49 protein-coding genes (1 of these 49 running past the window's edge) are annotated in these 57377 nt (G+C 72.6%); 28 read left to right on the top strand and 21 right to left on the bottom strand.

Going from position 1 to position 57377, the window contains the following annotated elements; genetic code table 11:
* Positions 1–1596, top strand: the 3' portion of a protein-coding gene (locus AB0K00_RS50135) for an AarF/UbiB family protein (RefSeq protein ID WP_363537669.1). Its footprint begins 342 nt before the window's first position; only the last 1596 of its 1938 coding nucleotides appear in the window; its start codon lies off the left edge, out of view; its stop codon occupies positions 1594–1596.
* Positions 1597–1610: 14 nt separating this feature from the next.
* On the opposite strand, the gene AB0K00_RS50130 is transcribed toward AB0K00_RS50135, so the two are convergent.
* Both AB0K00_RS50130 and AB0K00_RS50125 read right to left on the bottom strand, forming a co-directional pair.
* A complete protein-coding gene (locus AB0K00_RS50130; protein ID WP_363537667.1) occupies positions 1611–2180 on the bottom strand; it encodes a hypothetical protein in 570 nt (189 codons plus the stop codon).
* A gap of 52 nt (positions 2181–2232) precedes the next feature.
* Positions 2233–3492, bottom strand: coding sequence for a hypothetical protein (locus tag AB0K00_RS50125; RefSeq protein ID WP_363537665.1), 1260 nt, complete (start codon positions 3490–3492; stop codon positions 2233–2235).
* A gap of 205 nt (positions 3493–3697) precedes the next feature.
* Here AB0K00_RS50125 and AB0K00_RS50120 point away from each other — a divergent pair, with 205 nt between their 5' ends.
* Positions 3698–4159 (top strand): peroxiredoxin, encoded by a 462-nt coding sequence (locus AB0K00_RS50120; RefSeq protein WP_363537663.1) that lies wholly within the window; start codon positions 3698–3700, stop codon positions 4157–4159.
* Positions 4160–4215: 56 nt separating this feature from the next.
* The gene (locus tag AB0K00_RS50115; RefSeq protein ID WP_363537661.1) at positions 4216–4581 is read left to right on the top strand and encodes a hypothetical protein; all 366 of its coding nucleotides are present in this window, start codon (positions 4216–4218) and stop codon (positions 4579–4581) included.
* Between the two features lie 9 nt (positions 4582–4590).
* Here the strand turns inward: AB0K00_RS50115 and AB0K00_RS50110 are convergent, their stop codons facing one another.
* Complete coding sequence (locus tag AB0K00_RS50110) at positions 4591–5526, bottom strand: saccharopine dehydrogenase (protein ID WP_363537659.1); 936 nt, start codon at positions 5524–5526, stop codon at positions 4591–4593.
* Positions 5527–5597: 71 nt separating this feature from the next.
* Between AB0K00_RS50110 and AB0K00_RS50105 the strand changes: the two genes are divergently transcribed.
* Positions 5598–6533 (top strand): helix-turn-helix domain-containing protein, encoded by a 936-nt coding sequence (locus tag AB0K00_RS50105; RefSeq protein WP_363537657.1) that lies wholly within the window; start codon positions 5598–5600, stop codon positions 6531–6533.
* On the opposite strand, the gene AB0K00_RS50100 is transcribed toward AB0K00_RS50105, so the two are convergent.
* Positions 6478–7263 carry a TIM barrel protein gene (locus tag AB0K00_RS50100; protein ID WP_363537655.1) on the bottom strand — a complete coding sequence of 262 codons (786 nt, stop codon included), beginning with the start codon at positions 7261–7263 and terminating at the stop codon, positions 6478–6480. The two genes, AB0K00_RS50105 and AB0K00_RS50100, sit on opposite strands and share 56 nt — an antisense overlap.
* Positions 7260–8021: an SDR family oxidoreductase gene (locus AB0K00_RS50095; RefSeq protein ID WP_363537653.1), complete on the bottom strand. Its 762-nt coding sequence runs from the start codon at positions 8019–8021 to the stop codon at positions 7260–7262. The genes AB0K00_RS50100 and AB0K00_RS50095 overlap by 4 nt, the downstream gene beginning before the upstream one ends.
* A 73-nt stretch (positions 8022–8094) precedes the next feature.
* On the opposite strand from AB0K00_RS50095, the gene AB0K00_RS50090 reads away from it, so the two are divergent.
* Entirely contained in the window at positions 8095–8328 is a 234-nt protein-coding gene (locus AB0K00_RS50090; RefSeq protein WP_363537651.1) for a tautomerase family protein, read from the top strand.
* Positions 8329–8333: 5 nt separating this feature from the next.
* Here AB0K00_RS50090 and AB0K00_RS50085 read toward each other — a convergent pair whose 3' ends face one another.
* On the bottom strand, positions 8334–9788 hold the full coding sequence (locus AB0K00_RS50085; protein ID WP_363537649.1) for a cellulose binding domain-containing protein: 1455 nt from the start codon (positions 9786–9788) through the stop codon (positions 8334–8336).
* Between the two features lie 10 nt (positions 9789–9798).
* Entirely contained in the window at positions 9799–12126 is a 2328-nt protein-coding gene (locus tag AB0K00_RS50080; RefSeq protein ID WP_363537647.1) for a cellulose-binding domain-containing protein, read from the bottom strand.
* Between the two features lie 118 nt (positions 12127–12244).
* On the opposite strand from AB0K00_RS50080, the gene AB0K00_RS50075 reads away from it, so the two are divergent.
* The gene (locus AB0K00_RS50075; RefSeq protein ID WP_363537646.1) at positions 12245–13066 is read left to right on the top strand and encodes an NAD(P)-dependent oxidoreductase; all 822 of its coding nucleotides are present in this window, start codon (positions 12245–12247) and stop codon (positions 13064–13066) included.
* A 58-nt stretch (positions 13067–13124) separates the two neighbouring features.
* Here AB0K00_RS50075 and AB0K00_RS50070 read toward each other — a convergent pair whose 3' ends face one another.
* Positions 13125–13922, bottom strand: a complete 798-nt coding sequence (locus tag AB0K00_RS50070; RefSeq protein ID WP_363537644.1) for an IclR family transcriptional regulator — start codon at positions 13920–13922, stop codon at positions 13125–13127.
* Positions 13923–14051: 129 nt separating this feature from the next.
* Between AB0K00_RS50070 and AB0K00_RS50065 the strand changes: the two genes are divergently transcribed.
* The 8 genes from AB0K00_RS50065 to AB0K00_RS50030 all read left to right on the top strand — a co-directional run bounded on the left by AB0K00_RS50065 (position 14052) and on the right by AB0K00_RS50030 (position 22806).
* On the top strand, positions 14052–15395 hold the full coding sequence (locus tag AB0K00_RS50065; protein ID WP_363537642.1) for a sugar ABC transporter substrate-binding protein: 1344 nt from the start codon (positions 14052–14054) through the stop codon (positions 15393–15395).
* Positions 15395–16339 carry a sugar ABC transporter permease gene (locus AB0K00_RS50060; protein WP_363537640.1) on the top strand — a complete coding sequence of 315 codons (945 nt, stop codon included), beginning with the start codon at positions 15395–15397 and terminating at the stop codon, positions 16337–16339. Before AB0K00_RS50065 ends, AB0K00_RS50060 begins: the two co-directional genes overlap by 1 nt.
* Positions 16336–17205 carry a carbohydrate ABC transporter permease gene (locus tag AB0K00_RS50055; protein ID WP_363537638.1) on the top strand — a complete coding sequence of 290 codons (870 nt, stop codon included), beginning with the start codon at positions 16336–16338 and terminating at the stop codon, positions 17203–17205. Before AB0K00_RS50060 ends, AB0K00_RS50055 begins: the two co-directional genes overlap by 4 nt.
* A gap of 16 nt (positions 17206–17221) precedes the next feature.
* Positions 17222–18151 (top strand): 5-dehydro-4-deoxyglucarate dehydratase, encoded by a 930-nt coding sequence (locus AB0K00_RS50050; protein ID WP_363537636.1) that lies wholly within the window; start codon positions 17222–17224, stop codon positions 18149–18151.
* A complete protein-coding gene (locus AB0K00_RS50045; protein ID WP_363537634.1) occupies positions 18148–19377 on the top strand; it encodes an enolase C-terminal domain-like protein in 1230 nt (409 codons plus the stop codon). Before AB0K00_RS50050 ends, AB0K00_RS50045 begins: the two co-directional genes overlap by 4 nt.
* Positions 19371–20444 carry a hypothetical protein gene (locus tag AB0K00_RS50040; RefSeq protein WP_363537632.1) on the top strand — a complete coding sequence of 358 codons (1074 nt, stop codon included), beginning with the start codon at positions 19371–19373 and terminating at the stop codon, positions 20442–20444. The genes AB0K00_RS50045 and AB0K00_RS50040 overlap by 7 nt, the downstream gene beginning before the upstream one ends.
* Positions 20441–21736 (top strand): aldehyde dehydrogenase family protein, encoded by a 1296-nt coding sequence (locus AB0K00_RS50035; protein ID WP_363537630.1) that lies wholly within the window; start codon positions 20441–20443, stop codon positions 21734–21736. Before AB0K00_RS50040 ends, AB0K00_RS50035 begins: the two co-directional genes overlap by 4 nt.
* An 86-nt stretch (positions 21737–21822) precedes the next feature.
* On the top strand, positions 21823–22806 hold the full coding sequence (locus AB0K00_RS50030) for a hypothetical protein (RefSeq protein WP_363537628.1): 984 nt from the start codon (positions 21823–21825) through the stop codon (positions 22804–22806).
* A 95-nt stretch (positions 22807–22901) separates the two neighbouring features.
* Here the strand turns inward: AB0K00_RS50030 and AB0K00_RS50025 are convergent, their stop codons facing one another.
* The 3 genes from AB0K00_RS50025 to AB0K00_RS50015 all read right to left on the bottom strand — a co-directional run bounded on the left by AB0K00_RS50025 (position 22902) and on the right by AB0K00_RS50015 (position 27271).
* Positions 22902–25931, bottom strand: a complete 3030-nt coding sequence (locus AB0K00_RS50025) for a hypothetical protein (RefSeq protein WP_363537626.1) — start codon at positions 25929–25931, stop codon at positions 22902–22904.
* 136 nt (positions 25932–26067) lie between these two features.
* Positions 26068–26403 (bottom strand): carboxymuconolactone decarboxylase family protein, encoded by a 336-nt coding sequence (locus AB0K00_RS50020; protein ID WP_363537624.1) that lies wholly within the window; start codon positions 26401–26403, stop codon positions 26068–26070.
* Positions 26404–26440: 37 nt separating this feature from the next.
* Positions 26441–27271 carry an SMP-30/gluconolactonase/LRE family protein gene (locus AB0K00_RS50015; protein ID WP_363537622.1) on the bottom strand — a complete coding sequence of 277 codons (831 nt, stop codon included), beginning with the start codon at positions 27269–27271 and terminating at the stop codon, positions 26441–26443.
* Positions 27272–27347: 76 nt separating this feature from the next.
* Here AB0K00_RS50015 and AB0K00_RS50010 point away from each other — a divergent pair, with 76 nt between their 5' ends.
* Both AB0K00_RS50010 and AB0K00_RS50005 read left to right on the top strand, forming a co-directional pair.
* Positions 27348–27740, top strand: a complete 393-nt coding sequence (locus tag AB0K00_RS50010) for a YciI family protein (RefSeq protein WP_363537620.1) — start codon at positions 27348–27350, stop codon at positions 27738–27740.
* Positions 27737–28933 carry a DUF6596 domain-containing protein gene (locus AB0K00_RS50005; protein ID WP_363537618.1) on the top strand — a complete coding sequence of 399 codons (1197 nt, stop codon included), beginning with the start codon at positions 27737–27739 and terminating at the stop codon, positions 28931–28933. Before AB0K00_RS50010 ends, AB0K00_RS50005 begins: the two co-directional genes overlap by 4 nt.
* A 6-nt stretch (positions 28934–28939) precedes the next feature.
* Here the strand turns inward: AB0K00_RS50005 and AB0K00_RS50000 are convergent, their stop codons facing one another.
* Positions 28940–29719, bottom strand: coding sequence for a DeoR/GlpR family DNA-binding transcription regulator (locus AB0K00_RS50000; RefSeq protein ID WP_363537616.1), 780 nt, complete (start codon positions 29717–29719; stop codon positions 28940–28942).
* Between the two features lie 136 nt (positions 29720–29855).
* Between AB0K00_RS50000 and chrA the strand changes: the two genes are divergently transcribed.
* From chrA to AB0K00_RS49980, 4 genes are all read left to right on the top strand, one after another.
* The gene (gene chrA / locus AB0K00_RS49995; RefSeq protein ID WP_363537614.1) at positions 29856–30992 is read left to right on the top strand and encodes a chromate efflux transporter; all 1137 of its coding nucleotides are present in this window, start codon (positions 29856–29858) and stop codon (positions 30990–30992) included.
* Between the two features lie 47 nt (positions 30993–31039).
* Entirely contained in the window at positions 31040–31783 is a 744-nt protein-coding gene (locus AB0K00_RS49990; protein ID WP_363537612.1) for a MarR family transcriptional regulator, read from the top strand.
* Positions 31784–31943: 160 nt separating this feature from the next.
* On the top strand, positions 31944–32198 hold the full coding sequence (locus AB0K00_RS49985; RefSeq protein ID WP_363537611.1) for a hypothetical protein: 255 nt from the start codon (positions 31944–31946) through the stop codon (positions 32196–32198).
* A 177-nt stretch (positions 32199–32375) separates the two neighbouring features.
* On the top strand, positions 32376–33263 hold the full coding sequence (locus AB0K00_RS49980; protein ID WP_363537609.1) for an alpha/beta hydrolase: 888 nt from the start codon (positions 32376–32378) through the stop codon (positions 33261–33263).
* 127 nt (positions 33264–33390) lie between these two features.
* On the opposite strand, the gene AB0K00_RS49975 is transcribed toward AB0K00_RS49980, so the two are convergent.
* The 4 genes from AB0K00_RS49975 to AB0K00_RS49960 are packed head-to-tail and all read right to left on the bottom strand — an operon-like array spanning position 33391 to position 39635.
* On the bottom strand, positions 33391–34233 hold the full coding sequence (locus AB0K00_RS49975; protein WP_363537607.1) for an isocitrate lyase/phosphoenolpyruvate mutase family protein: 843 nt from the start codon (positions 34231–34233) through the stop codon (positions 33391–33393).
* Positions 34234–34255: 22 nt separating this feature from the next.
* Positions 34256–34609 (bottom strand): VOC family protein, encoded by a 354-nt coding sequence (locus AB0K00_RS49970; protein ID WP_363537606.1) that lies wholly within the window; start codon positions 34607–34609, stop codon positions 34256–34258.
* A gap of 27 nt (positions 34610–34636) precedes the next feature.
* The gene (locus tag AB0K00_RS49965; RefSeq protein WP_363537604.1) at positions 34637–35440 is read right to left on the bottom strand and encodes a MerR family transcriptional regulator; all 804 of its coding nucleotides are present in this window, start codon (positions 35438–35440) and stop codon (positions 34637–34639) included.
* A 55-nt stretch (positions 35441–35495) separates the two neighbouring features.
* The gene (locus AB0K00_RS49960; RefSeq protein WP_363537602.1) at positions 35496–39635 is read right to left on the bottom strand and encodes an RHS repeat-associated core domain-containing protein; all 4140 of its coding nucleotides are present in this window, start codon (positions 39633–39635) and stop codon (positions 35496–35498) included.
* Positions 39636–39817: 182 nt separating this feature from the next.
* Between AB0K00_RS49960 and AB0K00_RS49955 the strand changes: the two genes are divergently transcribed.
* Positions 39818–41263, top strand: coding sequence for a peptide MFS transporter (locus tag AB0K00_RS49955; RefSeq protein WP_363537600.1), 1446 nt, complete (start codon positions 39818–39820; stop codon positions 41261–41263).
* 108 nt (positions 41264–41371) lie between these two features.
* The gene (locus tag AB0K00_RS49950) at positions 41372–44032 is read left to right on the top strand and encodes a LuxR C-terminal-related transcriptional regulator (protein WP_363537598.1); all 2661 of its coding nucleotides are present in this window, start codon (positions 41372–41374) and stop codon (positions 44030–44032) included.
* A gap of 14 nt (positions 44033–44046) precedes the next feature.
* On the opposite strand, the gene AB0K00_RS49945 is transcribed toward AB0K00_RS49950, so the two are convergent.
* From AB0K00_RS49945 to sigJ, 4 genes are all read right to left on the bottom strand, one after another.
* On the bottom strand, positions 44047–44397 hold the full coding sequence (locus tag AB0K00_RS49945; protein ID WP_363537596.1) for a VOC family protein: 351 nt from the start codon (positions 44395–44397) through the stop codon (positions 44047–44049).
* Positions 44398–44406: 9 nt separating this feature from the next.
* Complete coding sequence (locus tag AB0K00_RS49940) at positions 44407–46257, bottom strand: ABC transporter ATP-binding protein (RefSeq protein WP_363537675.1); 1851 nt, start codon at positions 46255–46257, stop codon at positions 44407–44409.
* Between the two features lie 70 nt (positions 46258–46327).
* Positions 46328–48490, bottom strand: coding sequence for an RNA polymerase recycling motor ATPase HelR (gene helR, locus AB0K00_RS49935; RefSeq protein ID WP_363537594.1), 2163 nt, complete (start codon positions 48488–48490; stop codon positions 46328–46330).
* A gap of 198 nt (positions 48491–48688) precedes the next feature.
* Positions 48689–49582 (bottom strand): RNA polymerase sigma factor SigJ, encoded by an 894-nt coding sequence (gene sigJ, locus AB0K00_RS49930; protein WP_363537592.1) that lies wholly within the window; start codon positions 49580–49582, stop codon positions 48689–48691.
* A 123-nt stretch (positions 49583–49705) separates the two neighbouring features.
* On the opposite strand from sigJ, the gene AB0K00_RS49925 reads away from it, so the two are divergent.
* The 3 genes from AB0K00_RS49925 (at position 49706) to AB0K00_RS49915 (ending at position 52947) form a co-directional block, all read left to right on the top strand.
* Positions 49706–50656: an aminoglycoside phosphotransferase family protein gene (locus AB0K00_RS49925; RefSeq protein ID WP_363537590.1), complete on the top strand. Its 951-nt coding sequence runs from the start codon at positions 49706–49708 to the stop codon at positions 50654–50656.
* A 78-nt stretch (positions 50657–50734) separates the two neighbouring features.
* Entirely contained in the window at positions 50735–52261 is a 1527-nt protein-coding gene (locus tag AB0K00_RS49920) for a TerD family protein (protein ID WP_363537588.1), read from the top strand.
* 110 nt (positions 52262–52371) lie between these two features.
* Positions 52372–52947: a TerD family protein gene (locus AB0K00_RS49915; protein WP_363537586.1), complete on the top strand. Its 576-nt coding sequence runs from the start codon at positions 52372–52374 to the stop codon at positions 52945–52947.
* 165 nt (positions 52948–53112) lie between these two features.
* Here AB0K00_RS49915 and AB0K00_RS49910 read toward each other — a convergent pair whose 3' ends face one another.
* On the bottom strand, positions 53113–53670 hold the full coding sequence (locus AB0K00_RS49910) for an alpha-ketoglutarate-dependent dioxygenase AlkB (RefSeq protein ID WP_363537584.1): 558 nt from the start codon (positions 53668–53670) through the stop codon (positions 53113–53115).
* A 128-nt stretch (positions 53671–53798) separates the two neighbouring features.
* On the opposite strand from AB0K00_RS49910, the gene AB0K00_RS49905 reads away from it, so the two are divergent.
* The 3 genes from AB0K00_RS49905 (at position 53799) to AB0K00_RS49895 (ending at position 57259) form a co-directional block, all read left to right on the top strand.
* Positions 53799–55376, top strand: a complete 1578-nt coding sequence (locus AB0K00_RS49905) for a CHASE3 domain-containing protein (protein WP_363537582.1) — start codon at positions 53799–53801, stop codon at positions 55374–55376.
* Positions 55377–55644: 268 nt separating this feature from the next.
* Positions 55645–55902 (top strand): hypothetical protein, encoded by a 258-nt coding sequence (locus tag AB0K00_RS49900; protein ID WP_363537580.1) that lies wholly within the window; start codon positions 55645–55647, stop codon positions 55900–55902.
* 73 nt (positions 55903–55975) lie between these two features.
* Entirely contained in the window at positions 55976–57259 is a 1284-nt protein-coding gene (locus AB0K00_RS49895; protein WP_363537673.1) for an ABC transporter substrate-binding protein, read from the top strand.
* Positions 57260–57377 lie beyond the last annotated feature (118 nt).

Raw genomic sequence — 57377 nt, 5'->3', positions numbered from 1 at the left:
CGCACCCGGCGATACGCGCAGATCCTCGCCATCGCCGTGCGCCACGGCCTCGGCCCGTACCTGCGCGGGCGCCGCAGCGCCGCACCGGCCGCCCGGTCCCTGCGGCAGGCGCTCGAAGAGGGCGGCCTGACGTTCGTGAAGCTCGGCCAGGTCCTGTCCACCCGCCGAGACCTGGTGCCCGGCGAGTTCGTCGACGAGCTCAGCACGCTGCGGGACCGCGCCACGCCCATCGCCTGGGCCGAGGTGCAGGCGGTTCTGGCGGCGGAGTTCGGAGTGCCGCCAGACGAGCTGTTCGCCTCGATCGAGCCGGAGCCCCTCGCCGCGGCCTCCGTCGCGCAGGTGCACGCCGCCACGCTGCTGTCCGGGGCCTCGGTGGTGGTGAAGGTGCAGCGGCCCGGCCTTCGCTCCATTGTGGACCGTGACCTCGACATCGTCGGCCGGCTCGCGGCGACGCTCGAGACGCGCACCCGCTGGGGTCGCACCGCCGGCGCCGTCGGACTCGCCGACGGCTTCGCCCAGGCGGTGCGCGAGGAGCTCGACTTCCGCATCGAGGCGCGCAACCTGACGGCCGTCGCCGCCGCGGACCCCGACGGCCCGGTGACGTTCCCGGTGCCGGTCGCGGCCCTGTGCACCGAGAAGGTCCTCGTCATGAGCCGCCTGGACGGCGTGCCGCTCAGCGGCGCCGCACCGGTCGTCGCCGCGCGTGGCCTCGACGCCGCCGACCTCGCCAGGACCCTGCTGTTCTGCGTGCTGCGGCAGATCCTGGTCGCCGGGGTCTTCCACGCCGACCCGCACCCCGGCAACGTCCTGCTGCTCACCGACGGGCGGCTCGGGCTGCTCGACTTCGGCTCCGTCGGCCGGCTCGACGGCGGCGTCCGCGAGGCGCTGCAGCGGCTGCTGCTGGCCCTGGACCGCGGCGACCCGGCGGGTGCCACCGACGCGCTCCTCGGCGTCGTGGCCCGGCCCGACGAGGTCGACGAGGAGCGCCTGGAGCGCTCGCTCGGGCAGTTCATGGCGCGGTACCTCGGCACCGGCGGCGGCACGGACCCGCAGCTGTTCCGCTCGCTGCTGCGGCTCATCGCCGACTACGAGCTGACCGTCCCGCCGGAGGTCGCCGCGGTGTTCCGGGCGCTCACCACGATCGAGGGCGGGCTGGCCGAGCTGGCACCGGGATTCGACGTGATGACCGAGGCACGTGGGTTCGCCAACCGGTACTTCGCCGAACTGTGGCGCCCCGAAACGGTCCGCCAGGCCCTCACCGCCGAGCTGACCACGCTGGTGCCGGTGCTGCGCCGGCTGCCCCGCCGGGTCGACCGGATCGCCTCGGCACTGGAGCGCGGCCGGCTCGGGGTCAACGTGCGGCTGTTCGCCGACGAACGCGACCGGCGGCACGTCAGCTCGCTGGTCCATCAGGTGCTGCTGACGGTGCTCGCCGGGGTCGCGGGGATCATGGCGGTGCTGCTGCTCGGCACCGCCGGCGGCCCGATGGTGACGGCAACCCTGTCGCTGTTCGCGCTGTTCGGCTACAACCTGCTCGCGGTCGCGGCGATCTTGGCGCTGCGGGTCCTCGTCGTCATCTTCCGCACCGACCGGTGAGCGAGCCGGGGTGACTACCCCGGCAGGTGGGAGACGACGAGCGTGGCGAGCTTCTCGGTGTCGGGGCGGCTGCGGCCGGCCTGCGGGGCGTCCCTGACGCCGGTGGAGATGACGAGTAGGGCGTCGCCGACCAGCACGAGGATCTGCCCGTTCGGGGTGTCCCAGTAGGCGTCGCTGCCGAGGCCCGGGATGGCGACCGCGTCAGGTGTGCGCTGGTTCTTGAACTGGGACCGGTTGTCGGCGGCGCCCGCCGTGGTCAGTGCCCTGCGGTAGCCGACGTTGGCGTACCGCTGGTCGTCCGCGGTCCAGTACACGCAGGAGATGAACTTCGTGTCGGTCTTGCCCGGCTCGTTGTCGGTCAGCTTCGCGGGCCTGAGCACGGCGTTGAGCACCGCCTTCGCGTCGGCGGCCTGGTAGAACTCGCAACCGGCCACCGGTGGGGCCACCGCGGCCGTCTGCGCCTGCGACGGTGCCTGGGACGGCGTCTGCGTTTGCGGCGCCGGTGCGGGATCGGCGGTGGTGCCGCCCGAACATCCGGTGAGCGCGGCCATGACGAGCAGCAGCGCGAGTCCGATCGGTCGCAAGACTGGCTCCCTTCCCCGAGGCGCCGCGATGCTATCGACCGTCCGCAATGGTTCACGCGGTCGCGGCGGCGCGGATCGATGCCGCCGCGTCCTTCGACACGCTCTGCCAGTCCGCGCCGAACACCGACCGCGACGCGGCATCCAGCGGCTGGCGCCGGCGCACGACCTCGGTGAAGTACGCGAGCAGCTTCGGCTCCCCGTAGCGTTGGGCCAGGTAGCGCACGGTGAGCAGGGCGATGCCGTACAGGGCCGTGGCGTCGTCCAGCGACGCGTCCTTCCCCGGCCGGGCCGGGGTCACGGAGCCGTCCCACCGTCCGGCCGCCACGTAGCCGCGCACCGCCGGCAGGTCCTGGCGCATCGCCGAGCCGTCGCCGTCGGCGATGTACTCGGCGATGCCCTCGGTCAGCCAGAACGCCTGGGCCGGCGGGACCGTGCCGCCGAGGGTCACCACGTGGGCGAACTCGTGGGTCAGCAGCATCGTCACGCCGGCGTCGGACCTGACGTCGCGGACATTGAGGACGACGTCGGTCGCGCCCGGCTGCAGTGGCATCGCGTATGCGGCGGAGTAGGACCTGGTGGAGCCGTCGTACCAGCGCTGCCACTGCGCGTCGCCGGCGACGTACACGAAGTACCGCTGCGGCGGACCGTCGAACGAGGTGGCGAACCGGTCGTCAGTGCGGGTGGCCGCCTCGGCCGCGTTCAGCACGAGGTCCAGGGTCGCGGGGGAGACCTGCTCGCCGTCGGCCGGGCCGGCGACGGTGACCCGGGCGCCCGCCTTCGCCGTCAGCGTCGTGGTGTCCCACGGGCGGGTCGTCTGCTCGTACGCGATGAGCTGGAGCCGCCCGCGCGCCACCGACCAGGTGGTGTCGACGCGCAGGTCCACGGTCGTGCAGTCGTCCGCGCCGAAGCAGTAGGCGACGCCGACCGGCTGCCGCCACCCGTCGGCGCGCCGCTCGGGCATGCTGGTCGCCGTCAGGGTCCACCGCTTGACGTGCAGCGCGGTCAGCGAGTCGAATCGCCGGCCGGCCTGCTCGCGCAACTCCTGCCGCTCCACCGGGATCGCCCGCAGGTAGCCGTCGCGGTCGCCGCGCAGCAACGCGTCCGACTGCCGGGCCAGGACGTCTCGGATCGCGTCGAGGGGGTTCTCGTCCGGCCCGATGGCCGGCCCGGTGAGCGTGAGCCCGGCGGCGACGTGCGCGGTGGCGGGAGCGTACAGCGACAGCAGCAGCGCGACGAGCACGGTGAGGGCCGTGACGGCGGTCAGCGACAGCGCCGCCAGCGCACCGCGGTGCGGCAGCCGGGATTCGATCATGCCAGGGAATGTAGGCGCGCAACCCTCGCCCGGACGCGTGGTGCCGCGGGTCTGGCGTTTTTCCGGGAGGCATCAGGTGTACCCGTTCAGAGCGGCCATGCAGAGCGGCTGACAGGGGTCGAGTTGCGCACGGACCAGTGAGCGAACAGGATGTGGACGATCCCGCCGCGGATCTTGGCGGGCGGCGGACGAAAGGGCGGTTGACATGGACGTCGGCGACATCGTCGAGGACTTCGAGCTGGCGGACGACCAGGGCGTGACCCGGTCGCTGACGGGGCTGCTCGCGGACGGGCCGGTGGTCCTGTTCTTCTACCCCGCGGCGCTGAGCGCCGGCTGCACGGCCGAGGCCTGCCACTTCCGCGACGTCACCACCGAGCTCAAGGCCGTCGGCGGGCAGCCGGTCGGCATCAGCGGCGACACCGTGGACAAGCAAGCCGAGTTCGCCACCCGGCACCGGCTCGGCTACCCGCTGCTGTCGGACCCGGACGGTGTGGTGCGGGCGCAGTTCGGGGTCAAGCGAGGCATGCTCGGGCTCACCCCGACGTCCCGGGTCACCTTCGTCATCGACACCGACCGGCGGATCCTCGCCGTGATCCGGAGCGAGATCCGGATGGACGCCCACGCCGACAAGGCCGTCGAGGCGCTCCGCAAGCGGCAGACCGCCTGACAGGACGGGCGCTTCAGCGGTTGCGGATCGCGGACGGTCACGCCAGGATCACCGGCGTGACGCTGACTTGCTGGCGGTGCCGCCGGGACTCGCCGGCCGATGAGCCGGCGTGCGCCTGGTGCGGCGTCTGGGTCGTCGACCTCGACCCCGGGCGCGTCCCCGCGCCGCTGCGCCCCCTCCTCGGGCCGGCCCGGCGGTGGGGCATCGCCGACGACGTGTTCCGGGTGGACGCGATCGACGACGCCGCACCGCCCGAGCTCGACGACCTCGTCCACGCGGTCGACGGCGTCGACGTCGAGCAGATCGACGCATGGCTGTGCGGCCCCGAGGGCGACGCGGGGGAGCCGGCGAACGAGTACGTGGCGGTGAGCGCCCTCATGATGGCCGCCGAACTCGCCCGGCTGCGACTCGACCCGTTCTGAGCCGGCCCGCTAGCCGAGGGCCAGGTGGAGGGGGCTCAGCGCACCCAGGAACGCCTTCGCGTCGAACCGGGCGCCGAGCGAAGCGACCCCCGCAAAGGCGCCTTCGCCGGCCAGTACCAGCGCCGCGGCCTCGACCACAAGCGGTGCGGTGATCGCATAGATGTCGCGGCCGCTCGCCACCGCGCGGCGCTCCAGCCCACCGGAGCGCGCGACCACCTCGACGAGGAACGTCTGCGCCGAGCGGCCCTGCGCGTCCACCGCGACGGGTCCCGACGAGCCGGGGGCGCGCAGGTCCGCCACCGCGTTGCGCGTCATGTACGTGGCGATCTCCGGCACGTCCAGGTGGGTGGGGATGGTGGCGCTGTCGGCCATGGTGAACTCGGCGACGACCGGGCGTTGCCCGACGGGCGCCGGGAACGTCCACGACGTGTGCGGCGCGTCGCCGGCCAGGTGCTGCAGCCGGCCGCCGGTGTAGGCGATCCGCCGGCCGTCGCGGCGCTGCGCGGAGACGCGACCCGTCGCGGTGGTGCCGCGGGTGGGATGCCAGCTGCTGAGGGCGTAGGCGATGGTGATCTCGTCGGCGGCCGGCCAGTCGCCGACCGCCGCGGTGGCGAGCAGGTCGCCGAGGCCGCCGTAGAACGCGGCGGCCGGCACGATGGGGACGGCGGCGCCGGCGTAGGCGGCGAAGGTGTCGCCCACGACCTCGATCTCGGCGGTGACGTCGAGATACGGGATGCCGGCGCGGATCGCGGCCTCGATCGCCGGTGCGGCGGTGGCGGCGAACGGCCCGGCGCAGTTGATGACGGCGTCGGCGGCGCGCAACGCCTCGTCCAGGTCGGTGGTGCGCCCGCACGGGATCGGGGTCATGCCCCGCCGGCGGAGCTCGGCGACGACGAAGCCGCCGGTGTGACCGCCGGCGCCGAGGACTGCGACTCGCTGGTTCATGGCACCCAGCCTCGGGTACGCGCCGCGGCGCGACCAGTGTCCGCAACGACGGACCCCGTACAGTTTCGGACATGCACGCCGTCGCCTTGGCCGTCACGGACGGCACGCCGCTGTTCGAGCTCGCCGCGGCGTGCGAGGTCTTCGGCGTCGACCGCGGCCTGGCGCAGCCCTGGTATGACTTCAGGGTCTGCGGCGAGGACGGCGCGGCCGTCGGCGGCTGGCTCACCGCCGGCATCCGGCACGGCCTGGACGCGCTCGCCACCGCCGACACCGTGATCGTCCCGTCGTGCCGCGACCACGAAGCGCCGCAGCCGCCGGCCCTCGTCGCCGCCGTCCGCGCGGCCCACGCCGCCGGCGCCCGGGTCGCGTCGCTGTGCACGGGCGCGTTCGTGCTGGCCGAGGCCGGGCTCCTCGACGGCCGCCGGGCAACCACCCACTGGGCGCACACGGCGCTGCTGGCGGAGCGTCATCCGTCGGTGCAGGTGGACCCCGGCGTGCTCTACATCGACGACGGTGACGTGCTGACGTCGGCGGGCAAGGCCGCCGGCATGGACCTGTGCCTGCATCTGATCCGGCGGGACCACGGCACCGCGGTCGCCAACGCCCTCGCCCGCACCCTGGTCGTGCCGCCACACCGGCCGGGCGGCCAGGCGCAGTTCATCCCCGCCGCGGTCGGGCCCGGGCCGGGGCACGCCCTCGCCGCCCTGCTGCCCTGGGCCCTCGCCCGCATCGAACGGCCGCTGACCGCCAGGGACCTCGCGCGCCAGGCCGGGATGAGCACCCGCAACCTCGCCCGGCACTTCAACGCGGTGACGGGGATGGCGCCGCTGCGCTGGTTGCTGACCCAGCGGGTCGGGCTCGCGCAGGAGCTGCTGGAGACCTCGGACCTGAGCGTCGAGCAGATCGCGGCGCGGACCGGCATGGGCACCGCGACGACGCTGCGCCGGCACTTCAACCAGCAGCTCGGCGTGCCGCCGGAGACCTACCGCCGGACGTTCCGCGGGTGAGGATCCGCCGCAGGGCGGCCGCTTCCGGCGCGACGAGCGCCGGGTCGTCGCCGGGGACGAACTCGAGCAGCACGTCGATGCCGGCGGGCAGCAGTGCCGCCGCCGCGTGCCAGAGGTGGTGCCGTTCGTCCAGCCGGAGGCGGTGCGTGCCGGGCCACCACGAGAAGGCGTGCACGGCGACGATGTGCGGCAGCAGCGTCTCGAGCGTGCCGAGGGCGGCGGCGTCGGGCAGGTCGTTCGGGGGCTGCCAGTACATGGCGGCGTTGGGGCGGTCGACGTCGGCAAGCAACGCCAGGGCCGACGCCGGGGTGTCGGTGAGAGTGTTGCCGTGGCACTCGAAGGCGACCGTGATGCCGTGCCCGCCCGCCTCGTCGCAGATCCGGCGGGCCGCGGCGGCGACGGCGGCGCGCTCGTCCGGTGCCGCGTCCGCGGAGCCGGTGGTGCCGGCCCAGATGCGGATGCGGGGCGCGCCGAGGGCCGCGGCGGCCGCGACCGTTGCCCCGGCCGGGCCGGTGCAGCGGAAGTAGCTGCCGTATGCGGCGACGGCCAGCCCGGCGTCCCGGGTCCGTGCGCCGACCTCCGCGGCGGTGGCCGGGTCACCCGGTGGGACGTGGTGGTCGCCGGCCCACTCGATCGCGGCGAGACCCGCCCCGGCGGCGACGGCGACGACGTCCGCGACCGGGTGCCGGCGCAGTGTCACCGAGCACAGGCCGGCCCGGGGCGCGGTCACCGGGCCAGCCATCCGCCGTCGACGACCAGGACGTGGCCGTTGACGTAGTCGGAGGCGGGCCCGGCGAGGAACACGGCCGCGCCGACGAGGTCGTCGGGGGAGCCCCAGCGCCCGGCCGGGATCCTTTCGGTGATGGCGCGGTGCCGGTCCGGGTCGGCGCGCAGCGCCTCGGTGTTGTCGGTGGCGATGTAGCCGGGCGCGATCGCGTTGACCTGGACGCCGCGCGGGGCGAGCTCGTTGGCCATGGCGCGGGTGAGGCCGGCGACGGCGTGCTTCGTGACCGTGTACGGCGTGACGCGGACGCCGCCCTGGAACGACAGCAGGCTCGCCACGTTGACGATTTTGCCACGACCGCGGGCGGCCATCGGGGCGGCGAGCTGCTGGCTGAGGAAGAACAGGCTGGTGAGGTTCACGTCCAGGACGCGGGCCCAGTCGCCGGCGTCGACGTCCAGCACGTCGTCGCGGGTGATGATCCCGGCGTTGTTGATGACGACGTCGACGGTCTCGTCGCGGGCGACGCGGGCCGCGACGGACCTGACCCTCGCCGGGTCGGCGAGGTCGATGTCGATGACGGTGCAGCGGCGGCCGAGGGCGGTGATGGCGGCGGCGGTGTCCTCGTGCGAGGCCGCGCGGCCGGCCAGGATCAGGTCGGCCCCGGCGGCGGCGAGCCCGCACGCGACGGCCCGGCCGATGCCCCGGCTGGCGCCGGTGACCAGCGCGGTGGACCCGGAGAGGGAGAAGAGCGCCTCGACTGACATGGTTGTGGACCCTAGACTTTCTCGTGAACACGTTCAAGTATGTGGACATCATCTGAGATGAAGGAGACCCGTCATGCCGAACATCACCGTCGAGCTGCTCCGCGGCCGCAGCCTGCAGCAGCGCCGGCAGTTCGTGGAGGCGCTCACCGACGACGCGGTGACGCACCTGGGCGCCCGCCGCCAGGACGTCCGGATCGTCTTCACCGAGATCGACGGCCACGACGTCGCCAACGGCGGGGTGCTCGCCGCCGACGACGCCTCCCGCGCGGAGGTGCTGGCCCGGCACGGCCAGGCCAGCACCTCCTGACTGTGCTACGGGGTCACGGCGATGTTGGTCAGGCCCTTGACGGCATTGCTCACCGTGTTGGACGCGTAGACGATGTTCGGGTTGCCGGTGCACTTCGAGGTCGACGTCACGTTGATCGCGTAGTCACCGGCGCCGCCGAGGTCGGAGCGGTTGCCGCGCCAGACGTTGCCGCAGCCGTTGGCGAACGACGGCGTGGTGCTCGGATTGTGTGTCTCGTACCCGTTGGCGAAGGTGCCCGGGGCGCGGAACGTGCCGGTGTTGTTCTCGATGACGTAGCCGATGCCCTTGGCGTCGATCCACGAGTCGGCGGAGTTCTGCCCGGAGATGCCCTGCCCGTCGAACGTGTTGCCGCGGATCACCCCGTTGAAGGTGCCCTCCTTGATGTCGATCGCCTCGGCCGCGATGTTCGGGCCGATCCGGTTGTTGAGCACCTGGACCCGGTCGGACCGGTCGACGCCGCCGCTGTTGCCGTGGCAGCTCCAGTTGGAGTTCGCCGAGCCGATGTAGATCCCCTCGCCGTATCCGGGTTGGACGAGACCGGTGCGCTCGATGCGCGAGTTCTGGATGACGCTGTCGGCCGACGACCGGCGGAAATGCACCGCCTCCTCCTCGACGTCGTGCACGGACACGCCGTCGATCGTGGTGTGGTGGGAGTTGTCGGCCACGATGCCCTTCTTGGACTCCGCGACGGTGAACCCGACGAGGTTCCAGTAGGGCGCGTCCGCCAGCCACAGGCCGTAGCCGGAGTCCCAGCCCGCCGTCGGTGCCGGGCAGCTCGGCGCGGTCCCGGACGGTCCGTCGTTGATGAGGACGGCGCCGGCCGGGCCGGTGAGCGTGATGCGCTGCGACGCGGTGCCGTCGGCGGTGGCGACGAACGACCCGCGGTAGGTCCCCGCGGCCAGCCGGATCGTCTGCCCGGGCCGGGCGCCGGCCAGGGCCTGCTGCAGCTGCGCCGCGGTGGCGACGTCGACGATCGGCCCGGCGGGCGGCGTGCTGGGCGACGGCGATGTCGACGGTGAGGTCGACGGTGTCCGCGAGGGTGAAGGCGATGACGTCGGCGGGGTGCCGCCCGCGCACGGCCGGCCGTCGATGGTGCAGTTGGCCGGGACGCCGAGGCCGGACACGTTGAACCCGAACGTCTCCGTGGCGCCCGGTGCGATGTCGCCGTTGTACCCGGCGTTGGTGAACCTGTGATGCTGCCCGCTGCTGGTGCGCACCGAGCTCCACGAACTGCTCACGGTCGAGCCGGCCGGCAGGTCGAACTCGACGGTCCACGTCGTGGACGCGGCGTCGCCGGTGTTGCGGATGGCGTACTGGGCGCCGTACCCGGAACTCCACGTGGACGTCTGGCTGAACGCGGCGGTCAGCTGCGGTGCGGCGGCGTGGGCGACGGCGGTGAGGCCGAGAGCCACGACCGTGGCGGCGGTCAGGGCGGCCGCGCCGATGACGAGTCTTCGCATGGTGCCTCCTTCAGCAGGTCGAGCCGTTGACGCGGCAGTTGGTGGGCAGCCCGGTACCGGCGGCGTTGAAGCCGAACGTGGTGGACTTGCCCGGCTTGATCGCGCCGTTGTAGGTGGCGTTGGTGAACGTGTGGTGCTGGCCGCTGCTGGTGCGCACGGAGCTCCACGAGTTGGACACGGTCGTGCCGGACGGCAGGTCGAACTCGACCTTCCAGCCGGTGGTGGCGGTCGTGCAGCGGTTGGTGAGGGTGTACTCGGCGCCGTAGCCGTTCGACCAGGTCGACGTCCGCGCGAACGTGACCGTGAGACACCCGCCGGCAGGCGGGCTGGAAGAGGCGGACGCGGACGCCGATGGGGACGTCGAGGGAGATGTCGACGGGGACTTCGACGGGGACACCGACGGGGATGCTGAGGGTGACGTCGGTGTCGTGGTCAGCGAGCGCAGGAACAGCGAGGCGGCCGCATCCGTGCGCGACGCGTCGACGCCGTGCCCGCCGGTGTAGTCCCGCTGCTCGTTGCCGGCCCAGTCGGCGATCGGTACCCCGCCCGCGTCGAGGTGCTGCCAGCCGCTGCCGTTCCAGCCGAACTGGTACACCCGCTGCGCGTCGGCGTAGAACGGTGTGAGCGCGGCGCCGGCGGTGACCTGCTTGCGCATCGTGTTGTGGAAGAAGACGTTGCGGGGCCCGGAGGAGCCGGACCACTTGACCGCCTTCTTCCCGGCCGCCCACCAGATCGGGAACCACGTCGAGGCGTCGACCCCGCCGCCGCCCTCCTCGCCGCAGTTGGTGGTGCAGTTGGCGGAGCGGTGCTCGAACGGCACGGTCACGGTGTTGTTCTCGAAGAGGTTGTTGCGCTCCCAGCCGCCGTGAAGGTTGAGGTCGGAGTCGAAGTCGTTGCCGATGACCACGTTGCCGGACGCGGACCACTGGAACGTGAAGTGGCGCAGGTTGCGTGACGTGTTGCCGGCGTAGAGGGAGTCCCAGACGCGGGAGCCGCGGAAGTACCCGTTGCCGCCCTTGCCCTTGTTCCAGGCGCCGTCCAGGGAGTTGCCGACGATCTGCAGGTGGTAGGCCTCTTCGGTGACGATCGGGTGGGAGCCGGTCATCTCCGCGCGCACGCCGCTGACCCAGGAGTCCGCCGCCCACTTGAACACGATGCCGTGCATCTCCTGCGCCGGCGCCATGTTGCCGTAGTTGTGCACGGCCGCGGCGCGGTCCAGGCCGGGGATGTCCTGCGTGAAGGCGAGGTTCTCGAAGCCGACACCGACCACCGGGTCGACGATCGGGGAGACCTTCGAGGCGTAGGCGGCCGACCCGATCGGCGGCGAACCGTCCGATGTGGAGTCGACCGGCACGTCGAACTCCAGGGGCTTGTTGAGCGTCACCGTCCGGTTGGCGGTGTCGACCGCGGTCACGGTGAAGATCTGCTGGCGCATGTGCTGGTCCAGCAGCGTCCCGTCGCCCGGGGCGATGTTCTGCTGGGCGTAGAACTTGACGGTGTTCGCGGCCCGGACGTTGACGAGTCCGCCGACCACGAGGTTGGACAGGGAGCCGGAGCTGGCCAGATAGACGGTGGTGTCCCCGGTACGGGCGGCGAAACCCGCGTCACCCGGCTTGGCGCGCAGCGCGACGCCCACTTTCCAATGGACGTTGACGGTGCCCTCGAAGATGTCCTTGCGGTTGGCGGGTGCGGCGGCGTAGTCGGCGGCATAGGCGGAGTGCACGCCGCGGGACTGCACCCGGAACAGGCCGCGGCCGGGCCACAGCCAGCCACCCTTGCCCTGCCCGGAGGTCATCCCGTCCTCGTCCCAGTCCGAGCCGTCCTCGGTCAGGGCGTCGTAGACGGTGTTCGCGTCCGGGCGGTACACGAACTGGGTGCCGCCGGTGCCGGAGCCGGTGCCGCGCAGCACGAGGTAGTCGGCGTCGACGTGGATCTCGCGGGAGACGTTGAGCGTGCCGGCCGGCAGCGACAGCAGGCTCAGCTTCGTGTACGACGCGGACGGGCTGCACGCCGCCTTGATCGCGTCGATGGCGGCCTGGACGCCGCCGGTGTCGTCGGCGTTGTCGCCGGCCCGCACGCCGTACTGGGTGTCGAGCTCGGCGGGGGTGATCTGGCAGTTCGGGTCGGGGTTGAGCTGGCCGGCGCCGGGCAGGTCGGCGCCGCCACGGTAGCCGGCCCGGCTCCAGTCGTAGAGCCCGGCGACGGCCGGCCGCCGGTTGCCCGCCGACAGGTCGAGTCCGGCGTTCACCTGCGCATTTGAGGTTTGGGCGAGGTACACGATGCCGGCCGACGCGAGCATCACGGCTGCTGCGGGCAGCACCACGGATCTTCGGAACATTGCTACCTCCCGGGCTTAACAGCTTGGCAATGCGCTAGTAAACTGAACTCAGTCCAGCAGGTCAATAGATGTCTGTCATTTAGGTAGCTGTCCACATATGTAGACGGAGGCGACGCGGGTGCGGCGCATACTCATCACCGGTGGATCGGGCAAGGTGGCGGCGCTGCTGCGGCCCCGGCTGGCCCGGCCCGGCCGGACCCTGCGGCTGCTCGACCTGCGCCCGCCGGACCCGGTCGACGGCGCAGGGGATGAGGACTCCGTCGTTGCCGGCGTCGAGGACCTCGACGCGCTGACCGTGGCCTGCAAGGACGTCGACGCCGTGGTCCACCTCGGCGGGCTGGCCAAGGAGGACACCCAGGACAACGTGCTGCGGGTCAACGTCGCCGGCACGCTCAACGTCCTGGAGGCGGCCAGGCTGGCGGGCGTCCGCCGGGTCGTGCTCGCCTCCTCCAGTCACGCCGTGGGCTTCGCCGACGTCGCCGGTCGCACCGACGTGCCCGCCGACCTGCCGGGTCGCCCCGACACGCTGTATGGCTGGAGCAAGGTCGCCGGCGAGACTGCCGGGCAGCTCTACGCGGACCGGTTCGGCATGGACGTGCTGTGCCCGCGGATCGGCATGTGGACCGCGGTGCCGCCGTCGCTGCGTGGCCTGGTCATGTGGCTGTCACCGGACGACGGCGCCCGGCTGATCGAGGCGTGCCTGAGCGCGCCGGCGCCGGGGTTCCGGCTGCTGTGGGGGATCAGCCGCAACACCCGCCGGTGGGCGTCCCTGGCCGAGGGTGAGGCGCTCGGCTACGACCCGCAGGACGACGCGGAGCGGTTCCTGGCCGACCTCGTCGCCCGGCACGGCGAGCCGGCCGCGGACCATGACCCGACCTTGCGCCGCGCCGGCGGCGCCTGGTGCGAGATCCCGCTCGGCCGCCCGTCGAACCAGCGCTGAGCCCAGTCGATCTTGGAGGCTTTGTCCGGTCAGCGGCGGACAAAGTCTCCAAGGTTGATCAGCGGATGCCTTCGCGGCGCAGGGTGGCGACGAGGATGCCCGTGTGGCGCAGCAGGGCGTTCGCGACCCGCTCGACCTCGTCGTCGTCGGCCAGCTTGGCCGGCATCGAGCAGCTGATCGCGTCGGTCGCCGGGATCCGGTAGTCGAGCGGGACGGCGACGCACGCCACGCCGTCGGTGCCCTGCTCGTGCTCGACCGCCCAGCCCCGGGCGCGGGCCCGGTCCAGCTCGGCGAACAGCTGCTCCCGGTCGGTGATGGTGTGCGGGGTTAGCGCGTCCAGCCGCGCCGGCAGGACCTCGTCGACCTCGTCGCGGGTCAGGCAGGACAGCAGGCACTGACCCAGCGCGGTCACGTGGGCCGGCAGGCGGCGCCCGACGCGCGGCACGACGCTGGCGCCGCCGCGGGACTCGCGGCTGGCGAGATACAGCACGTGGGCGTCGTTGCGGCGCGCGTAGTGCATCGTGTAGCCGAGTTCGGCGCGCAGGTCCTCGAGGGTCTCGTAGGCGAACCGCAGGGCCGGGTCGCGGTCGAGATAGGCGGTGCCGGACAGCAGCGCGTGCGGGCCGACCCCGAACGCGGAGCCGGTCGCGTCGGCCTCCACCCACTTCATCTCCCGCAGCGTGCGGATCAGCGCGTGCAGGCTGGAGCGCGGGTAGCCCATCTTCTCCTGCAGCTCGGCCAGGGTGAGCCGGGTCGGCGAGGCGGCGAGCACCTCCAGGATGCGCACGGTGCGCTCGGCCGACTTGACCGTGGCCGTCTCGGCCGAGCTGTGGTCCTCGCGCCGCTTGCCAGCCATGACGACCACCCGTTTCCCTCAACCCGACGAGCCTGACGTGTTGACGGTCATGATACAGGACGTTAACTTGTCCCTGCACGCCTTCACATGAACGGACAGCGTCCACATATGTAGACAGGAGGCAAGGCAGTGTCTGGACGGAACCCCACGGTCAGACGTGTTGCCACACTCGCGCTCACCGGCCTGCTCATGGGTTCGGTCGCCGCCTGCGGCGCCGACGCGACCCCCGCCGCCAAGCAGGATCCGGGCTCCCAGCTTGAGATCTGGATCCGCAAACCGCCAGGGTCCAACACCGAGAAGACCGCCAAGGAACTCGCCGCCAAGTTCACCGAGCGCTCCGGTGTCCCGACGCACGTCACCGCCCTCTTCGACGACTTCGAGACCAAGCTGCAGCAGGCCGCCGCGCAGAAGCAGCTGCCCGACGTGGTCATCAACGACAGCGCCCAGCTCGGCACGCTCGTCAAGCAGGGCATCGTGCGCGAGGTCGACCGCCCCGCCATCGACGGCCAGGACAAGCTCACCCCCGCGTCCTGGGACGCCGCGAAGGGCGCCGACGGCAAGTTCTACGGCGTGCCGAACAGCGCGCAGTCCTTCGCCCTGTTCATCCGCAAGGACTGGCGGGAGAAGGTCGGCCTGCCGGTGCCGAAGACCTGGGCCGAGCTCGACGCGCTCGCCGTCGCGTTCACCACCAAGGACCCCGACGGCAACGGCAAGGCCGACACCTACGGCTACACCGTGCCCGGCTCGACCAAACGCGGCTACATGTCGTGGTACTTCACCAGTTTCCTGTGGGCCGGCGGCGGCGACTACTTCACCGAGCAGGGCGGCAAGTTCAAGCCGGCCATCGCCGATGAGAAGTCCGTGGCGGCGGTCGACTGGTTCAAGGCCCAGTTCTGCACGGCGAAGACCGTGGCACCGGGCGCGGTGACGATGGAGACCACGCAGGCGCATCCCGTGTTCGAGACGGGCAAGGCCGGCATCTACTACACCGGGCCCTACAACATGGGCCGCTTCGACAAGAACCTCGGCGCCGCCAAGTACGAGGTCGTGCCCGCCCCGCCCGGCCCCGGCGGCGGCACCGCGTCCCTGGCCGAGGGCGAGAACATCTACCTGATGGCCGGCTCGAAGAACCAGGCCGGGCAGGAGCGCTTCGCCGAGTTCGCCATCTCGGTGGAGGGCCAGACCATCGGCATGGCCGGCGACACCGACGGCAACATCGTCCGGCTCCCCGTCAACTCGCAGGTGTCGCTCTCCTCGGTCCGCAAGGACACCCGCTGGGACGTGTTCGACAAGGTCTACAAGGAGACCGGCCGGTACACCCCGGTCGTGCCCGACTGGAACCCGTTCCGCCAGGCGTCCGCGGAGACCATCAACGCCGTCGTCGCCAACTGCGGGTCCGACACGAAGCAGGAGCTGACCAAGCTCGCCGCGAACTTCCAGCAGGAACTCACCAAGCAGGGCGTGGCGGGCTGATGACGCTCGTCGCTCCTCCGAGGGTGGGCGCGCACAGCGCGTCCACCCCCGCGCCGTCCAGCAGGCGGCGCCGGCACCGGCTGCGCGGGAGCCTCGTCGCCTGGGCGTTCCTCGCGCCCGCGCTGATCCTGTTCACGCTGTTCAAGTTCGTGCCGATGGCCCGGGCGATCGGCATGAGCTTCCACGAGGTCCGGCCCTACCTCGGCGACCGCTGGGTCGGCGCCGACAACTACCGCGAGGTCGTCACCAACGATGCGTTCCTGGCCGCGATCGGGCACACCGTCGTGCTCGCCATCGGCCAGACCGCGGGCTCGATCATCCTCGGCCTGATCCTCGCCCTGCTGGTCGAGGGGCAGGCGCGCAGCCTCTGGTTCGTGCGCACCGCGGTGTTCCTGCCGACCGTCGCCGCCATGGCGGTCGTCGCCGAGGTGTGGCGGATCCTGTACTACCCGGCCCCCGACGGCGCCATCAACAGCGTCCTGGGCTGGGTCGGCGTGGGACCGTCGCAGTTCCTCAACTCGCAGGACACGTCGCTGTGGTCCGTCATGGCCGTCGGCATCTGGCGGGGCGCGCCCTACGACATGATGATCTTCATCGCCGGGCTCGCGGGCGTCGACCGGGCCCTGTACGAGGCGTCCGCAGTGGACGGTGCGAGCGCCTGGCGCCGGCTGTGGCACGTGACGCTGCCGTCGCTGCGGGCGGTCTTCGCGATCCTGTTCACCCTCGCCGCCATCCGCGGGATGCGGGTCTTCACCGAGATCTTCCTGCTGACCAACGGCGGCCCCAACGGCTCCACCGAGGTGCTCATGACCCTCATCTACAAGCTCGGCCTGGAACGCAACGAGCTCGGCGTCGCCGCCGCCGGCTCCGTGGTGCTGCTGCTGTCCACAGTGGTCCTCACCATCGCCGTGCAGAGCGCCCGGGCCCGCAGGGCGGCGCGATGAGCCGCGCCCGGCACGACACGGCCCTCGGCTTCTCCGAGATGACCGGGACCGCCGCACGTGCGCTGCGGTTCGTGGTGTACACCGCGCTGGTGCTCGTCTTCGCCGGGCCGCTGCTCGCCCTGCTCGTCAGCGCGTTCAGTCCCGTGCACGACCCGACCAGCCTCACCCTGCTGCCGCACCGGCTGACCCTGGACAACTTCCGCGCCGCGATCCGCCGCGACGTGCTCACCTACCTGCTCAACTCGTTCATCGTCGTCGGCGGTGGCTTGCTGCTGCAGGTGCTGGTGAGCGTGTCGGCCGCCTACGCCCTGGCCCGCAAGCAGTTCCCCGGCGCCCGGCTCGTCTTCCTGCTGATCCTGTCCACGATGATGCTGCCCGAGGAGATCCTTGCGATCCCGCTGTCGCTGGTGCTGGCCGACGTCCCCGTCGTGCACGTCAACCTCGTCGGCTCCCTCGTCGGCATGATCGTCCCCGTCGGGGCGTGGGCATTCTCGATCCTCGTCATGGCGGAGTTCATGCGCGAGATCCCGCTGGAGCTGGAGGAGGCGGCCCGCCTCGACGGCGCCGGCGACCTGCGGATCTTCTGGTCCGTGGTGCTGCCGCTGTGTCGGCCGGCGCTCGGCGTCATCGGCATCTTCGGCTTCACGATGATCTGGGACCAGTACATGCTGCCGCTGCTCGTCGCGCAGGACGCCGCCCAGTTCACGCTCCCCCTGGCGCTGCGCAGCCTGCGCAGCGACGAGCAGGTCGGCGTCGGCGTGCTGCTCGCCGCGTCGCTGCTGGCCCTGCTGCCGTCGGTGCTCGCGTTCCTGGCCTTCCAGCGCCAGTTCATGCGCGGACTCACGTCCGGCGCCGTTAAAGGATGAAGATGAAAGGACTCCCATGCACCTCCGTGGCCTGCTGTCGTTTCCGCTGACCCCGTTCACCGAGGACGGCAAGGTGAACCTCGCCGTGTTCACCGAGCACGTCGAGCAGCAGGTGGCGGCCGGCCCGAGCGCCCTGTTCGTCGCCTGCGGCACCGGCGAGTTCACCAGTCTCTCGCCGCAGGAGTACCGCGACGTCGTCACCGCGGCCGTCGGGGTCGCCGCCGGCCGGGTGCCGGTGTTCGCCGGCACCGGCGGCGGCGCGCAGATGGCCCGCGACTTCGCCGCCGCGGCGGCCGAGTCCGGCGCGGACGGGCTGCTGCTCCTGCCGCCGTACCTGGTGCACTCCACGCCGGCCGGGCTGGTCGAGCACGTCCGGTTCGTGGCCGAGAGCACCCACCTGCCGATCACCGTCTACCAGCGGGCCAACGCGGTGCTCGACCAGGCCGCCGCCGTCGCGCTGCTCGACCTGCCCACCGTCGCCGGGATCAAGGACGGCCGCGGTGACGTCAGCGCGATGCTCGGCCTCGTCACCGCGATCCGCACCAGCGGCCACCCGCGGGCCGCGTCGTTCGGCTTCCTCAACGGGCTGCCGACCGCGGAGCTGTCGGTGCAGGCGTACCGGTCGATCGGCGTGGAAAGCTACTCCTCGGCCGTGCTGTGCTTCGCCCCCGACATCGCCACCGCCTTCTACCGCGCCGTCGACACCGGCGACGCAGCGACCGTGCAGACCCTCCTGGCGGCGTTCTACCTGCCGTTCGTGGCGCTGCGCGACCAGGTGCCGGGTTACGCCGTCGCCCTGGTCAAGGCCGGTGCCCGGCTCGGCGGACTGGACATGGGGCCGGTCCGGCCGCCGCTGGTGGACGCCACCGAGTCCCATGTGGAGCGGCTCGCCGAGATCCTCGCCGCGGGCCGGGCGGCGCTGCGCGACCTGCGGGCGGCCGCGTGAGGATCGTCGCGGCGGTGGTGACGCCGGTCGCGTTCCCGGACCCGCCGCTGCTCAACTCGGCCGGCGTGCACGAGCCGTGGGCGCTGCGCACGATCGTCGAGCTCGACTGCGGCGACGGCCTGATCGGGCTGGGGGAGACCTTCGGCGACGCGCCGCACCTCGACCAGGTCCGCCGGGCCGCGGCGGCCCTGGCTGGCGTCGACCCGTTCGACCTCGCCGCGGGGCGCCGCGCGGTCGCGGCCGGCTGCGACCGCGCCGAGCGGGCCGACCGGCAGGATCCGGTGGCGCGGGTGTTCGCGCCGTTCGAGGTCGCGTGCCTCGACGTGCAGGCCCGCGCGGTGGGCCGGCCCGTGCACGCGTTGCTCGGCGGGCGGGTCCGCGACCACGTCGCGTTCTCCGCCTACCTGTTCTACAAGTGGGGCGCTCATCCGTCGTCCACGGAGGACGGATTCGGTGCCGCGCTCGACCCCGACGGGCTCGTGGCGCAGGCGCGGCTGTTCGTGGACCGGTACGGCTTCCGGTCCATCAAGCTCAAGGGCGGCGTCTACGAGCCGGCGGTGGAGATCGAGGCGATCCAGGCGCTGCGGGCCGCGTTCCCCGAGCATCCGCTGCGGCTCGACCCCAACTGCGCCTGGACCGTCGACACGTCGGCGAAGGTCGCCGTGGCCACCGCCGGCCTCCTGGAGTATCTCGAGGACCCGACGCCCGGCATCGACGGCATGGCCGAGGTCGCCCGCGACGCGCCGATGCCCCTCGCGACCAACATGTGCGTCGTGCGGACCGATCACCTGCGGCCCGCGTTCACCCAGGGTGCGGTCGGCGTCGTCCTCGCCGACCACCACTTCTGGGGCGGGCTGCGGGCGTCGGCCGACCTCGCCGCCGTGTGCCGGGCGTGGGACGTCGGCGTCTCCATGCACTCCAACAGCCACCTCGGCATCAGCCTTGCCGCCATGGTCCAGCTCGGCGCGGCCCTGCCGAACCTCACCTACGCCGCGGACACCCACACCCCGTGGCAGGACGGCGTCGACGTGGTCACCGCGCCACTGCCCATCGTGGACGGCTCGGTCGCGGTGCCGTCGTCGCCGGGGCTGGGCGTCGAGCTCGACCGGGACCAGCTCGCCCGCCTGCACGAGCGCTACGAGCGCTGCGGGATCCGGGTCCGCGACGACACCGCCTACATGCGCACCGTGGATCCGGCGTACCGGAAGCTGCGCCCGCGATGGTGACGCTGGCCGGACACGCGTACTGCTGGGACGTGCTCGGCGACCCCGCGTTCGCCGACCGGGCCACGGCGCTGCGCCTCGACACCGTGACGCTCGCCGCGGCGTATCACAGCGTCCGCGCCGCGACCCCGCTGCACCCGCGCCACCGGGTCGTCGAGGCCCGGTACGCGGCGCTCTACCGGCCGGTGCGCGCATCGGCGTGGCACGGCCGGCGGCTCGCCCCGCTCGCGCCGGACTGGACCGGCGACCCCGACCCCTTCCGCGCCGCCGCCGCGGCCCTGCACGCGCGCGGGCTCGGCGTCACGGCGTGGGTGGTGCTGACCCACAACACCCGCCTCGGCACCGAACACCCCGACGTCACGGTCGTCAACTGCTTCGGCGACCGGTACCCCTACGCGCTGTGTCCATCATGGACGGAGGTGCGCGACTACGCGGCGCTGCTCACCGCCGAGGCGGTCCGGGACGTGCCGGTGCGCGCCGTGTCCCTCGAGTCGTGCGGGCAGATGGGCGTCGCGCACGCCGGGCACCACGACAAGACCAGCGGCGCCTGGGACCTCGACGAACAGCGGCGGCTGTCGGTCTGCTGCTGCGCCGCGTGCCGGCGCGGGTGGGCCGCCGCGGGCGCCGACCCCGACCGGATCGCCGACCGGCTCCGGCACGGGCCGCTGCCGCCCGATGACACCGCGGTCGTCGTCGGCGCCCGGCTGCGGGCCGCGGCGGCGATGCGGGCGCAGTGCACCGCCGCCCTCGACGGCATCCCGGTGCTGCTGCACGCCTCCACCGACCCGTGGGCCACCGGGCCGTCGCCCGGCCACGCCGCCTCGGGACGCCTGCTGCTCAACGCCTGGGCCGGCACACCTGAGACCGTGGCCGCGGTCGCGGGCGCCGCCGCGCAGGGTGCGACGGTCCACGCCTACGTGACCGCGCTGGCCGGGGCGGACCTGCCCGGGCACGTGCGGGCACTGGTCGCCGCCGGGGCCGCCGGCATCAGCCTGTATCACCTCGGGCTCGCCTCGCGTTCCGGGTGGCGGACCCTGCACACCATCGCCGAGACGCTGGAGAAGCCGTGAACCGCACCTGGGACCCCGACCGGCGCCGTGCCGCGCTGCACGCCCTCGCCGACGCACTGACCGGTGCCCGCGACCGGATCCTGCCGGTCGCCGCCGCCGAGACCGGCCTCGGCGAGGCCCGGCTCACCGCCGAACTCGACCGCACCACCGGCCAACTGCGGCTCCTCGGGGACCGTATCGCCACGGCCGGCGCCGCGGTCATCGCACCCGGCGCCGCGGCCGGCGGCGCCGACGTCGTGCGGATCCGCGTCCCGGTCGGGCCGGTCGCGGTGTTCGCCGCGTCGAACTTCCCCCTTGCCTTCGGGGTCCTCGGCGGCGACACGGCCGCCGCGCTCGCCGCCGGCTGCCCCGTCGTCGTCAAGGCCCACCCGGCCCAGCCACGCACCGCGGACCTCCTCGCCGGCATCGCGACCGAGGTCCTGCCCGACGGCATGTTCCGCCTCGTGCACGGTGGCGCGGACGCCTCCATCGCGCTGGTGCGCGACCCGTCGATCCGGGCGGTCGCCTTCACCGGGTCCCCGTCCGGCGGGCGGGCGCTCATGGACGCGGCCGCGGCCCGCCCCGACCCGATCCCCGTGTACGCGGAGATGGGCTCGCTGAACCCGGTCTTCGTCCTGCCGTCGGCGCTGCCGGTGCCGACCTGGCCGGCGACGCTCGCCGCCGCCGTCACCGGCTCGGCCGGGCAGCTGTGCACCAAGCCCGGGCTCGTCGTCGTGCCCGCTTCCACTGCTTCCAATGCTTTCACTGCGGCGTTCGGTACCGCCGTCGCGGCGGCCGATCCGTTCGAGCGGATGCTGACCCCGGCGATGGCGGACGCGCACGCGCAGTGGCGGACCCGCGCCGCCGGTCACGGTGTGGTGACCGGCGGCGCGTCACCCCGGCACGCGTTCACCGTCGAGGTCGACGCGCTCGACGGCGAACTCCTCGAAGAGCACTTCGGCCCGGCGGCCGTCGTCCTGCGCGCCCCCGTCGAACGCTACGCCGAGATCGCCGCCGCCCTGCCCGGCTCCCTCACCGCGACGATCCTGGCCGACCCCGCCGACGAGCTGCTGCCGGCGTTGCTGGCCGCGCTGATCCCCCTGGCCGGGCGGGTCATCCTCAACGGCGTCCCCACCGGCGTCGCGGTCTGCGAGGCGATGCACCACGGCGGGCCGTGGCCGTCGGCCTCGAACCCGCTGCACACCTCGGTCGGCACCCAGGCCGTCGACCGCTTCCTGCGCCCGGTCGCCCTGCAGGGCTTCCCACCCGAGCTGGCCACGGGCGGTCAGGTCGTCTCGAGGACCTTCATGTAGACGGCGTTCAGGATGCTCCACCGCCCGGCGATCACACCATGGAAACGCAGCATGCCGAGCCTCCCGGCCACCTACGATGCGCGGTTATGGTGCGAACGACGCCGCAACGGCCGGTGGACCTGGCCGAGGAGTTCCCCGAACTGCGCGCGGCCGCGACGACCACCGTCCGGCTGCATCCCCGGCCCGGCACCCCGACCGCGGGCGACAGCTCGGTGGGCGGGCCGCTGCTGTGGCCGGCGGACGAGCCGTGGCCGACCTGCACCGAGCCGCACGACGAGGAGTTCTTCCCCGTCCGCCGCCCGGAGACGGTCCGCCGGGCCCGGGCCGTGCTCGCCGCCGCGGCCGCACGCGCCGCCGCCGGCGGCTCGGCCGAGCTGACGCCCGAGGAGCGGGCCGCGATGCCGGAGTGGGACGCTTCAGAGCCATATGAGCTGGCCCGGGCGCCGATCGCGCTGGTGCCGGTCGCGCAGGTGTACCGCCGTGACGTCCCCGGCCTCGGCGGACCGCGGGACGCCGACCTGCTGCAGGTGCTCTGGTGCCCGCTGGTGCATCCGGACGACGACTACGGTCCCCGGGTGGAGATGCGGTGGCGCCGCAGCGCCGACGTCGGCGAGGTGCTGGCCGAGCCACCGCAGCCGGTCGTGGTGCTCGACGACCACCTGCCCGACCCCTGCGTGCTGCATCCGGAGCAGGTCGTCGAATACCCGGACCAGGATCTGCTGCCGGAGGAACTGCGGGCGCGGGCGGAGGAGTTGCGGGAGCGGACCGGGTACTCGTACCGCGACCTGTCCAACGCCGACGGGTGGAAGGTCGGCGGTCTCATGTCGCTGGCGCTCGGCGGAGGCCCGTTCCCGGTGGCCTGCTCCACGTGCGGCGCCGACACGAGCCTGGTGCTCACCGCCGCGACCGGCGAATGGGACCTGCAGGAACCCACCTGGCGGCCGGTCGAGGAGACCGACGACACCTGGGCGAACCCGACCGGTGTGGTGATCAGCCGCGGCTACAACCTGTACGTGCTGGCCTGCGATCGATCCTGGGACCACCGGGCAACGACCCTGATCTCGGCCTGACCCGGCGATGCCGGCTCCGCGCCGGTCCGGTGGCCGACGAGCCGGGTGATGGCGCGGTAGCGGCGCACCGTCACCCGGCTCCTGATCGGCGATGGTCAGGCCGAGGTCACCGCGAATCCGTCGAGGACGGCGTAGTTGCCCGACAGTTTGGTGACGACGATGGTGTGGGTGCCGGCGGTGAGGCCGGTTCTGGTGTAGACGGCGACGTTGGCGTGGCGTACGCCGTCGGTGGGGATGGTGCTGACGGTCTGTTGGGTGCCGCCGTCGATGCTGATGCCGAGGTTGCCCTGGTCGGTGTTCTGCTCGCCGTAGACGGCGATGCCGGTGCCGGTGAACGTGAGGGTGGCGGTGGATCCGTTGGCGGTGGCGAAGTGGATGTCGCCGTTGAGGTCGCCGAAGGTCCGGCCCGATTGCAGGGTGAAGCCGCTGTACGCGATACGGCTGTCGGTGTCATCCAACCGGGTCGTGGCCGGGCTCGAGCTGGTGACCGCGAACCCGTCGAGGACGGCGTAGCTGCCGGACAGTTTGGTGACGACGATGGTGTGGGTGCCGGCGGTGAGGCCGGTTCTGGTGTAGACGGCGACGTTGGCGTGGCGTACGCCGTCGGTGGGGATGGTGCTGACGGTCTGTTGGGTGCCGCCGTCGATGCTGATGCCGAGGTTGCCCTGGTCGGTGTTCTGCTCGCCGTAGACGGCGATGCCGGTGCCGGTGAACGTGAGGGTGGCGGTGGATCCGTTGGCGGTGGCGAAGTGGATGTCGCCGTTGAGGTCGCCGAAGGTCCGGCCGGACTGCAGGGTGAAGCCGCTGTACGCGATGCGGCTGTCAGTGTTGTCGATGCGGCCGGGAGTGACCGGGCCGCCGCTGCCGTCGCCGACGCGGATGTCGGCCGTCGTGGTCCCGGCGGGGATGGGCACGACGAGGAATCCGCCGGAGACGAACTGCACCCCGGTGACCCGCACGTTCTTGACGTAGACCGGTGTCGTGGCGGTGAAGCCGTGCCCGCCGATGAGCACCTGGGTGGCGTTCGTGGGGGAGATGTACCGGACCTGCGGCGCGCCGGCGTTCGGCAGGGCGACGTACGCGGACGTCAGCCCCGCCGCGGCGAGGATGCTCGCCGGGATGTGACTGGGGCCGGGGGTCGCCGGGATCGAGACGTTGCCGGAGGCGTTCGTGTCGACCGGGGCGGCGCACGGGTACGACTGCACGGGGGCGGAGAAGTAGTTGTTCCGGATCCAGAAGTGGCCGGTGGGGCTGCAGCCGCCCTGCGCGGAGCCGCCGGCGCTGAAGGCGACGTTGCCCTCCCAGTTGATCCATTCGGCGCCGGCGTCGTCGTAGTACGTGAAGTTGGTGGAGCGCCCGTTGAAGGCGACGTTGCCCTTGACCTGCAGGCCCTTCGCGAGCGTCGCGACGGGGTCGATGGTGCCGTCGGTCTTGTTGACGTAACCGGCCTGGTGGCCCTCGACGTAGATGGCACCGCCGTCCTGGCGCACCGACATGTAGTCGTGGAACAGGTTGTTGCTGATCGTGTTGTTCTCGTTGATGTTGGTGGAGTTCTGCGGCGTGCTCGCCTGGTCCACGTGGCCCTGGATGACGCCCGCGGTGATCGCCGTGTACGGCAGGTCGTAGAGCACGTTGTTGGTGATCTTCGTGCCGCGGGAGAACAACAGCGTGATGCCGCACGCGGAGGAGTACTCGGTGCCGATGTGGTGGATCACGTTGTTGGACACGGTGGTGTTCGTGAGGATCTCGTTGAGGCCGATGCTGTCGCCGCTGACCGCTGCGGGGTCGGGCGTGCAATGGTTCTTGATCCCCTGCGCCTCGCCCGCGTTCGTCGGCGTCGGGTCGTAGGTGCAGCCCAGCAGCAGCGCCGTCGAGGCGATGTCGGTGAACTCGTTGCCCTGGATGAGGGTGTTGCGCGCGCCGTACATGACGCTGAGGCCGGCACCGCCGAGGTTGACGAACCGGTTGCCGGTCAGGCTGACGTTGCTGGTGGCGGTGAACGCGACGTTGGCGAGGGGCTGGGTCAGCGCGCCCCAGGGGCAGCTGCCCGCGGGATTCGCGAAGGTGCACATGCCCTGGTTGCGGCCTTCGGTGATGCGCAGGTTGCTCTGCACGTCGGAGAAGCCCGCCGGGCGGGACGGGTCGTTCCAGGTGGCGTAGGAGAACTGCAACCCGGTGAACGTGACGTCATGCAGCGGGTTGGCGAGCGTGCCCGCGCCCTGCAGCAGCGACTCCAGGCGGGGCAGCTGCACGTCGAGGTTCTGCATCTGCTGCCAGGACTCGGGCTGGTAGTACAGCTTGTTCGCCGCCGCGTCCAGGAACCATTCGCCGGGGCTGAGCAGCGCCCTGGCGTTGTCGACCCGGGTCGGCTTGGTGCTCACCGACATCGACGGCAGGCCGCCGCTGCCCTGGCTGAAGCCGGCCCGGTTGGTGACGTTGGTCCAGCAGGGCTGCGCCATCGTCAGTGTCGCGGTGCTCGCGGAGTAGCTCGCGACCGGGCAGCGGGACTCGGTCCACGGGCCATTGCCGCCGGGGTAGTCGAACTCGACCCGCGCCACCTCGGACGCCGTGCGCGCGCCGAACCACGCCTTCGCGTTGGCGTCGCCGTTGATGGAGTACCCGGTCGACGACCCGGTCCAGCTCCCGTTCCACCCGAGGTCCGCCAGCGTGGCCCGGGCCACCGGCACGGCCTTGCCATCGACGTACACCTGCCGGGTTGCGCTGCCGGCCGGCACCGGCGCGGACCAGGCACTGCCTTCCTGCGTCCAACCGGTCACCCGGGTCGCGCCGGAGATCACCGGGACGGCGCCGGGCGCGGCGCGCCACACGACGGGATGGCCCGCGCTGCCCGAGTCGGCCGCGGTGAACTTCCACGTGCTGGCCAACTGGTACGTGCCATCCGCGAGCAGCACCTGGACGTCGGCACCGGGATCGGCCGCCAGCTTCGCGCGCACCGCGCTCTGCGCGCCCGCCAGCGAACACGGCGCCGCCTGCGTGCACGACGACCCGGCACCGGCCGGGGAGGCGTAGAAGGTTGCCGCGGTCGCGGCGGACACCTGCGCCATGGGCAGCATCAGCACGGCTGCGGCCACCACGGCGAGGAGGGGTTTGGATCGGATCCTCACGTTCGTCTACTTCCTGTTCGGCGGGAACAGGGGCGCGCCGATCGCACCTGAGGGGGTTCGTTGCGTCCTGGTTGTTCGTTGCGTCCTGGTTGACGGTGAGGGGTCGTCAACTCCGACAACGCTGAGCATAGATTATTTATGTAACCCTGCCGCAAGAGGCGAGCGGTTGTGCTATGACCAGCGGAAGTCCTCCATGGCCGGTGCCGGTCGAGCAGGACCGCCGGGAACGGCTCATGGTGGCGCAGCACCCGCCGCAGCGCGCCGTGAATGGGTGCCGGACCGCGTCGACGTCACCGGGTTCGACGCCCTCCTTGAGCGCCATCGTCGAGTGGAACGCGACCGCCCAGGCGCACCGGTTCGCCACGGCGTTGGACAGCAGCAGCACCTGCCGCTCGCCACCGGTGAAGCGGGTGCCGCCGAACTGTCCGGACACCGCGACGAACGCGTTCACCAGCGTCGGCGCTTTCGCCATCGTGGCGCGGCGAACCAATTCCCTGCGAGGTAAGCGTCTACACGTCGACCGCGAGGACCTGGCCGGTGCGCAGGTTGCCGTCCATGCAGTCGGGCCACCGCGCCGCCATGACGAACAGCGTCCGGTCGCCGGGGCTGCCCAGGACGCACGCGAAGCAGCCGCGGTCCGCGTCCACGGTCCGCAGGACCTCGCCGCCCTCACGGACCAGGACGCAACGCTGGTTGGGCACGTCGGCGTACCAGACGGCCTGCTCCTGGTCGAGCCAGATGCCGTCCGGGACGCCGTCGCCGAGGTCGGCCCAGAGGCGCCGGTTGGACAGGCCGCCGCCGGCGTCGATGTCGAACGCGGTGAGCCGGTTGGCGTACGACTCGGCCAGGATCAGCGTGGCGTTGTCCGGTGTGACGGCGATGCCGTTGGGAAACGCGGTGTCCTCGGCGACGATGCGGGCGGTGCCGTCGGGGGTGACCAGCGCGACGGTGCCGGGATGGGCACCACCCGCGGGCTGTTCGTCGCGGGCGGCGAAGTCGAAGCCGATGTTGCCGATGTACGCGTTGCCGCGCCCGTCGACCACCATGTCGCTCCACGGGAAGGCGGACAGGCCGGTCAGGTCGGCCTGGGTCGCCAGCGCACCGTCGGGCTCGCGCCGCAGGAGCCGGCCGTCGGAGGACACGATGAGCATCGTGCCGTCGGGCAGCCAGCCCAGGCCCATCGGCATGCCGGGCACCTCGGCGACCACCTCGGCGCGGCCGTCGAGGTCGACCGCCGTCACCACCTTCGTCCCCATGTCGGAGAACCACAGGCGGCCGTCGTGCCAGCGCGGCGACTCGCCCATGGCGAGCCCGGACACCAGCGTGCGCAGTGCTGTCACAGCTTCCTCCATCTGTACCGGCGAACCCTTCGTGGGCACGTCACCGGGGGTGTCGAAGCTGGGGCAGACTTTTTGCATGAAGTTCATGATTCTGATCCACAGCAACCCGCTGTCCCGGGAGACCTGGTCGAATTTCACCCGGGAGCAGCAGGAGGCCGGGATCCAGTACTACGCCGAACTCACCGCCGAGCTGGAACGCTCCGGCGAGCTGGTCGTGTCGCACGCGCTCGCGGACCCGGCCCAGGGTCGGCGGCTCCCGGCCAAGGGTCAGCCCGCCGGGGGCCAGTCCGCCGGGAGCCAGTCCGCCGACGGCCCGTTCGCGGAGGTGAAAGAGCACCTCGCCGGGTTCATCCTGGTCGACTGCGCGGACCTGGACCGCGCCGTGCGGATCGCCGAGCGGGTGCCGGAGTCGTCCCTCGGGCTGGTCGAGGTCCGGCCGGCGATCGACGCCGCCGACCTGGTGCGGTGACCGGCCTCGACGACCTGCTGCGCCCGCTCGTGCCGCAGGTGCTGGGCGTGCTCGTGCGCCGGCACGGCGACTTCGAGACCTGCGAGGACGCCGTGCAGGAGGCCCTGATCGCGGCCGCCGCGCAGTGGCCGGTCGATGGCGTGCCGGACAACCCGGCCGGCTGGCTGATCACCGTCGCGTCGCGGCGGCGGGTCGAGATGCTCCGCGGTGACGTGGCCCGTCGCCGGCGGGAGCACACCGCGGCCGCGCTGTCGCCGTCGGCCGCGCCGTCGGTACCGGCGGACGACGACACCCTCGTCCTGCTGCTGCTGTGCTGCCATCCGTGCCTGCCGCCGGCCGCGCAGACGGCGTTGACGCTGCGCGCGGTCGCCGGACTGACCACCGCCGAGATCGCCCGCGGGCTGCTGCAGCCGGACGCCGCGGTCGGGCAGCGCATCAGCCGTGCCAAGCAGCGGCTTCGGCAGCACGGCGTCGGCTTCGGCAGCACCGCGGCGACCTCGCTGCCGGAGCGCTTGCCGGCGGTGCTGCAGGTGCTCTACTTCGTCTTCAACGAGGGCTACACCGCCACGTCCGGCGAGGCGCTGCACCGGGTGGACCTCAGTAGCGAGGCGATCCGCCTCACGCGGCAGCTGGCCCGGCTCCTGCCCGGCGACGGCGAGGTCAAGGGGCTGCTGGCGCTGATGCTGCTCACCGACGCCCGCCGCCCGGCCCGCACCCGCCCCGACGGCGCGCTCGTGCCGCTCACGGAACAGGACCGCACCCGCTGGGACCACGGCCTGATCGCGGAGGGCACCGCGCTGGTCGCCGACGCGCTGTCCACCGCGCCGGTCGGCCCGTTCCAGGTGCAGGCCGCGATCGCCGCCGTGCACGACGAGGCCGGCCGGGCGCAGGACACCGACTGGCCGCAGATCCTCGGCCTTTACGACCTGCTGCAGCACCTGGCGCCGGGGCCGATGGTGGCGCTGAGCCGCAGCGTCGCCGTCGCGATGGTGCACGGCCCGCGCGCCGGGCTAGAGCAGGTCGCCGCCGTCGCGCCGGCACTGGCCGGGCACCACCGGCTGTTCGCCGTCCGCGCGCACCTGCACGAGCTCGCCGGGGATCCGGTGGCCGCGCGGGAGGACTACCGCCGCGCCGCCGAGCGGACCCTGAGCCTGCCGGAGCGGCGCTACCTCGAGGCGCGCGCCGGCGACTGAGGCGGGTTACCCGGCGACGACGACCTCGGTGCCGGCGCGGCGGATCGCCTCCACGTGGTCGTGGTCGGCGCCGGCGTCGGTGACCAGGACGGCCACGTCGGTGATGGCGCAGATGCGCGCCAGGCAGTTGCGGCCCACCTTGGAGCCGTCGGCGACCACCACGACCCGGTCCGCGCGGCGGATCATCGCCGCGTTGGTGTGCGCCTCGATCTCGTCGTGGGTGGTCAGGCCGCCGCGGGCGCTGATGCCGTCGACGCCGACCACGGCGACCTCCATGTTGAGGCCGGACAGCGCCTGGTCGGCGATCGGGCCGACCAGCTCGTAGGACTGGGTGCGGGACACCCCACCGGTCATGATGAGCTTCAGCCGGGGCCGCAGGGCGAGCTCGGCGGCGATGTTGAGGGCGTTGGTCACGACCGTGAGGTCGACCCGCTCGGCGAGCAGGCGGGACAGGATGTGCGTGGTCGTGCCGCCGGTGAGACCGAGCGTCAGGGGCCCGCGGGGCAGCAGGGCGGCGGCCCGCTGGGCGATGAGGGCCTTCTCCTCGCGGTGCTGCCCGACCCGGTAGCGCACCGGCAGCTCGTAGGCCATGTCGACGGCGACGGCGCCGCCGTGGGTGCGCGACAGCAGCTTCTGGTCCTCCAGAACCTGAAGGTCGCGGCGGATGGTGGCGGCCGAGACGCCGAACTCCTCGGCGAGCTCACCGGCGTCGACGGAGCCGAGGCCCGACACGCGTTCGAGGATGGCCGACACGCGGTCGGCCCGGCGCAGGGAACTCTGCGGCATGGCGGCTCCGATTCCAACAATGATCAAACGCGCAGTCAGGATAGTTCGTTTCCGTCCGGAAGGTCCAAGAACCTGCCTGGTGCGCTACTCCGCTGCGCCAATACGCATCAAAATGGATTGGTGTAGTGTCCGCGGCGTGGATCCGGTCGGGCTGCTCACGGTGCTGAAAGAGTGGGGCCGCATCGGTTGTGTCGGGTTCGGCGGGCCGCCGGCACACATCGCCCTGCTGCGGCAGCTGTGTGTCGAGCGCCGCAAGTGGCTCGACGCCACCGAGTTCGAGGACGCCGTGGCGGCCTGCAACCTCCTGCCCGGTCCTGCCTCCACCCAGCTGGCGATCTTCTGCGCCTGGCGGGTCCGGGGCAGGATCGGCGCCCTGGTCGGCGGGGCCGCGTTCATCGTGCCGGGGCTGATCCTCATCCTCGCCCTCGCGGTGGTGTTTCTCGCCGGCACCCCGCCGCTGTGGGTGAAGGGCGCCGGCGCGGGCGCGGGCGCCGCCGTCGCGGCAGTGGCCGTGCAGGCGGGGTCCAGCCTCATCCCGGCGAGCTGGCGCCGGGCCTCGGCGGCGGGCAACCGGTGGCGCTGGGCGGCGTATCTGGCCGCCGGGATCGTGGCCGCGGCAACGCTCGGCCCGTGGCTCGTCCTCGTCCTGCTCGCGTGCGGCCTGGTCGAGACGATCGCGCAACGAGCGGGCCGGGCCTTTGCCGTGCCGCTGCTGGCCGGGGCGAGCTTCGGCGGCGGCGTGCTGCTCTCGATCAGCTGGCTCGCCCTGAAGGTGGGTGCGCTGTCCTACGGCGGCGGCTTCGTGATCATTCCACTCATGCGGGCCGATGCCGTCGACCACTATCACTGGATGACGGACGCGCAGTTCCTCAACGCCGTCGCGCTGGGCCAGATCACGCCCGGGCCGGTCGTGCAGACCGTCGCGGTGGTCGGCTACGCCGCGGCGGGCATCGGGGGCGGGCTGCTCGCCTCCGCGGTGGCGTTCAGCCCGTCGTTTGCGTTCATCCTGCTCGGCGCGCACCGCTTCGACCGGCTCCGCGCCGACGAGCGGGTCCGGGCGTTCCTGGACGGCGCCGGGCCCGCGGCGATCGGCGCGATCCTCGGCTCCGCGATCCTCCTCGCCGCCGCGTTGCGGCAGCCGTGGCAGTATGCCGTCCTCGCCGCCGCGGCCGTCCTGCTGCTGCCGCTGCGGCGCGGCGTCGTGCCGACCCTGCTCGCCGCGGGCGCCGTCGGCGTCGTCATCGCCCTGGCGGGCGGTCCACTGCCGAGCTGATCGATCAAACTGGTTTGATGTAAGGTCGACGTGTGGAGCCGCCTGCTGTGCTACGTCTGACCGGGCACCCTGTCCGGTGGCAGCTGCTGCATGAGCTGGCGCGCAGCGACCGGCAGGTCCGCGAGCTGGTGGAGCTGACCGGCCACCGGCAGAGCCTGACCTCCTATCACCTCGGCCAGCTGCGCGACGGCGGCCTCGTCACCATGCGCCGCAGCTCCGCGGACAGGCGCGACACCTACTACAGCCTCGACCTCGCCGCGTGCCGCGGCCGGCTCGCCGACGCCGGCGCCGCGCTGCACCCGGGTCTCCAGCTGGTCCCGGCCGCCCTGCAACCGCCGGCCGGGCAGGGCCGGCGGCCGGCCCGGCGCCGACCGGTCCGGGTGCTGTTCCTGTGCACGGGCAACAGCTCCCGTTCGCAGATGGCCGAGGCGCTCCTGGAGCGGCTCGGCGGTGCCCGGGTCGAGGCCGCCAGCGCCGGCAGCCACCCCAAACCCGTGCACCCCAACGCCGTGCGCGCCATGCGGGCCTGCGGCATCGACATCGGCGGCCGCCACCCCAAGCACCTGGACGTGTTCGCCGGCCAGCGGTTCGACCACGTGATCAGCCTGTGCGACCGGGTGCGGGAGGTGTGCCCGCGGTTCCCCGGCACCCCCGCGGTGGCGCACTGGAGCCTGCCCGATCCGGCGGCGGAGCCCGGCTATCCGCCGTTCGTGCGCGCCGCGGACGAGCTCAGGACGCGCATCACCTTCCTGCTGCACGCCATCGACAACCCCACCGGAAACACCCGATGAGGCCGGCGGGTCGTGTCGGTGCTGTCGGTGCGGGCCCGGGTGGCCTACGGTTCGGTGTCGTCGCCGGCCACGGGGTGCCGGCCTGACCGGACGGGGTGGATCGATGACGGGGACGTCAGCAGTGCCGGGGCCGCGGGACCGCCGCGCGACCGGATGCACGGTGGAGTTCACGATCGACGGCGTGCCGGGCGCCATGACCACCGGCCACGGCCCCGACGGTGGGCTGAGCCGGGTCGACCTGCGGGCCGGCGTGCACGGATCGGCGCTGGCCGGCCTGGCCGACGCCCTGGCCACCGCGATCACGCTCGGGCTGCAGCACGGCGCGCCGCCGGCGGCGTACACCGACGCGCTGCGCCGCCTCGAAACGGACGCGCCCGGGCACGCGCTCGTCGAGGCACTGGTCATCGGCGAGTGACATGGGGTGCCCCACACCTGGGGCACCCCATCAGCTCAGCGGGAAGGTCGTCTTTCGGGCCGACGGCGCCGACGCCGCGCTCGTGGCGCAGGACCGGCCCGCGCGGTGTCCTGGACGGCGATCCGGCTCGCCCCGGGTAGGGTCCGGTGAGTGCTCACCACGGGAGAGGGCAATGCCATGACGACGCACATCCTTGCAATTGCCGACGCCGACATCGCCTATGACGTGCACGGCCCGCTGCCGCCGGCCGATGGGCGGCCGCCGCTGTTCATGATCGGCCAGCCGATGGACGCGAGGGGCTTCACCACTCTCGCCGCGCTCTTCCCCGACCGCACCGTGATCACCTACGACCCGCGCGGCCTCGGCCGCAGCGTGCGCAGGGACGGCCGGGTCGACAGCACGCCCACCGGCCAGGCGGCCGACGTGCACGCCGTGATCGAGGCGCTCGGCGCCGGCCCGGTCGAGATGTTCGCCAGCAGCGGCGGTGCGGTGACCGCACTCGCCCTCGTCGCGGCGTATCCCGCGGACGTGACCACCCTCGTGGCCCACGAGCCACCGATCATCCCGCTGCTCCCCGACGCCGAGGCGGCCGAGCGCGCCCGCGCCGGCGTCCGGGAGGTGTACGAGGCCCGCGGGATGAACGCGGGCATGGCCGCCTTCATCGCGATGACGTCGTGGCTGGGCGAGTACACGGACGACTACTTCGCCCAGCCCGTCCCGGATCCCGCGCAGTTCGGCATGCCGGCCGACGACGACGGCACCCGTGACGACCCGCTGCTGTCCGACCGGTCCTGGGCGGTCAGCAGCTACCGCCCCGACGCCGACGCCCTCGCCGCGGCGCCGACCCGCATCGTGATCGCCGTGGGCGAGGAGTCCACGGGCACGTTCACCGCACGCACGGCCGTGGCCACCGCGGAACTGCTCGGCCAGCAGGCGACCGTGTTCCCGAGCCACCACGGCGGCTTCCTCGGCGGCGAGCACGGCTACGCCGGCCAGCCCGAGGCCTTCGCGCAGCGGCTGCGGGCCGTCCTCGACGACTCCGGCGGTGCCCCGCCGTCCCTGTGACGCCGGGGTTCACCCCGACCTCGACCAGCTGCCGCAGGACTTCCCCTCCTGCGGCAGCTGATCGGCCCGCCGGAGGAGCTCCGTCGATGCCTGCCGAGCACGGCGCCATGTGACCGGCGGCAGGCCGTCAGCGGTCCTGTTCGCGGAAGAGGTCGTTGAGGTCGGACTGGGAGAGCTGGTCCTCGGCATACGTGAAGGTGCCGCGCTCCGCCAGTTCCTGCGCGGCGCGCTGCAGGTGGCGGTACATGGCGCGGGCGATGCTGCCGCCGACGGTGACCCGTCGCACGCCCAGCTCGCGCAGGTCGTCCAGGGACAGTGCGTTGCCGGTCAGGCCCATGACCACGTTGAGCGGGCCGTCGAGCTCACGGACCAGGGTGCCGATGGTCGCGGCGTCGCTGGCGCCCGGCACGAACGCGCAGTGCGCGCCGGCCGCCAGGTAGGCGTTGGCCCGCTGGACGCAGTCGCCGACGGTGCCGCCGACCAGCAGGGCGTCGGTGCGGCCGACGAGGACGAACGGCTCGCCGGCGGCGTCCACGGCGGCCCGGGCGGCCCGGATCCGGTCCGCCGCGAGCGCCGCGTCGTGCAGCGGGCGGGCCCGCTCGCCGGTGAAGTCCTCGATGTTGCCGCCGGCGGCACCGGCGGCGAGCGCCATCGTGACCGTGGCCGCCACCGTCTCCGGTGCCTCGCCGAACCCCTCTTCGAGGTCTGCGCTGACGGGTACCGCGACCTCCGCAGCGATCTCGCGGACCCGCCGGATCATCGTGTCGCGGTCGAGGCGGCCGTGTGGGCCGTGCTCGGCGAAGAAGTCGTGGTCCGGCCGGCCGAGGGAGAACGCGATCCCGGCGCTGGTGGTCGCCACGGCCGGGAACCCGGCCGATTCCAGCACCCGGGCGCTGCCGACGTCCCACGCGTTGGGCAGCAGGAAGCAGCCCTCCCGGTGGAGGTCCACGAAACGCTGTCGCCGGTCCACGTCGTGCCCCCTAGCCAGAAGATCAGCTCGCGCCGATGTCGAAGAGGTTACCCTCCGGGTCGCTCAGGGTCGTCCAGACCGCGCCGTACTCGGCGAAGTCGGCGACCTGCTTGGCGCCGAGGCCGACGGCCCGCGCGACGGCGCCCGGCAGGTCCGACGTGTGCAGGTCCAGGTGGATGCTGTTCTTGCCCGGGGTGCGGTCCGGCACCTTGATGAACATGAGCACCGGCTGGGCGCCGGTCGAGCGGCCGACGGTGGCGAAGAACTCGGCGGCGTCCGGGTCGACAGGCCGCTCCAGCAGCGCCGCGTAGAAGCCGGCGAGGGCGGCCGCGTCGGTGCAGTCGACGGTCACGTGGGCGATGGTGAGGTCGGACATGTGAAGCACTCCTCGAAAGTCGAACGGTCAGCTGATGGGCCAGCAGATCTCGGTGCGGAACCCGTCCGGGTCGGTGGTGTCGCCCGGTCCGACCAGGTACACCTCGACGATCGGGTCGGGCAGGGCGGTGTCGTGCTCGGCGACGTGCAGGCCGAGCCGGCCGTAGGTGATGTCGCAGTCGACGAACGGTCCACTGTGGACCGCGATGGCGTAGCGGGACGCGGGCAGGAAACCGAAGCGGTCGTCGCCGGGTGGCACCGCGGCCGCGTCCACCGGCACGAAGGCGACGACCTCGCCGGCCTCGCCCTCGAAGAACTCGGCCGAGTAGGTCGCCCCGGCGGGACCGGCCGGGTCCGTGCCGAGGGCGTCGAGGGTCGCGTACAGCTCCGGGAAGACCCGCCCGCACCAGTCCGACACGTCCGTGCGGGCCAGCCACGCCGACACCCGCAGCACCGGCGAGCCCGGCGCCCGGCGGTGCCGCACCGGCAGCTCGGGCTCCGACCCCAGCAGCCGCCGCAGCGAGGCGACCACGTCCCGGGTGCGGGTGAGCTCGGCCTCCATCCGGTCCAGGTGCCGGGCCAGGGCGTCCTGGCGCGCCGCCGCGTCCGGCTCGGCGAGCACGCCCCGGATCTCGGCGAGCGGCATGTCGAGATCCCGCAGGCGCCGGATGAGGTGCGCGTCGTCGACCTGGCCGGGGGCGTACCGCCGGTACCCGGTCTCCTCGTCGACGCCGGCCGGCACCAGCAGCGAGATGTCGTGGTAATACCGCAGCGTCTTGGCGCTGAGGTGGCACATTCGCGAGAACTCGCCGATGGTGACGCCCGGTGTCATGCCATGGATTCAACCCGTTCCAGTAGCTGGAAGGTCAAGCTATGCGGGATCGGTGTCACATCGCGCGCACCGGCGGGCCGGGTCGCGTGTTCAGCCTCTTGCCGTAGCGCACGAGCACCGTGACCGCCTTGCCGCCGAAGCCCGCGAGGGCACCCTGCCACGCGCCCTCCCAGGTCGCGCCGCCCAGGCCCGACCAGGAGAACTCGCCGGTCTGGATGGCGGCGACGAGGTAGTCGATGGCACCGCCGATTGCGCCGCCCAGGGCACCGCACGCGCCGGCCGCGGCGATCAGGCCGGCCCCGCCGGTCGCGATGCCGACGGCGGCCTCGCAGACGCCGGTAACGAGGTCACCCACCAGGTCGCCGAGGGAGGCGACCACGACCTTGGCGAGGTCGGCGACGAAGCGCACCACGGGAGCGACGACGGCGCGGAGCAGCCGCACGCCCTTCGCGAACCAGGTCCGCGGGTCGAACGGGTTGAGCCCCGACGGGTCCGCGGCGTTGACCGGGTTGTTGCCCGCGTACGAGTACGGCGCCCGGGTCGTGGTGAGCAGCGGGTCGCGGGTCAGGAACTGCGCGGTCGCCGGGTCGTAGTACCGGGCCTGCAGGTACTGGAACCCGGTCTCCTTGTCGGTGTACTGCCCGCGGTACCCGAGCGCCGGGACCGTGCCGGTGGCGTTGAGCGTGCGGCCGAAGGCGTCGTAGTCGCGGCGGCCGGTGACGGTGCCGTCCTTGTCGGTGAGCAGCCGGACGCTGCCCTGTCCGTCGGTGTGCAGGAACGAGGCGTTGCCGTCGGCGTCGAGCTGCTCGACCGGGACGCCGTCGGGCCCGTAGACGTAGGTGTCGGTGCCGTCGCCCAGCAGCACCGGCGTCGACGCCGAGCGGTCCCACGTCAGGTTCGCGACGTCGCCACGGCGGGTGACGGAGGTGCGCTGCCCGTCGCCGTCGTAGGTGTACGCCACGTCCGAGCCGACGGTGACGAGACGGTTGGCCTGGTCGTAGCCGAGGCGCACGGTGCCGTCACTGGTCTGCGCGGTGAGCCGGTTGCCCTGCTGGTCGTAGGTGGACGCCGTCAGCTGCCCGGCCTCGTCGAACTGCTGGGTGGTGCCGTCGGGCAGGCCGGTGAGGTTGCCGGCGCCGTCGTAGGTCAGGGCGCGGCCGCCGACGCGGTCGAGGCGGTTGGACTTGTCGTAGCCGTACTCCACCGTCGTCTTCGCACCCGTGCCCGACGTGGTGGTCGCCGAGTTGACCTGCCCGGTCCAGTCGCGGGCGTACTCGTAGCCGGCCAGCTGTTCGCCGCCGCGACGCTCCACGATGGACGGTTCGTAGGTGGTGGTGACACCGTTCGGGTAGGTCTTCTTCGTCAGGTTTCCGGCGGGGCCGTACTCGAAGGAGGTCGTGCGCTCCTTCCAGTCCTTGACGGACGTGATCCTGCCGGTCCCGTCGAACGTCCGTCGGACCGTGCCGGCCGGGTAGCGGATCTCGTCCTGCTGCCCGGCCGGGTCGTAGTGGTAGCCGACGGTGGTGCCGGCGCCGTCGGTGACCTCGGTCAGGCGGTCGTCGTCGTCATACCCGTACCTGGTGAGGCCGGTGCCGTCCCGCATCGACGTGCGCCGGCCCGCCGCGTCGTACTCGAAGGCGACCTGGCGCGTGACGCCGTCGGAGTAGGTGACCGACAGGAGGTTGTCGGTCTTGTCGTAGGTGAGCGAGGTGGTCCGGCCGGCCGGGTCGACGATCGCGGTGATGTTGCCGACCCGGTCGTAGCCGAGCCTGGTCGTGCGGCCCAGCGGGTCCCGCATGGTGGTGACCCGGCCGAGCCCGTCGTAGCCGAACCCGGTCACCCGCCCCGCCGGGTCCAGCTGCCGCTGCGGGCGGCCCGCGGCGTCGTACCCGGTCCCGGTGCTGGTGCCGCCGTTGTCGCCGACCATCGTCACGCGCAGCGGGCGCCCCGCGGCGTCGAAGTCGTGCCGGGTCAGGTTGTTGTTGCGGTCCAGGGTCGAGACCGCGTTGCCGTCGTCGTCATAGCCGATCGTCGTGGTGTGCAGCGCCGGGTCCGTGATCTTCGTCGGCCGGCCGGCGCGGTTGTACTCCACCGACGTCACCGCCGATCCGTCCACTGTGGATCGCAGCAGGCCCGCCGCGTCGTGGACGTACTGGACGCTGCTGGGCCGGTCGGCCGCCGGGTAGACGGTCACGGTCCGCACCGTGCCCCACGCGTCGTAGGTGAACGCGGTGTGGCGCTTGAGCGGGTCCACGATCCGGATGAGGTCGCCGGGCTGCTTCGGGTCGCGCTCGTACGTCGTGACGTTGCCGGACGCGTCCGCCGACCAGAGCGGGTTGCCGCGATCGTCGTACCCGTACCGCTTGACGTGCCCCAGCGGGTCCCCGACCTCGACGAGGCGGCCGTGCTCGTACCTGGACACCGTGGAGTAGCCGCGGGCGTCGGTGACCGTGGTCGGGTTGCCCTCCGCGTCGTACCGGTAGCGGGTGACGTGCCCGTTCCCGTCCGTCATCGAGCTGACCAGGGTCGCCGGCCCGTACGTGTACCGGGTGGTGGCCGCGTCCGCGGTGCCGGCGCCGCGGGTGACCTCGGTGAGCCGCAGGTCGGCGTAGGTGAGTACGGTGACGTCGCCGGTCGCGTTCGTCATCGTCGTGCTGCCGCCGCCGGCCGACGCGCCGTCGCCGCGGTACTCCCAGCGGGTCTCCCCGCCGGTCGGGTCCTCCTGCCGGGCCACCCGGTCCGCCGGCCCGTACCAGGTCCGCCACGTCCCCTCACGGCCCAGGGTCTCCCGCACCAGCCGGTGGCCGTCGTAGCCGAAGGTGCGGCTGCCGTGGTCCTCCACCTCGGTCGCGGCGACCAGGTTCCCGTTGTCGTACCGGTACGACCACGACTGCCGGCCCGGGCCGTCGACCCGCTGCACGTACGGTCCGTCGTAGGTGAACGTCAGCTTGCGGCCGGCGGCGTCGGCGACCTCGACCAGCCGGGCGGGATCACCGTCGCCGGCGTAGCTCAGGCGGGTCACGGCGTCGTTGCCGTCCCGCTGCTCCACCAGCCGTCCCGAGGCGTCGAAGAGGTGGTGTACACCGGTGCCGTGGCGGGTGAACCGGTACCGGCCGTCCGGGTCCCTGGACAGGGTCGCGAGGACCCGTGCCGGTGCGGTGAAGCCGCCGCCGGCCGTGGCGGTGAACTCGACCGCCGCGCCGTTCTCCTCGTGGACGGTGACGGTGCCGCCGGCGACGGTCAGCGACAGGTCGTAGCTGTCGACCCAGCCGTAGCCGAACCGGGACGGCACGCCGGCCCGGGCGGAGCTGTAGGTCCGGGTCAGCCGCAGCGGCACTCCGCGGCCCTCGACGGAGATGTCGGTGAACTGCCGCCGCAGCACCCCGGTGGCGCAGTTGACGTCGGCCGCGCCGCACGCCACGGTGCGCAGCGACGGGCTCGGGTCGCCGCCGAGCTCGGCGCGGGTCGCGCTGCCGGCCGCCGGCACCGTCGGTGCGGGGGACTGGGCGAGGGCGAAGTAGGCGGTGCCGCCCTGCCGGATCGGCCGGTCGAAGCGGACGGTGCCGGTGCGCCGGTCCGCGCCGACGCCGGTGAACTCGACGCCGGGCCCCTCGAACCCGGTGTCGCCGAACCGGCAGCCGCGCGGCGTCGGCGGGTCGTGCCCGGCGCAGATCCCGCCGCCGGTGAACGCGAACAGCTCCGTGTCCGCGGCGAGGGTGAGCGCGCGCACCGGGGCGGGGCTGGAGTTGAGCACCCCGACGAGCGTGGCACCGCTGGAGCCGTCGAACGGGAACTGGTCGGGGTCGGCGCGGATGGCGGCGCGGCCGTCGCCGGTCACCTCCAGCAGCACGGCGCAGCCGGTGGCCGCGCCGACGGCCGGGCACTGCCCGAACGGGGCCGCCGGCCCGGTCGCCGCGCTGCTCATGCCCGCCACCGGGCGCCAGGACCGGGGAGGTTTCGTGAACCCGACCGCGACGGTGGTCTCGTGCGCCGGCCGGGCCGCGACCGGGTACGGCAGTGCGCGCGGCGGGGGTGTTCCGTCGTGTCCGGGCAGGACCGCCACGGCGTCGGAGCCGAGCAGGAGCAGGGCCGCCAGCCCCAGTGCGACGCTCTTGCGCAACGGCGTCGGCCGCCGCCACCGCGTCTGCACCCGCCACCAGGTCCGCACCCGCCGCCACGCCAGCTGCCGAAGCATCGCACTCCCGACCCCGGTCCGACGGCCGGTGGCAGCCGCCACGCGCCGCGTTCGCCAGCAACGTAGCGCGTCGCTTCAACCACCTGCAGTGACCGTTCGGTTTGTGCGGTGCGGCCGTTCGCCGCCGATGACCTTCGCGACGGACGGGTAGCCGCACGCCAGGGCGGGTAGGCGTGGCCGGTATGACGCAGCCGCGTGAACGCACGTTCTTCGGGCAGCCGAGGGTGCTGGCGAACCTGTTCGGCGTCGAGCTGTGGGAACGGTTCTCGTTCTACGGCATGCAGGGCATCCTGCTCATCTACCTGTATTACGCGGCGGACCGGGGCGGACTCGGCATCGACGAGACCACCGCGACCAGCATCGTCGGCGCCTACGGCGGGGCCGTGTACCTGTCGACCATCCTCGGTGCCTGGACCGCGGACCGGCTGCTCGGCCCGGAACGGGTGCTGTTCGGCAGTGCCGTGCTGGTCATGGCAGGCCACGTCAGTCTCGCGGTGCTGCCCGGGCTGGCCGGGGTGGCGGCCGGGCTGGTGTGCATCGCGGTGGGCAGCGGCGGGGTGAAGGCCAACGCAACGTCGCTCGTCGGCTCGCTGTACGCCGAGGACGACCCGCGCCGCGACGCCGGCTTCTCGCTGTTCTACCTCGGCATCAACGTCGGCGCACTCGCCGGGCCGCTGCTGACCGGGCTGCTGCAGCAGAACGCCGGGTTCCACTACGGCTTCGGGCTCGCCGCGGTGGGGATGGCGATCGGGCTGACCCAGTACGCGATCGGCCGCCGGCAGCTGACCGGAGCGGCGCGTGAGGTGCCCAACCCGCTCCCGCCGGCCCGCCGGCCACTCGTCGCGCTGGTCGCGGCGGCGGTGGTCGTCGGGGTCGGTGTCGTCGTGCTCACCGGCGTCCTGCCGGCGGACCGGCTGGCCACCGCCGTGGTCGTCGTCAGCGCGGTCGCCGCGGTCGCCTACTTCGTGGTCATCCTGACCGCCGGCGCCGTGACGCCGGTCGAGCGCCGCCGCATGCTCGGGTTCATCCCGATGTTCCTGGCCAGCGCGGTGTTCTGGTCGCTGTACCAGCAGCAGTTCACCGTGGTGACGATCTACTCCGATCAGCGCCTGGACCGCACCGTCCTGGGCTGGGAGATGCCGGTGTCGTGGGTACAGTCGATCAACCCGGTGTTCATCATCCTGCTGTCCGGCGTGTTCGCGGCGCTCTGGACCAGGCTCGGCTCCCGGCAGCCGTCGACCCCGGCGAAGTTCACCGCCGGCACCGTCGTCATGGGCCTGGCGTTCCTGCTGTTCCTGCCGCTCGCGGGCGGCGGGCCGAACAGCACCCCGCTGCTCGCCCTCGCCGGAATCCTGCTCGTCTTCACCGTCGCGGAACTGCTGCTGTCACCGGTCGGGCTGTCGCTGGCCACCAAGGTCGCCCCGGCCGCGTTCCGCACCCAGACCGTCGCGCTGTTCTTCCTGTCCGTGGCGCTGGGCACCGCCATGTCCGGCGTCCTGGCCCGCTACTACAGCCCCGAGCACGAAACCGTGTACTTCGGCGCGCTCGGCGCCGCCGCGATCGTCGTCGGTGTCGTGCTGGCCGCGCTCACCCCGCTGATCCGGCGGCTCATGAACGGCGTGCACTGACGGCGTCGCGGTCGGCGGCGCTGGCCGTCCGGCCGGACCGGCCCGGCCGTTTGTCCGACGCCCATTCGTGTCAGTCCTCCAGGGGCCACATGAGCCGCCGCGCTGCATATGCTGGGTTGTATCGACACGAGTGGAGGCGTCAGCGAGGACGCGCCGGACCTGGCGGCCGCGTCCCCGCTGTTGTCCGCGAAGCTGACCCGGCCCGAGCCGGTGGAGCGCTCGCTGCTGCGCGAGGAGCTCATCGACGAGCTGTGGGGCCTCACCGACCTGCCGGTCACCGTCGTCACCGGTCCGGCCGGGTCCGGCAAGACCCAGCTGGTGGCGGCGTGGGCGGATGACAGCCCGGGCTGGGACACGATCGCCTGGCTCACGCTCGACCAGGACGACACCCGGCAGCCGGCGCGGATGTGGCGGCACCTGCTGGCCGCGCTGCGCAATGCCGGGGTGCTGCTGCCGGTGGCGCTGCTGGAGTGGACCGCGGCGCCGGATCACCGGGCGGTCATCGAGCTGGCGGCGGTCCTGGCCCGCCACCCGCAACCGTTGGTGCTGGTCCTGGACGACGTGTGCCGGCTGGCGGCGGAGCAGCTGCACGAGATCGAGTTCCTGCTGCGGCACGCGCAGGGTCGCCTCCGGCTGGTGCTCATCGGCCGGCACCGGCCACATTTCCCGTTGCACCGGTACCGGCTGACCGATCAGCTCAGCGAACTGCACGGCGCCGACCTCGCGCTGGACCCCGCCGAGGTGCAGGCGCTGTTCGCGCTGCACGATGTCGACCTGACCGACGCCGACCTCGCTGAGGTCATGCGGCAGACCCGCGGCTGGCTCGTGGGGGTGCGGTTGTGCGCGATGGCGATGCACGACGCCGGCGGGTCCGCGGTGCCGGCGCTGGCCACCCATGACTACGTCGTGGACTACTTCACCGGGGAGATCCTGGAGGGGTTGACGCCGCAACAGCAGCGGCTGCTGGCCGGGGTCGGGCGGCTGGACACGTTCACCGCCGAGCTCGCGGCGATCGTCGCCGGCCCGTCCGTCACCGGGGACGTCCTGGCCGACCTGGAGGAGGCCGGCGCGTTCCTGGAGGTCGTGAGCGAGGCGCAGGGCACCTACCGGTTCCATCCGCTGTTCAGCGCGGTGCTGCGGGACCGGCTGCCGCTGCCGGCCGAGGAGTCCCGGTCGGCCGCGCTCGTCGCGGCGCGCTGGTCCGCCCGGCACGGGGACCTGGCCGGCGCGGTCGGGCACGCCGCCGACGTGGGCGCCTGGGACGAGGCGGCCCGGTTCGTCGTCGACGACCTCGCGGTCGCCGAAGTGATCATGGACGGGACCGCCGGGCGGATCGCCGGTCTGCTCGCCGGCATGCCCGCCACGCTGGCGACGTCGGAAGGGGTGATGGTCGCCGCCGCGCTCGCGCTCGCCCGCGACGACATCGTCCGGGCCGAGCGGCTGCTGGCCGGTGACGCGTGGCTGCCGGGCGCGGACGCGCCGCTGGAGAGCCGGATCGTTTCGTGCATGGTGCGGCAGACCATCGCCTACGAGACCGGCGACGCCGAACGGCTGCACGCGGTCACGGACACCGCGGCGCAGCTGCTGCCGCAGGTCGACCCGGGCCGGATCGCCGCCCGGCCGGAGCTGTGGGTGTTCGTGCTGTCCGGGGTCGCGACCGCGCACCTGCGCGCCGGACGGCTGGCCGAGGCCGCCAGGAGTTTCGCCGCCGCGGTCCGGGTGCCGGCCAGCGAGCGGTGCGGCGGGCTCATCGCGTACTGCACCCAGCATCTCGCGTTCACCGAGGCGCATCTGGGCCGGCTGCGGGCGGCGTACGACACGGCGCAGCGGGCGTTCGACGTCGTGGCGCGCACCGAGGCGCTGAACCGGGGTCCGCGGCACATCGCCGACGTGGCGCTGGCATGGGTGGCGGTCGAGCGCTACGACACCGCCGCCGCCTGGCACTACCTGCGCTCCGCCGAGGCCGGGCTGGAGACCGACGGCGGGCCGCGGGAGAGCGCCTACACCGCCACCCTGGCCATCGTGCGGTCCAGGCTGCTGCGGGCCCGCGGTGAGCTGCCCGCCGCGTTGTCGGTGCTGCGCGGCGCGCCGGTCGAGGCGCCGACCCGCAGGTGGGTGCGGGACGAGCTCAGCCTCGCGGAGCTGCGGGTGCTGGTCGCGATGGGCCGGCACGAGGAGGCCCGCACCGCGCTGGCCCGCCTCGACCAGGAGCGGCCCGAGGTGACGCTGGTCCGCGGCGCGGCGTCCCTCGCCGCCGGCGACGTGTCGCACGCGGTCGAGTGCGCCCACCGGGTGCTGCGCCGGTCAGGGCTGGTGGTCGGCGTCCTCGTCGACGCGTGGCTGCTGCTGGCGTCCGCGACGGCCCGCCAGGGCGACCACGAACAGGCCGTGGAGGCCCTGCAGACGGCGGTCGAGTTCACCGCCGACGACGGCGGCACGCGCCCGGTGTACGAGTCGGACACCGTCCTGCGCCGGCTGCTGCGCCAGCACACCCTGGCCCGCCCGCCCGCCGCGGGGCACCCGCTCGCCCCGTCCGACGCGGCGGATCCCGGCCGGCCGCTGGTGGCCGACCCGGTGCCGGTCCTCAGCGCCCGGCAGGTGGAGGTGCTGCGGCACCTGGCGGCACTGATCCCGGCCGAGGAGATCGCCACCATGCTGCACGTGTCGGCCGGCACCGTGCGCACCCACATCCGCGAGGTGCTGCGCAAGTTCCAGGCGACGAGCCGCAGCGAGGCCGTCCGCCGGGCCCGCGAGATCGGCCTGCTGTGACCGGCCGCTGACCCTCACGCGACGGGCGCGCCGCCGAAGCCGATCTCGTTGCCGTCCGGGTCGCGGAAGGTGGCCTTGCGGACGCCGTTGTCGTAGGTCTCGCGTTCGGCGGGCTCCAGTCCGCGTTCGGCGATCTGGGCGATCCGGGTGTCGAAGTCGCTGAGGAACACGGTGTGCATGGCGTGGCCCGCGTGTGCGGGCCGCACCTCGATGTACATGAACCGGTGCTCGGCGAGCTCCCACACCGCCTCGGTGTCGTTGGGCAGGAACGACGGCGGGGCGCCGAGCAGCTGCTCATACCAGGCCGCCGCCGTGGTGTAGTCACGGACCGGAATGCCCGCGAACAGGTCTACGGTTTCATCCACGGCCTGAGCCTACGTGCGGACCGGCTCGTCCGCCGGGGCGAACTGGGTGTGGTAGAGCTCCGCGTACCGGCCGCCGACCGCGAGCAGTTCCGTGTGGGTGCCGCGTTCGACGATCCGGCCCGCCTCGACGACCAGGATCAGGTCGGCGGCACGCACGGTCGACAGGCGGTGCGCGATGACGACCGCGGTGCGTCCGGCGAGGGCCTCGGCGAGCGCGGCCTGCACCGCCGCCTCGGACGTCGAGTCGAGGTGCGCGGTCGCCTCGTCGAGCACGACGACCTGCTGGCCGGCGAGCAGCAGCCGGGCGATGGTGAGGCGTTGGCGTTCGCCGCCGGACAGGCGGTAGCCGCGTTCGCCGACGACGGTGTCGAGGCCGTCGGGCAGCGACGCGACCAGGTCGTCGAGGCGGGCCCGGCGCAGGACCGTCCACAGTTCGTCCTCGCTCGCGCCGGGCCGGGCGAGCAGCAGGTTGGCGCGGACGGACTCGTGGAACAGGTGCCCGTCCTGGGTGACCATGCCGAGCGTCGCCCGGATCGCGTCGGCGGACAGGTCCCGCACGTCGACGCCGGCGAGACGCACGGTGCCGCTGTCGACGTCGTACAGGCGGGGCAGCAGCTGCGCGATCGTCGACTTCCCCGCACCGGACGAGCCGACCAGGGCGATCATCTGGCCCGGCCCGGCGGTGAACGAGACGTCGTGCAGGACCTCGACCCCGCCGCGCGTGTCCAGGGTCGCGACCTCCTCGAGGGAGGCGAGGGACACCTTGTCGGCGGAGGGGTAGCCGAACCGTACCGAATCGAACTCGACGGACACGGGACCGGCGGGGACGCCACGGGCGTCGGGCTTCTCCGCGACGAGCGGGCGCAGGTCGAGGATCTCGAAGACGCGTTCGAAGCTGACCAGCGCGCTCATCACCTCGACCCGGGCGCTGGCGAGGGCCGTGAGCGGCGCGTACAGGCGGGTCAGCAGCAGCGCGAGCGCCACGACCGCGCCCGCGTCGAGGGTCCCGCGCAGCGCGGCGACGCCGCCGACGCCGTACACGACGGCCAGCGCGAGCGAGGAGACCAGCATCAGCGCGGTGATGAAGACGGTCTGGTTCATGGCGGTGCGCACGCCGATGTCGCGGACCCGGCGGGCCCGCTGGGCGAACTCCGCCGACTCGTCGGCCGGGCGGCCGAACAGCTTGACGAGGGTCGCGCCGGGCGCGGAGAACCGCTCCGTCATCTGCGTGCTCATCGCCGCGTTGTGCCCGGCGGCCTCCCGCTCCAGCCGGGCCAGGCGGTTGCCCATCCGCTTGGCCGGCACTAGGAACACCGGCAGCAGCACCAGCGCGAGCAGCGTGATCTGCCACGACAGCGTCACCATCACCACGAACGTGAGCGACAGCTGGACGATGTTGCTCACGACGCCGGAGAGGGTACCGCTGAACGCCCGCTGCGCACCGATGACGTCGCTGTTGAGCCGGCTGACGAGCGCGCCGGTGCGGGTCCGGGTGAAGAACGCCACGGGCATGCGTTGCACGTGGTCGAAGACGGCGGTGCGCAGGTCGAGGATCAGCCCTTCGCCGATCTTCGCCGACAGGAGCCGGGCGAGCAGCCCGACCCCTGCCTCGACGAGGGCGATGACCGCGATGAGCACGGCGAGGGTCACGACGGTGTCGCGGGAGCCGCCGCCGACGATCGCGTCGACGACCCGGCCGGCGAGCACCGGGGTGGCGACGGCCAGCAGCGCGGTCACGACGCTCAGGGACAGGAACCCGGCGAGCCGGGCCCGGTGCGGGCGGGCGAAGGCCGCGATGCGCCGCAGCGCGGCGACCGAGAACGGGCGCTTGTCCTGAGACGCGTAGATGGCGTGGTGCATCTGGGTCCAGGCGGTGACTTCCATACTCACGACAGCCACCGTACGACCTCGACCATGGTTGAGGTCCAGTTCACGTGCTCGTGAGGATGACGAGCTGCTGGGTGGCCCTCGTCATCGCGACGTACCGGTCGACGGCTCCTTCGACACCTTCGCCGAATCTCGAAGGGTCGATGAGGACGACCAGGTCGAATTCGAGGCCCTTCGACAGTTCAGGGGTCAGCGACCGGACCCGCGGCGTGGCGGTGAACGTGGGGTCGCCGATGACGCAGGCGATCCCGTCGGCGTGCGCCGCGAGCCAGGCGTCCAGGATTGCGTCGCGCTGCTCGATGGACCCGTGCACGACGGGCACGCCGCCGTTGCGGATGGACGTCGGCACGTTGGCGTCGGGGATCGCGGCCCGGATGACCGGCTCGGCCTCCGCCATGACCTCGGCCGGCGTGCGGTAGTTGATGCTCAGCGACGCGATGCTGATCCGGTCGATGCCGACGCGTTCGAGCCGCTCCTGCCACGACTCGGTGAAGCCGTGCCTGGCCTGGGCGCGGTCGCCGACGATGGTGAAGCTCCGCGACGGGCAGCGCAGCAGCAGCATCTGCCACTCCGCGTCGGTCAGCTCCTGCGCCTCGTCCACGACGATGTGCGCGAACGGGCCGGCCAGCAGGTCCGGGGTCGTGCCAGGCTGCGCGGCCTCGTCGATCACGGCGTCCTTGAAGTCCTCGACGCGCAGCATCGTGACCAGGCCCACCCCGTAGTCGTCGTCGAGGACGGCGCTGAGGTCGTCGACGACCCGGGCCCGCTGCTCGCGCTCGGCGGCGACGGCGACGTCACGCCGGCGCTGCCGCTGTGCCGCCTCCGGGTCGCCGAGGCGCTGCCGGGCCGCGTCGAGCAGCGGAAGGTCCGACACCGTCCAGGCATTCGCGTCGGTACGTTGGAGCTTGACCACCTCGTCGGGGCCGAGCCACGGGGCACACCTGCGCAGGTAGGCGGGCACCGACCACAGGTCACCGACGAGGTCGGCCGCCTCGATCATCGGCCACGCGCGGTTCAGCGCCGTGTGCAGCTCCCGGTTGCGCAGCAGCGACGCGCGCAGCGCCTCGTCCGGCATGTCACCGTCGTACTTGGCGATCAGCAGCGTGCACAGCTCTTCCCGGATCTGCTCGCGTGCCTCGTTGTGCGGGGTGCCGGGCTCCACCGCCTCGAACGCCTCGGCCCAGTCCTCGGCGCTCAGCCAGAGGTCGTCGACGTCGGTCTCGACCGTCATGCCCTTGGCGGGCGGCCGCTCGTAGAACCTGACGGCCGCCTCGACCACCTGGACCACGTCCGCGGACGACTTCAGCCGGGCCACCTCCGGGTCGGCCTCGACCGCCGCGGTGGCTCCTTCGGCGACGAGGTCCCGCACGGTGCAGGTCTGCACGCCCTCCTCGCCGAGGCTGGGCAGCACGTCGGCGACGTAGGCCAGGTACGGCTGGTGCGGGCCGACGAACAGCACCCCGCCCCGCCGGTGACCGAGGCGCGGGTCGGCGTAGAGGAGGTAGGCGGTGCGGTGCAACGCGACGACGGTCTTCCCCGTTCCGGGGCCGCCGTCGACGACGAGGGCACCGCTGGATCCGGCGCGGATGATGGCGTCCTGGTCCGCCTGGATGGTGCCGAGGACATCCCGCATGCGGGCCGACCGGTTGCCGCCGAGGCTGGCGATGAACGCGGACTGGTCGTCGAGGGCGGCATGCCCCTCGAACCCGTCGGCGGTGAACACCTCGTCCCAGTAGTCAGTGACCCGGCCGCGGGTCCAGCGGTACCGGCGGCGGCTGGCCAGACCCATCGGGTTGGCGTGGGTCGCGCCGAAGAACGGCTCGGCGGCGGGGGAGCGCCAGTCGAGCAGCAGCCGGCGGCCCGAACCGTCCGTGAGGCCGAGCCGCCCGACATACACGGGTTCGGGGTCCTCGGCGCTGACGATGTGCCCGAGGCACAGGTCCAGACCGAAGCGGCGCAGGGTGCGCAGGCGCGCGGTCAGCCGGTGGACCTCCATGTCCCGGTTCATCGCCGCCTCGCCGATCCCGCCGGGTGCCCTGCGTTCCGCGTCGAGCCGGTCGGACAGCTCCGCGATCGACTGCGCGAGGCTCTCCGCGATGGCCGCGAAGTGCCGCTCGTCGCCGGCGATCAGCGCCGGGTCCGCCTTGGGGGACAGGTGCTCGGGAAGGTCGAACGCGCTCGTGGTGGTCAGCGGGTTCACGTGCATCAGCTCCGATCCTGGCTTCGACCAGCGATTCTGCGCCACGACCCGGGTCTTGCCACAAGCCCCCAGGTACGCTATACATTAAGAACGGAAGGAGTGGGTGCTCCTCTTTCCATTCCTTGCCCGCCATGCGTTCGGCGGGCCCGCCGGCTCGACGACACCGTCCGCGAGGTCCTGACGATGGTCGCCGCCGACGCCGCCCTATAGCGACCAGGTCCGCAGCTTGTCGGGGTTGAGGACCGCCCAGATGCGGGTGATGCGGTCCCCGGCGACGTCGAACGCCAGCACCCCCACCGTGCCGCCGTCCAGCCGGGCCACCAGGCCGGGCTGACCGCTGACGGTGCGCTCCAGGATCGTCAGGCCGGGCGCCGGGACCACCAGGCCGGCGAAGAAGCGGGCGATCGGCTCGGCGCCCTCGACCGGGTGCGGCGCGGCGCTGACGAGCCCGCCGCCGTCACCGGTGGCCGTGGCGTCGGCGGCGAGCAGGCCGATGAGGGCGTCGATGTCCTTGGCCTCCCACGCCCGCTTGAAGTCGCGGACGACGCGGGCCCGGCGAGCCACCGGTGTCGCGGGCGACCGGGTGACGCGCAGCCGGCGGCGGGCCGAGGAGGCCAGCTGGCGGCACGCGGCCGGGGTACGCCCGACGATCCCGGCCACCTCGGCGAACGAGTACCGGAAGACGTCGTGCAGGACGAACGCGACCCGCTCGGCCGGGGTCATCGACTCGAGCACGACGAGGAACGCCATGGTGACCGACTCGTCGAGAGTGATCCGCTCGGCCGGGTCGGCCCGCCCGCCGGCCCACTCGGCGGGCTCCGGCAGCGGCTCGGGAATCCACTCGCCGACATAACGCTCCCGCCGGGCCCGCGCCGAGCCGAGCAGGTCCAGGCAGACCCGCCCGGCGACCGTCGTCAGCCACGCCCCGGGCGACACGATGGCCTCCCGCTGCGCCGGTGTCATCGCGTACCAGCGGGCGTAGGTCTCCTGCACGACGTCCTCGGCGTCGGCAAGGGACCCGAGCAGCCGGTAGGCGACATTGATCAGCTGGCGTCGCTCGCCCATGATCGCGCTCAGGCCCGGATCCGGGGTGGTCATGGCGTCGGCTCCTTCGCTCGTCCTGCCCTCACCGGTCCGACGAGACACCGCACCGGACTGTGAGGTCCGGCGCCTACCCTGGGTCCCCGCAGCCACCACACCACCATCCAGGGGGACATCCCAGTGAGCGACACGCCGCAGCTCGGCCCGGTGCCCCAGCGCGTCGCCGTCGACGCGGAACAGGTGCGCCGGCTGGTCGCCGCACAGTTCCCGCAGTGGGCCGGCCTCCCGGTCCGCCCCGTGCCCGACGGCGGCTGGGACAACTGGACCTTCCACCTCGGCTCCCGGATGTCGGTACGGCTGCCCAGCGCGGCCGAGTATGCCCTGGCGGTCGACAAGGAACACCGGTGGCTTCCGGCGCTCGCCGCCCAGCTTCCGCTGCCCATCCCGGCCCCACTGGCGAAGGGCGCACCCGGCGCCGGCTACCCCTACCCGTGGTCGGTCTACGAGTGGCTCGACGGCGAGCCGGCGCGCGCCGACCGCATCGCCGACCCCGTCCGGTTCGCGCTGGATCTGGCCGAGTTCCTGGCGGCCCTGCGGCGCGTCGACATCACCGGCGGACCACACCCCGGACCGCACAACTGGTATCGGGGCGGACCGCTGCGCACCTACGACGGGGAGGCCCGGCGCGCGCTCACGGTTCTTGCCGGCCACGTCGACGCCGACCTGGCCGGCGAGATCTGGCAGGGCGCACTGGACGCCCGCTGGGACGGTGTACGGCGCTGGTTCCACGGCGACGTCGCACCGGGGAATCTGCTGCTCGACGGTGGGCGGCTGGCGGCCGTCATCGACTTCGGGACCTGCGGCGTCGGCGACCCTGCCTGCGACCTGGCAATCGCCTGGACCCTGCTGACCGCCGACGGCCGGCAGGCGTTCCGGGAGCGGCTGGGTGTCGACGCGGCGACCTGGGCACGTGGCCGCGGCTGGGCCCTCTGGAAGACGCTCGTCACCTGCTCCTACACCCTGGACGACGCCGACGGGTCCGTCGCCGCACGGCACGTCCTCGGCGAGATCTTCGCCGAGTACACGGCGACGGCCGGGACCCGCCGGCACGCCGGGGCCGGCGAACTGTAGGAGCACGGCAGGGCGGTGCCGGACCGGGCGTGCGGATATGTTGGTGGCGAACGCGTAGCCGGGAGCCGAGGAGTCCACGTGTCTCAGGTATTCACTCGGGGGCAGAAGAGCCCGCTGTCGGCGTTGACCGCGGCGGACGACCTCTACGTCGGCATCATGCTGGACGGGCCCGGGCTCACCTGGGACATCTCCTGCTTCGGGCTCGACGCGAGCAACAAGCTCTCCGACGACGCATACTTCATCTTCTTCAACCAGCCGGCGTCGCCGGAGGGCGCGATCCGGCAGCTCGGCCCGCAGTCCGGGGACACCGACGCGTTCCAGGCGACGCTGAGCCGGGTGCCGGACAAGATCGCGAAGCTGTCGTTCTGCGCGGCGATCGACGGCGCCGGCACGGCCGGCCAGCTCAGGTCGGGGTATGTGCGGCTGGTCGCGGGTGGGCAGGAGGTGATGCGGTACAGCTTCACCGGCGCCGACTTCGGCCCGGAGCGGGCCATCATCATCTGCGACGTGTACCGCAAGGGCGTGTGGCGCACGGGCGCGGTCGGGCAGGGGTTCGCGGGCGGGCTGGCCGACCTGATCCGCTCCTACGGCGGCACGGTCGACGACGAGCCGGCGCCCGCACCGGCCGCGCCCGCACCGGCATTCGCGCCGCCGCCACGGCCGGCCTCGGCGCCGCCCTCTGGACCGCCGCCCCCGCCGCGCCCGCAGCCGGGCTTCGCGCCGCCCCCCGGGCCACCGTCGCAGCAGGGCTTCCCACCCCAGCCGGGCTTTCCACCGCAGCAGGGTTTCCCGCCGCAGCCAGGTTTCCCGCCCCAGCACCCCGGACCGCCCCAGCACCCTGGACCGCCCCAGCACCCTGGACCGCCCCAGCATCCCGGGCCGCCTCAGCATCCCGGGTCGTTCCAGCCGGTGCCGGGCGGGCCGGCGCCCGCGCCGGTCGAGCGGGTCCAGCCGGGTGTCATGGTCAGCCTGCAGAAGTACCGGGAGGTGCCGGCCACCGGCCGGTGGACGAAGCAGAGCAGCAAGATGGTGAAGGTGACGCTCGGCCCGGAGGTCCACGCGCGCCGCGGCTCGATGGTCGCCTACCAGGGCAACGTCGAGTTCATCTACAAGGGCTCCGGTGGCCTGCGGGCCATGTTTGAGGGCGCGGTCACCGGGCAGGGGCTGAAGCTGATGACCTGCAAGGGCGAGGGTGAGGTGTTCCTTGCGGAGAATGCCACCGACCTGCACATCGTCGAGCTGCAGGGCAACTCGCTGTGCATCAACGCCGACAACATTCTCGCCTTCGACGCCACCCTGCAGACGGAGATCCAGCGGATCGAGAGCCCCGGCATCCCCGGCGGCGGCGTGTTCCACCTCGTGGTCTCGGGTCAGGGCTCCGTCGTGGTCATGACCCGCGGCACCCCGGTGACCCTGCTGTGCCAGGGCCCGACGTTCGTCGACATTGCCGCCGTGGTCGCCTGGACCACCGGGATGCGGGTGTCGGTGTCGACCCAGGTCAGGCTCTCGCGGCAGATCTACTCGGGCGGCCCGGCCGAGGGGTTGGCACTGCAGTTCATGGGGCTGCAGGGCCATTTCGTGGTGGTCCAGCCCTTCGAGGTCTGAGATCTCGTGCGGCGCGTCTGCCAACCCTCCCAGCGGACGTCCAGGGTGGCGGAGCATGATGACTTACTGAGAGCGGGCTGTGCCCGTGCCCGGCATCACCTGGAGGATTAATGGGAGTCAGCCTCACCAAGGGCGGCAACGTCAGCCTGACCAAGGCCGCGCCCGGCCTGACCAACGTCAACGTTGGTCTCGGCTGGGACGTCCGCACCACCACCGGTGCGGACTTCGACCTCGACGCCAGCGCACTGCTGCTCGGCGCCGACGGCAAGGTCCTCAGCGACCAGCACTTCGTGTTCTTCAACAACCTCAAGTCGCCCGACGGCTCGGTGGAGCACACCGGTGACAACCTCACCGGTGAGGGCGAAGGCGACGACGAGATGATCAAGGTCAACCTCGCCGCGCTGGCGCCGGAGGTCGACAAGGTCGTCTTCCCGGTGTCGATCCACGACGCCGACGCCCGTGGCCAGTCGTTCGGGCAGATCACCAACGCCTTCATCCGGGTGGTCAACGCCGCCGACAACAACGAACTGACCCGCTATGACCTGACCGAGGACTACTCGACCGAGACCGCGCTGGTCTTCGGCGAGCTGTACCGCAACGGCGCCGAGTGGAAGTTCCGCGCCGTCGGCCAGGGCTACGCGTCCGGCCTGGCCGGCATCGCCAAGGACTACGGCGTCAACGTCTAGGGAACACCCTGCCGGCCTCAGCGGCCGGTGGACGGCAGCGGCCGGTGGGCCCGTGCGAACTTCGCCGGGCTCGCCGGTCGCTGCTGTTCGCGACGGCCGGCGGCGCCCTGCCCGCGGTCGGACCCGGTCGACCGGCCCGCCGGGGCGGCGGCCGGCGCCGGCCGGTCAGCTGAGCAGCACCGTCCGGAACGTCAGCGACACGCGCCGCCCACGGGTGATGACGGTGTCCTGCCACCGGTCGGTCTTGCGGGCGGCGATGCCGTGGCGCCAGTCGTACCGTGCCGGACCGCGCATCACCAGCAGGCTGCCCGGCTCCATCAGCACGTCCACCCGCTGCGCCGCCTTCGGCAGGGTGTAGGTCATCACACACGCGGAGCCGAGGCTCACCGACAACACCGTGCCGGCGAAGCACGGGACACAGTCGACGTGCGGGGCGATGCCCTGCCCCGGCTGGTATTCGTTGACGATGACCTGGTCCGGCGGCCGCGGTGCGTGCCCGTCGCCGTGCAGCCGCTCGGCGAGCGCGCCGGCCCACGCCGGTAGCGGCCCGAGGAACGCGTCGGCGTCGACCCGCTTGCGGCTGTAGTCGTAGCGGTAGCCGTAGTGCTGGACCCGGCGGCGCAGGTCGTCGCGCCACGGCAGCGCATCGATTGTGGCGAGCAGCTCCCGCTGCGCGTCCGCGTCGAGGTAGCCGGGAAGGTTGGTCAGCCCGTCGATGTCCATGAGTCCCCCTGCCGCACCCACGGAACTGTATCGCCGCGAAACCTCACCGGTTTTGCTCAACTGAGGGCCGTCCGACCCGAAACGACCGTCACGGAGCGTTTCGGGGAATTCGGTTGGGAGTGGGTCCCGTGGGCTGGTTGTACCGCGTCAACACCAGGCTGCTGGCGGCCTTCGCCCTGCCGCTCGTCGTGCTCAGCGTCGTCGGGCTGCTCGCCTACCGCAACACGGACACGCTGGAACACAACGGCGACATGGTCAAGCACACCTACCAGGTGATGACCGCGGTCGAGGAGGTCACCGGCACGCTCAAGGACGCCGAGACCGGCCAGCGCGGCTACTTGATCACCGGTGAGGACCGGTATCTCGAGCCGTATCAGAACGCGACCGCGGCCATCGCCTCGAAGATCCAGGCGGTTGCCACGCTGACCAGCGACAACGCCGCGCAGCAGCAGCGCATCGCCGAGCTGCGCCCGCTGGTCACGGCTAAGTTCGCCGAGCTGCAGCAGACCATCGACCTGCGGCGCACGCAGGGGTTCGACGCCGCCCGCGCGGTCGTGCTCACCGACCAGGGCAAGACGGTCATGGACCAGATCCGGGCGAAGCTGACCGAGCTGACGCAGGCCGAGTCGAGCCTGCTCGCCGTGCGCGCCGCGTCCACCGCCGAGACGGCGGACTCCTCGCGCACCGCGGTGCTGACCGGCACCGCGGTCGCGCTGATCCTGGTGCTGCTGCTCGCCGGGCTGATCAGCCGCAGCATCCTGCGCCCGCTGACCGCGCTCACCACCCGGCTCAGCGAGATCGCCGACGGCGAGGGTGACCTGACCCGCCGGGTCGAAGAAGGGCGCCGGGACGAGTTCGGGTCGCTGGGTGCCGCGTTCAACCGGTTCGTCGGCAAGCTGGCCGGCACGATCAGCCGGATCGGGGAGCAGGCCAACACCCTCGCCGCCGCCACCGAGGAACTGTCGGCCACGACCCGGCAGATCTCGGAGTCCGCCGAGCAGACGTCGGGTCAGGCCGGCCGGGTCTCCGCCGCCACCGAGACCATGAGCGGGGCGTTGAGCACCGTCGCGGCCGGGGCGGAGGAGATGGGCGCCTCGATCCGCGAGATCGCCGCGAACGCCGCCGAGGCGAGCCGGGTCGTCGCGGAGGCGGTCCACGTCGCCACCTCCGCCACCGACACGGTCACCGAACTCGGCGAGTCCTCCACCCAGATCAGCGACGTCATCAAGCTCATCACGGCGATCGCGGAGCAGACCAACCTGCTCGCGCTGAACGCCACCATCGAGGCCGCCCGGGCCGGCGAGGCGGGCAAGGGCTTCGCCGTGGTCGCCAGCGAGGTCAAGGACCTCGCCCAGGAGACGGCGCGGGCCACCGAGGACATCGGCAAGCAGGTGGAGCGCATCCAGCGCAACGCCGACGCGACCAGCCGCGCGATCGGCCGGATGAGCGAGATCGTCGAGCAGGTCAACGACTACCAGACGACGATCGCCTCCGCAGTGGAGGAGCAGACGGCCACGACGGCGGAGATGGCCCGCAACGTCACCGACGCCTCCAGCAACACCCGCGAGATCGCCGGCAACCTCGTCGGGGTCGCCGCCGCCGCGTCCAACACCACCGTCGCGATCGGCGACACGCAGCAGTCCGTCGCCGAGCTCGCCAAGATGAGCGCGACCCTGCACAGCCTCGTCGGCCAGTTCAAGTACTGACCCACCGGATGCGGCACCGGGCACTGCGTGATTATGCGCTTCAGTGCCCGGCGCCGCATGTTGCGGCCGGCGCCGCCGCGAGGACCGCACGCCATCCGATCCGCGTGCGGAAACTGCGGTGAAACCTGGGATTGACAGCTTCAGAGCGCGGGCCTAGGTTGATGGAACTTATCCGGTTCAGTCACCTTGCCGCGACGACACACCCCCGTCCTGCGGTGCCCGTGCTGCCGGAACCGGCCGCGTCGCACCGCCTGAAGGGTCTCCCGCGATGTCCCACCACGGGTTCAACGTCCAGTGGCTGTTCAACGCCCAGGCCGGCGCGGCCCTGCGTCGTTCACTGCACCTGCACCGCGCGCCCGGCTACCTCGTCACCGCCGTGCCGGAGCTCGCGGACCTGGGACTCACCCGGAGCGTCCGCGGACACCAGCCGATGAGCGTGTCGCACCACCGGCCCGGCGCGGTCTCCGAGCGGCACGACGGCTTCGACGTCGACGCCCGCCGCCTGGACCTCATCCGCGCGTTCTGAACCCGCCCGACCGGCAACGGCACCTCCAGCACCACCGATCACACCCCCACATCGGAAGGTGGTACCCGTGCATATGCAAAAGCACCTCGTCGCCTTGCTCGCAGTGACGTCCCTCGCCCTCACCGCGTGCGGCGACGGCGATGACGGCGGAGGCACCGGCGGCAAGATCGCCGGTGACATCACGGTCCTGACCCAGCGCACCGACCTGGTCGACACCGTGCTGCCGGAATACAAGAAGAAGTTCGAGGCCAAGTATCCGGGCACGAACGTCAAGTTCGAGGCGATCACCGACTACGAGGGGGAGGTGCGCGTCCGGATGAACACGAAGAACTACGGCGACGTGCTGCCGATCCCGAACTCCGTGACCGCCGACCAGCTGCCGTCGTTCTTCGAGCCGCTGGGCACCGTGGACGAGCTGAAGGACAAGTACCGCTTCGTGCGCTCCGAGCAGACGGTCGGCGGCAAGGTCTACGGCCTCGCCATCACCGGCAACGCCCAGGGCTACGTGTTCAACAAGAAGGTCTGGACCGCCGCAGGTGTCACCACCCCACCGAAGACGCCCGAGGAGTTCCTGTCGGCGTTGAAGGCCATCAAGGACAAGACCGGCGTGATCCCGCTGTACACCAACTACAAGGACGGCTGGCCGCTCGGGCAGTGGGAGGGCGCGCGCGGCGCGGTCAGCGGTGACCCGGAGGCGGTGACGAAGCTCGGCAAGGACGACGCGCCGTGGAGCCCGGGCAAGGAGCAGTTCATCATCGACTCGCTGCTGTTCGACGCGGTCAAGGGCGGCTACACCGAGCCGGACCCGACGACGACCAACTGGGAGCAGTCCAAGGGCATGCTGGGCACCGGGAAGATCGCCACGATGATGCTCGGCTCGTGGTCCGTGGTGCAGATGCAGGCCGCCGCCGCGAGCAAGGACGACATCGGCTACTGGCCGTTCCCGAACCAGGTCAACGGCAAGTTCTACACGGTCGTCGGCGGCGACTACAAGAACGGCATCAACGTCAACTCCAAGAACAAGGCGACCGCGCGGGCCTGGGTCGACTGGTTCGCGGACGAGTCGAACTACGCCACCGACCAGGGCGGGGTCTCGGTGGTGACGAGTGCGCAGCTGCCGGCGTCCCTGGCCGACCTGCAGGCGGCGAAGACGGAGTTCATCGAGCTGAACCCGGCGCCGAAGGGCGAAGAGGGGCTCGCCGACAAGATCGGCAACACGGCCGAGATCGCGCTGTTCGACGGCAAGTACCGCCAGCGCATCGTCGACGCGGCCCGCGGCGCGAAGAAGGAGACGAAGGAGCAGATCTTCGCCGACCTGAACAAGAAGTGGGCCGACACCCGCGCCAAGCTCAAGTAGCGCGGCCGGTCGTTCTCCGGCGTGGGGGCCCCCGCGGGGCCGCCCCCCCCCCGCCGAGGGGGGGCCCCAGGCCCGTGGGCTGTAACACCCCGGCGCCCGCCGGCCGGCCGCCCCCCGC

Origin of the sequence: Dactylosporangium sp. NPDC049525 (assembly GCF_040676755.1) — a bacterium.
Lineage (GTDB): Bacteria > Actinomycetota > Actinomycetes > Mycobacteriales > Micromonosporaceae > Dactylosporangium.
Note: the sequence above shows the minus strand (reverse complement) of the source record. Positions and strands in the feature narration are given on the sequence as shown.

Coding starts and splice junctions, on each gene's coding strand:
- AB0K00_RS50125 (WP_363537665.1), bottom strand. CDS start 3,492: ATGATCGAATCCCGGCTGCCGCACCGCGGTGCGCTGGCGGCGCTGTCG.
- AB0K00_RS50120 (WP_363537663.1), top strand. CDS start 3,698: ATGGACGTCGGCGACATCGTCGAGGACTTCGAGCTGGCGGACGACCAG.
- AB0K00_RS50110 (WP_363537659.1), bottom strand. CDS start 5,526: ATGAACCAGCGAGTCGCAGTCCTCGGCGCCGGCGGTCACACCGGCGGC.
- AB0K00_RS50105 (WP_363537657.1), top strand. CDS start 5,598: ATGCACGCCGTCGCCTTGGCCGTCACGGACGGCACGCCGCTGTTCGAG.
- AB0K00_RS50095 (WP_363537653.1), bottom strand. CDS start 8,021: ATGTCAGTCGAGGCGCTCTTCTCCCTCTCCGGGTCCACCGCGCTGGTC.
- AB0K00_RS50090 (WP_363537651.1), top strand. CDS start 8,095: ATGCCGAACATCACCGTCGAGCTGCTCCGCGGCCGCAGCCTGCAGCAG.
- AB0K00_RS50085 (WP_363537649.1), bottom strand. CDS start 9,788: ATGCGAAGACTCGTCATCGGCGCGGCCGCCCTGACCGCCGCCACGGTC.
- AB0K00_RS50080 (WP_363537647.1), bottom strand. CDS start 12,126: ATGTTCCGAAGATCCGTGGTGCTGCCCGCAGCAGCCGTGATGCTCGCG.
- AB0K00_RS50070 (WP_363537644.1), bottom strand. CDS start 13,922: ATGGCTGGCAAGCGGCGCGAGGACCACAGCTCGGCCGAGACGGCCACG.
- AB0K00_RS50060 (WP_363537640.1), top strand. CDS start 15,395: ATGACGCTCGTCGCTCCTCCGAGGGTGGGCGCGCACAGCGCGTCCACC.
- AB0K00_RS50055 (WP_363537638.1), top strand. CDS start 16,336: ATGAGCCGCGCCCGGCACGACACGGCCCTCGGCTTCTCCGAGATGACC.
- AB0K00_RS50050 (WP_363537636.1), top strand. CDS start 17,222: ATGCACCTCCGTGGCCTGCTGTCGTTTCCGCTGACCCCGTTCACCGAG.
- AB0K00_RS50040 (WP_363537632.1), top strand. CDS start 19,371: ATGGTGACGCTGGCCGGACACGCGTACTGCTGGGACGTGCTCGGCGAC.
- AB0K00_RS50030 (WP_363537628.1), top strand. CDS start 21,823: ATGGTGCGAACGACGCCGCAACGGCCGGTGGACCTGGCCGAGGAGTTC.
- AB0K00_RS50020 (WP_363537624.1), bottom strand. CDS start 26,403: ATGGCGAAAGCGCCGACGCTGGTGAACGCGTTCGTCGCGGTGTCCGGA.
- AB0K00_RS50010 (WP_363537620.1), top strand. CDS start 27,348: ATGAAGTTCATGATTCTGATCCACAGCAACCCGCTGTCCCGGGAGACC.
- AB0K00_RS50000 (WP_363537616.1), bottom strand. CDS start 29,719: ATGCCGCAGAGTTCCCTGCGCCGGGCCGACCGCGTGTCGGCCATCCTC.
- AB0K00_RS49980 (WP_363537609.1), top strand. CDS start 32,376: ATGACGACGCACATCCTTGCAATTGCCGACGCCGACATCGCCTATGAC.
- AB0K00_RS49970 (WP_363537606.1), bottom strand. CDS start 34,609: ATGTCCGACCTCACCATCGCCCACGTGACCGTCGACTGCACCGACGCG.
- AB0K00_RS49965 (WP_363537604.1), bottom strand. CDS start 35,440: ATGACACCGGGCGTCACCATCGGCGAGTTCTCGCGAATGTGCCACCTC.
- AB0K00_RS49960 (WP_363537602.1), bottom strand. CDS start 39,635: ATGCTTCGGCAGCTGGCGTGGCGGCGGGTGCGGACCTGGTGGCGGGTG.
- AB0K00_RS49955 (WP_363537600.1), top strand. CDS start 39,818: ATGACGCAGCCGCGTGAACGCACGTTCTTCGGGCAGCCGAGGGTGCTG.
- AB0K00_RS49950 (WP_363537598.1), top strand. CDS start 41,372: ATGCTGGGTTGTATCGACACGAGTGGAGGCGTCAGCGAGGACGCGCCG.
- AB0K00_RS49940 (WP_363537675.1), bottom strand. CDS start 46,257: ATGCACCACGCCATCTACGCGTCTCAGGACAAGCGCCCGTTCTCGGTC.
- helR (WP_363537594.1), bottom strand. CDS start 48,490: ATGCACGTGAACCCGCTGACCACCACGAGCGCGTTCGACCTTCCCGAG.
- sigJ (WP_363537592.1), bottom strand. CDS start 49,582: ATGACCACCCCGGATCCGGGCCTGAGCGCGATCATGGGCGAGCGACGC.
- AB0K00_RS49915 (WP_363537586.1), top strand. CDS start 52,372: ATGGGAGTCAGCCTCACCAAGGGCGGCAACGTCAGCCTGACCAAGGCC.
- AB0K00_RS49910 (WP_363537584.1), bottom strand. CDS start 53,670: ATGGACATCGACGGGCTGACCAACCTTCCCGGCTACCTCGACGCGGAC.
- AB0K00_RS49900 (WP_363537580.1), top strand. CDS start 55,645: ATGTCCCACCACGGGTTCAACGTCCAGTGGCTGTTCAACGCCCAGGCC.
- AB0K00_RS49895 (WP_363537673.1), top strand. CDS start 55,976: ATGCAAAAGCACCTCGTCGCCTTGCTCGCAGTGACGTCCCTCGCCCTC.